Source organism: Geodermatophilus sp. URMC 64, assembly GCF_053502555.1.
In genome coordinates, this window is record NZ_CP199955.1 from 2,981,290 (window position 1) to 3,038,960 (window position 57,671).

The window sequence follows — 57,671 nt, forward strand, 5'->3', positions numbered from 1 at the left end:
GGTGAGGTCGTCGACGCTGACCAGGGTGAGCGGGCACGCGGTCAGCAGCGCGCCGACCGCGGCGGGGTCGGCGGGCAGCTCGTCGGTGCTGGTGAGCCGGACGTCGGGCCGCGCGACGGCCACGGTGGCGGCCCGGCCCACCACCGAGGCGCAGCCGACCTGCTCGCCGAGCACGCCGGGCTCCGCGCCGAAGCGGGCGGTCGCCTCGTCCTCGGCGATCCGCCCCACGGTCGCGACCGGCTCGGCGAGCCCGACGCTGGCGACCTGCTCCTGCAGGCCGCAGTGCGAGAGGGAGGCGTCCACCGGCGGCTCGGGCGACGGCGCACCGGAGGACGGCGGCGCTCCGTTGGGGTCGTCGGGCAGCGGCACCGTCGGCAGCGGCACCGGCGGGATCTGCTCGTCCGCGCCGGGGAACCGGGCCCGGTTGCCGGCGCCGAGGGTGGCCCAGCCGTCGAGCAGGCAGCTGGTGCCGCGCGCGGCCCGCACCGAGAGCGCCCCGATCGAGGACTCGCCGGCCAGGTCCCACAGCTGCGGGGTGGTCTCCGGGCCGACGTCGTCCCACACCAGCCCGGGCACGCCGACGACCAGGACGCGCGACGCCGCGTAGGGCTCGTCGGCACCGTCCGCCGCGCCGGCGGGCGCGACCAGCGCCAGCAGGGTCGCGAGCACGGCGGCCAGGACGGCGGCGCACCGGGCCCTCACGGCGGACCGTCCTCCGGATCGCCCAGCAGCTCCCGGTACACCGCGACCACCTGTCGGGCGGTGGCCGCCTCGTCGGGCCAGGTCGCGGCCTGCCGCGGGCCGGCCGCGGCGAGCTGCTCCGCCCGCGCCGGGTCGGTGAGCACGGTGACGACGGCCTCGGCGAGGGCCGCGGCGTCGCCCACGGGCACGAACTCGGCGGCCGCGCCGAACAGCTCCGGCATGCCGCCGGCCCGGGTCGCGACGAGCGGCGTCCCCGCCCGCAGCGCCTCCTGCCCGGTGAACGGGCTGCCCTCCCAGCGCGACGGCAGCACGCAGAGGTCGGCCGTGGCCAGCAGGTCGGCGACGTCGTCCCGGCGGCCGAGCAGCCGGACCGGCAGGTGCTCGGCGGTGATCCGGGCCGCGAGCTGGTCCTGCAGCGGCCCGTCGCCGGCGATCGCGACCAGCGGGGCCGTGTCCAAGCGGGCGTCGCCGCTCCACCGGGCGACGGCGTCGAGCAGCACGTCGTAGCCCTTCTGCGGGTGCAGCCGGCCGATCGCGACGACCAGCGGCCGGGTGCCGTCGACGCCGAGCTCGGCGCGGACCTCGGCGCGCGGGCGCTGCGCGGGCGGCCGGGGCGGCGCGATCGCCGGGGCGAGGCGGACGTCGCGGGCCCCCAGGCGGCGGGCGTTGGCCGCCAGGTCGGCGGAGACGGCGAGAACCAGGTCGGCCGCGCGGACCGTCACGCCCTCCAGCCGGCGCAGCAGCGCCTGCTTCGGGCCGGCGCCGTCCTGCAGGGCGTTGTGCAGGGTCAGCACGAGCGGGCGCCGCCGCCGGTCGAGCCGACGGGCCATCCGCTCGGCCATGGCCGCCACCAGGCCGGCGCGCAGCCCGTGGGCGTGCACCAGGTCGGCGCCGGCGGTGGCCCGCCGCAGGTCGACGACGGCGCGGGCGTCGGCGACCGGCGCCAGCCCCGCCGAGATGCCGACCGGCCGGAAGTCCGCCCCGGCGGCGGTGAAGCCGAACAGCTCCTCGGTGGCCGGCGCGCCCGAGACGGTGACCTCGGCGCCGGCCGCGGTCAGCGCGGGGACGACGGCACGCACGTGCGAGCCGACGCCGCCGGCGCTGGTGGCCAGGACCTCCGCGATGGCGCGGCCCGAGAGGGCGCGGCCGCCATCCGGAGGCGACAGCTCAGCCACCGTGCACCTCCTGCCGACCCGACGCGCGCAGCCCGCGCACCGCCGCGGTCAGCGGCCTGCGCGCGGTTCCCATGATGACCGCCCCCGCGACGACCGCCACCACCGCGGCGACCACGACGCCGGCGCCCACCGCGGCCGGCGCGCCGCCCGGCGGCACCGGGTCGACCCCGAGCAGCCGCGCCACGAGCAGGCCGGCGGCCGCGCCCAGGGCCGCCGCCAGCAGCGCCGGGACCCCCACCCGCAGCGCGCCGGCCAGCGCCGGCCGCCCGGCGACCCGGGCGACGACGGCCAGGAGGGTGAGGCCGGCCACGGTGACCCCGAGGCTGTGCCCCGCGCCGAGGGCCAGGCCGCGGTCGCGCGCGGGCAGGCTGCCGGCGAGCACCACGTCGGCGACGACGGCGAGCAGCCAGCCGCCCACGACGCACACGGTCGGCGCCTTCCACAGCCCGCGGGCGTAGAGCGCGCGGGTGAGCAGCGCGACCAGCCCGTAGCCGACCAGGCCGGGGGCGAACGCGATGACCGTGTCCCGCAGCGCCGCCACGTCGGCGTCGGAGCCGGTGGCCAGGAACACCCGCGCCATCGGCCCGGCCACCGCGACCAGCACCGCGGCGGCGACCGCGGTGCCCACGAGGACGAGGACGGCGACCGGCGCCAGCGACCGCCGGTAGCCCTCGTCGTCGCCGAGCTCGGCGGACTCGGCCAGCCCCGGGTAGGCCGACGTGGCCAGCGGCACGGCCAGCGCCGCCCACGGGACGAGGAAGACGGTCAGCCCCGCCGCGTAGACGACCTGCGTGCCGTCGGGGGCGCCGTCGTTGGCCAGCCGGATCGCGACCGCGGCGACCAGCTGCTGCCCGGCGAGGGTGAGCACCCCGGCGAGGGCCAGCCGGCGGACCCGCGGCGCCGCCCCGACCGGGAAGCGCAGCGACGGCCGCAGGCCCAGCCGCAGCCGCCGCACCGGCACGAGCAGGCTCAGGCTCAGCGCGGCCACGCCGAGCGTCGTCCCGACGCCGAGCACCAGTTCCGCCGGGGTGGACAGGCCCTCGACGTCGCGGCTGCCGCCCAGGGCGGCGAAGACCAGGTAGGCAGTGGCGACGACGACGCTGGACAGCAGCGGTGCCAGCGCGGGGGCGGCGAAGCGGCGGTGCGCCTGCAGGACGCCGGTGAACACGATGCCGATGCCGTAGAGCACGACCTGGGGGGCGAAGACGAGCAGGAACCGCGCGGCGAGGGCCACCTTCGCGCTGTCGCCGTCCCCGCCGAGCAGCAGCCGGGCGATCGGCTCGGCGAGCACGGCGACGAGCACGGCCAGCGGGGTGAGCACGAGCAGCGCCCAGCCGAGCAGCGCCGACGCCGTCCGCCGGACCTGCTCGGCGTTCCCGGCGGCGATGCCGCCGGCCAGCATGGGGACGACGAGGCCGGCCAGCGCCCCGCCGGCGACGACCTCGAAGACGATGTTCGGGACGGTGTTCGCGGCGGTGTAGGTGTCACCGGTGCTGTCGGCGCCGACCGCGTTGGTGAAGACCAGCGTGCGGCCGAAGCCGGCCAGCCGGGCCAGCACCGTGAGGACGGCGATCAGGGCCGCCGCGCCCGCGACCCCTTGCGCGACCCTCCGGGCGGTCACGGTCTCCGGCCGAGCCGGTCCAGCTCCCGCAGCCCCGGCGTGGCCTCGATGACCTTCGTGAAGCTGACCTTCTCGCTGGCCAGGGTCAGGGCGGTGATCGCGGCGAGCAGGGCCGCGCGCGGCCCGCGGCCGGGGAGCTCCGCCAGGCGCAGACCGACCAGCGCGCCGAGGGCGTTGGCCCCGCAGTCGCCGAGCATGACCCGCTCGCCGAGGTCCTCGGGCAGCACGGCCACGGTCGCGCCCAGCGGCCCAGCGACCAGCCCGCCGGCCGGCCCGCCGAGCGTGGCGGCCGCGGCGATCACCCCGGCCTTGCCGGCGCGGCCGGGCCGCAGGTCGAGCAGGTTGACCAGGTTCGCCGTCCCGGCGACCAGGCCGGTGGTGAGGACGCCGTCGACCAGGGACCCACGCCCCCGCCGGGTCAGCAGCGCGGCGACGGCGGCCGCGGCGCCGATCCCGGCGACCTTGACCGCGCCGGCCGAGACGCGCCCGGCGCGCAGCGCCCGCAGGTGCCCGGAGAACCCCTTGTCGCCGGCCTGCTCGGGGCGCGCGCCGGCCAGGTCGTCGTAGCCGCCGACCAGCCCCGCGACGCCCCCGGCGACCGCGGTGGCCGCCCGGGAACCGACCGGCGCGCCGAGCACCGCGGTGACCGTGGCCGAGGCGGCAAGGGCCGGCCCGCCGAGCAGCGTGACCGGGCGCCCGGCGTAGTTGGTGCGCCGCCACGCGGCGCCGGCCGGGCGGGCGGTGAGGGCGGCCGCGCCGGCCAGGGCCACCCGGGCGGCGACCGCACCGGCCAGGGCGAGCAGCGGGCGGCTGCTCCGGCGGGTCACTGGGTGGCGGCCGGGACCGGCGGCACCGGCTGGGTGTCCTCCCCCGTGCCGTACTTGCCCGAGGTGCCCTCCCCCTCCCGGCCGAGGGCGAGGACGGTGCTGATCTGCCCGGAGATGGTGTCGACGTTGTCGACGGTCGAGATGGCCGCCGACGTGGTCGGGTCGCCGCGCAGCACGCCCACCAGGCCGTTGTCGCCGGCCGCGGCGGTGTCGCCGGAGACGACCGCGCCGGAGCCGGCCGCGTCCAGGGCGGCGGCGAGCTGGACCAGCGTGGTGTTGCGCTGCTCGGCGTCCTCGCCCTGGAACCCGCCCGAGGTGAGCAGCACCGCGTAGTTGGCGGGGGTGACCGACGCGCTGTCCTGGGCGAGGACGTCGAGCGCCGAGAGCCCGGCGAGCACCGAGGAGAGGTCGGCGGTGTTGGGGGCCGGCGCGCCCTTCGGCACCATGAGCACCTGGGCCAGCAGCGCGGCCACGAGCTGCCCGGCGTCCCCGCTCTCCGGCAGCTGCACGCCCGCCGGCAGGCCGGAGCCGGTCACGTAGCTCTCCAGGGCCGACGCACTGGAGGGGTCGCTGAACTCCGGCTGCAGCCGCAGCGTGCCGGTGACCGTGCCGCCGGCCTGGCCGACGAGGGCGGTGACCTCCTCGACGGTGTCGGTGGAGACCTGGTCGTTGGTGACCACCAGGACGACGCTGCTGCCGGTCAGGGCGCCGTCGACCAGGGCCGGGGCGACGGCGGCCTCGAAGGCGTTGCTGGTCTCCTGCTGGGCCTGCACCTGCTGGGTGACGTCCTCGAGGTCGCGCTTGTCCTGCTCGAGGGCGCTGACCTGGCCGCGCAGGTCGTCGAGGATCGGGCCGTTGAGCTGGGTGGTGCCGATGACGATCCCCAGCGCGATCGCGAGGAACACCGCGATCAGCGAGACCAGGTGGTAGCGGAAATCGATCACGAGAAGAGGTTCTCCAGCCAGAACACGAAGCTGTTCCATTGGTCGACCAGCAGGTCGAGGTAGACGCGGCCGGCCGAGGACACCCACAGGGCCGAGCCGATGGCGATGAACGCGGCCAGCACCAGCACGACCAGCGCCGCGGTCGAGATGCGGCTGCGGTACAGGCGGCTCACGCCCTTGGCGTCGACGAGCTTGCCGCCGAGCCGCAGCCGGGTGAGGAAGGTCGAGGCCATGCCGCCGCGGCCCTTGTCGAGGAACTCGACCAGCGTGGCGTGGGTGCCGACGGCGACGATGAGCTTGGCGCCCTTCTCGTCGGCGAGCAGCATCGCGATGTCCTCGCTGGTGGCCGCGGCCGGGAAGGTGATGGCGTCGACCCCGAGGTCCTGCACCCGCGCCAGGCCGGGGGCGCGGCCGTCGGCGTAGGCGTGCACGACGACCTCGGCGCCGCACCGCAGGACGTCGTCGCTCACCGAGTCCATGTCGCCGATGATCATGTCCGGCTGGTAGCCGGCCTCCCGGAGCGCGTCGGCGCCGCCGTCGACGCCGATGAGCACCGGCCGGTAGTCGCGGATGTAGGACCGCAGCGCCGCGAGGTCCTCCTTGTAGTCGTAGCCGCGGACGACGACCAGCACGTGCCGGCCCTCGATCTGCGTCTCGACGTCGGGGACGCCCACGCCGTCGAGCAGGAGCGCGCGCTCCCGCTTCATGTACTCCATCGTGTTGGCCGCGAAGGCCTCCAGCTGGGTGGACAGCCCCGCCTTCGCCTCGGCCATCGCGGCGGCCACCGACTCGGCGTCCTGCACCGCGCCCTCGGCGACGACCTCGCCGTCCTCGGTGTGCAGCTTGCTGCCCTCGAGGCGGACCCGGCCACCCTCCTTGAGCTTGCTGAACACCTCCTTGCCGACGTCGTCGATCAGGGGGATGCCGGCGGAGACGAGGATCTCCGGGCCGAGGTTCGGATAGCGGCCGGAGATGCTGGGCGCGGCGTTGACCACGGCGGCCACCCGGCAGGCCACGAGCGAGTCGGCGCTCACCCGGTCGATGTCCTGGTGGTCGATCACGGCGATGTCACCGGGCCGCAGCCGCTTGGTCAGGTTCTTGGTGCGACGATCCAGGCGGACGGTCCCCGACACGCCAGGCGCCGTGTCCTGGGCCCGGCTGCGTCGCAGGGTGCCGATGCGCATGGCCTTCATGCTCGCACGCGCGCCGCGGGCGCCCGTCGTCCGACGCGCACGCACGGCCGATGCGCCACCGCGATCCACCAGTTACGCACTGTGCGCGACACCACGCGAGCGCGACACGCCGGCCGTCCCGCTTCCGCGGGACCGTTACCGAACTGTGTCTAGCGTGACGCCCGTGATTGGTGGGACGTCGGCCGTGAGCCCAGCAGCGACCGTCCCCGGCCCGAGGGCCGACGGAGCGCCGCCCGGAGGCGAGGCGGGCGTCCGTGCGGTCCCGGACGAGCTCCGGCGCGCCGACCAGGGCGCCGCCGGCGACCTCGCGGAGGCGGCCCCTGACCCGGCCGCCGCGACGGGAGCGCCGGACGGCGCCCTCCCGCTCGACGGTTCGGCGCCCGAGGGCGTGTCCGCCCCCCGCGGCAGGCGGAGACTGCGGGGGGCGGGCATCCGGGAGCGCCGGCGCCAGCAGACGCGGGCGCGGATCGTCGACGCCGCCGCGGAGCTGTTCGCCGAGCGCGGGTTCGACGCGGTCAGCGTGGTGGAGATCGCACAGCGGGCCGGCGTCGTCGAGAAGACGGTGTTCAACCACTTCCCCGTCAAGGAGGGGCTGGTCTTCGAGGCCGACCCGCCGATGCGGGCGGCGCTGCTGGACGCCGTCCGCTCCCGCCCGGCCGGCGAGTCGGTGGCCGCGGCCGCGGGCAGCTTCGTCGTCGCCGCGGTCAGCATGCTCGGCTCGCCGGAGGCGGCCGCCGGTGTGGCCGAGATGGCCGGGATCATCCGCGGCAGCCGCACGCTGCAGGTCCGCGAGCGGGAGATCCTCGACGGCCTGACCACGGCCCTGGCCGGGCTGATCGCCGCGGAGACGCGGGCGGAGCCCGGGGCGCTGGAGCCCTGGCTGACGGCGCACGCCGTCCTGGGCCTGTACGCCGCGCTGCTCGATCTGGCCCGGGACCGCGTACTGGCCGGCGCCGCCGGGCCGGAGCTGTCGGCGGAGCTGCGGGCCCGCGGTGAGCGCGGCCTGGCCCTCCTGCAGTTCGGCCTCGCCGGCTACGCGAAGCGGAGGTAGGGCTACCCGGCGATCTGCAGGGCCCGCAGGAGCTGGGCGGCGCGGTCGCCGGGGATGTCGGGGTCCTGGGTGAAGAGCGCGACGGCGACCATGTACTCGCCCTCGCCGGCCCAGCCGCGGCCGTCGGCGCAGATCCGGCGGATGTGCTCGCGGACCTTCGGCTCGCTGCTGTAGGCCCCGTAGTCCAGGCCCATCGCGAGGAAGTTGGCGACCCGGTAGCCGAGGTCGCCGGCGGTGGTGACGGTGCCGACCGGGTCGGCGTAGCTGGCGACGGCGACGACGACGTTGGGGAAGCCCGCCTTGAGCAGCTGCAGCACCAGGTCGTTGCCGCGCACCCCGCCCCACAGCTCGGGCATGAGGATGTCGCTGTCGGGGGCGGGGATGTAGGGCGGGTTGGCGATCACCGTGGACACCCGCGGGGCACCCGAGGAGTCGGCGGCGTCGAAGAAGTCGCCCAGCTCGACGGTGTACCGGTCGGCGACACCGCGGGCGGCGATGTTGCGCCGCGCCCGCTGCACCGACTCTGCGCTGATGTCGTAGCCGGTGACCCGCAGCTCCGGCAGCGACCGGACGACGTCGGCGACGGCCGAGGCGTCACCGGTGCCGAGCTCGACGACACCCTCCTCCGCCCAGCCCAGCTGGCGCCGGTACTGCTCGAGCAGCATGCAGACGGAGAAGCCGTAGTGGGCCGACTCGTCAGCCGAGGAGAAGCAGCTCACCGCAGCCGCCCCGCCGTCGTTCCGGCGGAGCGGGAGTGGCCGGGAATCGCCTCGTGACAGCTGCCCACGCAGACAGCCCTACCCCCGTCGCCGGAGAAGTACGCGGGACGTCACCCGGTCGTGCGCGGTGTTCCTCCGGGCTTCACCCGCGCGCCTGAGCCGCGACGGCCAGCAGTTCCCGGGCGTGCGCCTGGCCGGTGTCGCTGTCGGCCAGCCCGGACAGCATCCGGGCGAGCTCGCGCACGCGGTCCTCCCCCTCGACGGCCCGGATGTCGGTGGCGGTCACCCCGGCATCGGTGTCGGGTGACTTGTCGACGACGAGGTGCGTGTCGGCGAACGCGGCCACCTGCGCGAGGTGCGTGACGACGACGACCTGGTGGTCGCCGGCCAGCCGGGCCAGTCGCCGGCCGATCTCGCCCGCGGCCTGGCCGCCCACCCCGGCGTCGACCTCGTCGAAGACCATGACCGGCACCGGGTCGGCGCCGGCGAAGACGACCTCGATGGCGAGCATGACCCGGGACAGCTCGCCGCCGGAGGCACCGCGGTGCACCGGCCGCGGCGGGGCGCCGGGGTGCGGGGCCAGCAGCAGGGCGACCTCGTCGAGCCCTTCCGGACCCGGGTCGTCGGGGTCGGTGTCGACGGAGAAGGACACGCGGGCGCTCTTCATCGCCAGCCCGGCCAGCTCCCGGCCGACCTCGGCGGCGAACCCCTCGGCGGCGGCGCGGCGTCCCTCGGACACCTGCCGGCCGAGCTCCGCGACGTCGGCGCGGGCGGCGTCGCGCTCGGCCTCCAGCTTCTCCAGCGCCTCGTCGGAGACGTCGAGCTCGGCGAGCCGGCCGCGGGCGTCCTCCGCCCACGCGAGGACGCCGGCCAGCCCCTGTCCCGGATCTGCGTACTTGCGCACCAGCGCGGTGATCGCCGCCCGGCGGTCCAGGACCTCGGCCAGCCGGGCGGGGTCGGCCTCCAGGTCGGCGACGTAGCCGGCCAGCTGGACCGAGACCTCCGAGACGACGGCGACGGCGTCGGCGAGGTCCTGGGCGAGCATGACCAGGGCCGGGTCGTCGGCTCCGGCGAGGGCGCGCTCGGCGGTGGCCAGCGCGGTCGTGGCGTCCTGGGGGAATTCCCCTCCCCCGCCGAGGTCGCCGGTGACGTCGCCGACCAGGGCCAGCCGCGCCTCGTCGGCGGCGGCCCGCAGCGCGTCGGCGTCGGCCAGCCGCTTGGCCTGCGTGTCGAGGGCCTCGTCCTCGCCCGGCTCGGGAGCGACCTGCTCGATCTCCTCCAGGCCGTGGCGGAGCACGTCGGCGGCCTGCGCCAGCTCGCGCGCCTGCCCGCGGCGCCGGTCGAGGTCGGCGGCCAGCTCGCGCCAGCGGGCGTAGGCCTCGCGGTAGCGGTCCAGCGTCGCCAGGTGCGCGGCGCCGGCGTAGCGGTCGAGCGCGCGCCGCTGCTCCGCCGGGCGGGACAGCCGCAGCTGGTCGGTCTGCCCGTGGACGGCGAGCAGCCCCTCCGACAGCTCCGCGACCAGGCCGACCGGGACGCTGCGCCCGCCGAGGTGCGCGCGCGAGCGGCCCTCGGCGCTCACCGTGCGGGCCAGGATCAGGCTTCCGTCGTCGTCGGGCTCGGCGCCGGCCTCGCTCGCCCGCTCCCACACCGGGGAGTCGGTCGGGAGGACCAGGCGGCCCTCGACGCCGGCCCGGCCACCCGCGCGGACCCGGCCGGGGTCGGCCCGGCCGCCGAAGAGCAGCGTCAGGCCGGTGACCACCATCGTCTTGCCGGCACCGGTCTCGCCGGTGACGACGGTGAGGCCGCGGCCGAGCTCGAGAGTGGCGTCGTCGATGGAGCCCAGCCCGCGGATTCGCAGCTCGGTCAGCGCGCCGAGCCGCCGGTCCGCCCGCGGCGCGGCAGTGGACGTCGTCGGCCTAGGCGTCGTCGTGCGCGACGGCACCGCTCACCTCCCCGGCGCCCGGGGCGCCACCCTCGCCGTCCGGACCGTCCCGGTCGGGGAACGGCCCGCTGACGATGTCGCGGGTCAGCACGTTGCGGGTCGGCGGCAGCTCGTGGCCGGGGCCCTGGTGGTGCTGGCGGGGCCGGGCGTCGCGGAAGCCGCGGACCGGCAGCCCGAACTTGGCCACCAGCCGGTCGCCGAAGCTCGCGGAGTGGACGCGGGCGATGCGCACCGGCCGGTCGGCCCGGCGGACGTCGACCCGCCCGCCGTCGGGGACCTCGATGGCCCGCCGTCCGTCGGCCGAGACGCGCGCCGTGTTGCCGTCGGCCGGGACCGACACGGTGAGCACCGAGTCCGGCGAGGTGACCAGCGGCCGTGCGAACAGCGCGTGCGCGTTGGTGGGCACCAGGAGCAGCGCCTCGACGTCGGGCCACACCACCGGGCCGCCCGCGGAGAACGCGTAGGCGGTGGACCCGGTGGGGGTGGCGCACAGGACGCCGTCACAGCCGAAGCTGGTCAGCGGCCGCCCGTCGATGGAGATGACGACGTCGAGGACCCGCGAGCGCTCGGTCTTCTCGATCGAGGCCTCGTTGAGCGCCCACGTGCCGCCGACGAGGCCGCCGTCGCCGTCGAAGACGTCGGCCTCGATGGCCAGCCGCCGCTCGACGGAGTACTCGCACCGTTCGATGGCGGTCAGGGTCTCCTCGACGGCCTCGGGCTCGGTCTCGGCGAGGAAGCCGACCCTTCCCAGGTTGACGCCCATGAGCGCGGCGTGGGTGTAGCGGGCCAGCTCGGCGGCCCGCAGGAACGTGCCGTCGCCCCCGAACACCATGACGATCTCGGCGCCGCGGGCGGCCTCGGCGTCGGGCGGGACGATCTCGGCTCCCTCGATGTCCAGGGCCGGCGCCTCCTCCTCGAGCACCCGGACGGTGATGCCGGCCCGGGCCAGCCGGGCCGCGGACGTCTGCGCCAGCTCGACGATGTCGCGCCGGCCGGTGTGCACCGTGAGCAGCACGTGCCGCCCGCGGCCGGGGGTCCAGCTCCCTCCGCCGGTCTCAGTCACGAAGCCTCCTCGTCGAGGTTCTTGCCGGAATCACTGCGGGCCCTCCTGCACGGCCCGCCGGATGTCGTCCTCCCGCACCGGCCTCGCATCGCGGCGCAGCCACAGGAAGAACTCCACGTTGCCCGCCGGACCGGGCAGCGGGCTGGCCACGACCCCGGCGGTCCCCCAGCCGAGCGACGCGGCGGCGCTGGCCACCTCGAGCACGGCGGCGGCGCGGTGCTCGGGGTCGCGGACCACACCACCGGCGCCGAGCCGTTCCCGGCCGACCTCGAACTGCGGCTTGACCATGGGCAGCAGGTCGGCGCCCTCGCGGGCGCAGGCGGTCAGCGCCGGCAGCACCAGCCGCAGGGAGATGAACGAGAGGTCGGCGACGACCAGGTCGACCGGGCCGCCGATCGCGTCGGGGGTCAGCGTGCGGACGTTGGTGCGCTCGTGGACGTGCACCCGCTCGTCGGTGCGCAGCGACCAGGCCAGCTCGCCGTAGCCGACGTCGACGGCGACCACCTCGGCCGCGCCGCGGCGCAGCAGGACCTCGGTGAAGCCGCCGGTGGAGGCGCCGGCGTCGAGGGCGCGCCGGCCCTCGACCGGCACCGGGAACGCCTCCAGGGCGCCGAGCAGCTTGTGCGCGCCGCGGGAGACCCACGTGGGCGCGTCGGGATCGGTGCGCACGACGACCGGTGTGCCCGCCTCGACGCCGGTCGCGGGCTTGGTCGCGGCGCGCCCGGAGACGGCGACGCGGCCCTCGGCGATGAGCGCGACGGCGTGCTCACGGGATCGGGCCAGGCCCCGCCGCACGAGCTCCGCGTCGAGTCGGCTGCGGCGAGGCATCAGAGTTCGTCGATCGTGCCGAGTTCGCGCTGCAGCCGGGCGTGCTCGGCCTCGAAGACCTCGACGTGCTCGGCGACCGGCCGCGCCTCGAGGCCGGCGAACCGCGGGTCGGCGGACCGCTGCTGCCCGCCGTCCGGCGTCGGGTCCTCCGCCCGGGCGCCGGGCGGACGGGGCTCGGTCATGGCGCTCGCCCTCTCGCGTGGGAGCCGCCGTCGCGGGCGGCCGGACTGCGGGACCTCCGGTGCGGATGCACCGGGCGTTCCCTGTCTGCGAGGTTACCGGCCGGGGACGACGGGCACGGGGGCACGCGAGGTCGGTGGATAGCGTGCGGGGTGCACGGCACCGACGGGCCGTTCGGCGAGGAGGAGGCGGGCGTGGCCACGATGGACCAGTGCCTGAAGGCGCTCGACGAGATCCTCGGATCGCTGGCGGCCAACCCCGCCGCCGAGGGGCTGGACCGCAGCCTCTCCTGCCGGCTCACCGACCTCGGCCAGACCGTGCGCGGGCAGCTGCGCTCCGGGGCGGTGGCCGACCTGCACGTGCTCCCGGCCGACGAGCCGCAGCCGAAGGCCGACATCCGGTTCACGATGAGCAGCGACGACCTGGTGGCGCTGACCGACGGCCGGTTGTCCTTCGGCCCCGCGTGGGCGTCCGGGCGGGTGAAGCTGGAGGCGGGGTTCCGCGACCTGCTGCGGCTGCGCAAGCTGCTCTGAAGCGTCCGGGGTCAGCCTTCGGCGAGCCCCCAGCCGGCGAGGGCACGGGCGGCCGCGTCGTCGTCCGCCGCCGGCCGCGGGGCGACGCCGTCGTCGGGGTGGGCGTGCCAGTGCGCGACGCACAGCGCCCGCAGTCCGTCGAGCCCGTCGTCGTCCCGCTCACCGGCCGGCGCCGGACCGGCCGCGCGCAACCGGAGGACCCCGTCGGATCCGTGCTCGGCGATCCAGGCGCCGCAGCGCCAGGCCGGGCCGTCGGGGACGACGGCGGGAAGGCCGCCCAGCAGCCCGGAGACGTCCGCGGAGAGCAGGTCGGGCCGGTGGTCGGGCGGGGCGGCGACCAGCGTGGCCGGGTCGGTGACCCCCGTGAACACGAGCAGGCTGGCGGCGCCGGCCCGCCAGGCGCCCTCGATGTCGGTGTCGAGGCGGTCGCCGACGACCAGCGGGCGCTCGGCGGCCGTGCGCCGCACGCACTCGGCGTGCATCGCCGGATCCGGCTTCCCGGCGACCAGCGGCTCCTGGCCGGTGACCCCCCGGACCACGCCCACCATCGCCCCGTTGCCGGGCAGCGGGCCGCGCGGTGACGGGAGGGTCGCGTCGGTGTTGGTCGCCACGTGCCGCGCCCCGTTCCGGATCGCCACCACGGCTTCGGACAGCTGCGCCCAGCCCACCTCGCGGCCGTAGCCCTGCACGACCGCCTGCGGCCGGTCCTCGGCCCGCTCGACGACGGTGAGCCCCGCCGCCCGCAGCGCGGCGGCGACGCCCGGACCGCCGACGGGCAGCACCCGCGCCCCGGCGCCGAACCGCTCGGCGACCACGCTGGCGGCCGCCTGCGAGCTGGTGATGACGTCGGCCGGCTCGGCGGGCACGCCCAGCTCGGCCAGGTGCTGCGCCACCTCCTCGGGCGTGCGGGCGGCGTTGTTGGTGACGAAGCCCAGGCGCATGCCGGCCTTCCGCGCCGCGGCCAGGGCGTCCGGCACGCCCGGTACCGCATCGGGGCCCACGTAGACGACGCCGTCGAGGTCGAGGAGGGCCACGTCGAAGGCCTCGCACGGCGGCTGCCGGCTGCCACCGGCCAGCGACGGCACCGGCCGGCCGCTCACGCCGACTCCGCCGCGCGCCGGGCCCGCACCCCGCGCAGGGCCTGGGCGTAGTGCCGGATGTCGGGGCGCATGGCCACGGCGAGCGCCAGGTGCTCGGCGGCGACCTTCAGCTCGCCCGCGCGGCTGGCCGCGAGCCCGAGACCGAAGTGGGCGTAGTCGTCGGTGGGGTTGTCGGCGATGAGCTCGGTGAACGAGGCGATCGCCTCCTGGTACCGGCCGGCGTCGTACTGGGCGCGCGCCAGCGCCTCACGGACGCTGCGCGATCCGGGCTCCGCCTCCGCCGCGCGGCTGAGCAGCAGCGCCGCGGCCGCGGGATCGCCGTTGCTCAGCAGCTGCAGGCCGCGTTGGTACCACTCGTAGACGCCGCCCCCCGGGGAACCTGCCTCGGACACCGCTGCCCCTTCCGCGTCCGGCGGACCTGGTCCGCGATCCGAGCGCACCGCTGCCGGCACCCCTCCGGGACCGATCGCGGCGGCGAACCGGAGCGGGACGCTCCTACGATCACCGTCGTGCTCTCCTCGTCGGCGGACGCCCAGTCGCCCCAGGCGAGGGGACTGGACTTCCGGCCCTTCCGGGCCCTCACCTACCGCCGGCGAGACCCCGAGCACCTGGCCCGGGTGAGCTCGCCAGCCTACGACCTGGTGACGCCGAGCGGCCGGGAGCGCCTGGCCGACGCCGACCCGCACAACATCGTGCGCCTCATCCTCCCCCGCGTCGAACCCGGCGCGGGGGAGGACGGCGACGTGGCGCGCCGCTCCGCGGAGCTGTCGGCCCGCACGCTGCGACAGTGGCTGGACGACGGGGTGCTGCAGCGCGACGACCGCCGGGCGTTCTGGCTCTACGAGCTGCGCCCGCCGGGCGGCGCCCCGGCCACGATCGGCTGGCTGGGCGCGGTGGCCCTGCCGCCGCCGGGCTCGCGGGCGGTCCTCGCCCACGAGGACACCTTCCCCGCGGCGGTGGAGGGACGGCGCGCGCTGCTGGCCGCCACCGCCACCGACCTGGAGCCGATCATCCTGGCCCACGACCGCGAGCCGATCGTCGCCGCGCTCACCCGGATGGCGCAGCGCGGCGAACCCACCCTGGAGCTCGAGGACGCCGACGCGGTGCTGCACCGGCTCTGGCGCGTGCCGGACGCCGAGGTGATCCACGAGCTGGCCGCCGCCTTCACCGACGCCGGCGCGGTCATCGCCGACGGCCACCACCGCTTCGCCGCCGCGCAGGCGTACTCGCGCAACGAGCCCGGCCGGCCCGGCGCCGACGCGATCCTCGCGCTGCTCACCCCCATGGGCCCGGGCGGACTGCGGGTGGAGCCCATCCACCGCGTCGTGCCGGAGCTGCCGCTGGCCGAGGCCGTTCGCCGCGCCGCGGCCGGCTTCCGGGTCGAGGAGCTCCCGGTCGAGCCGTCGCCCGAGGCGGCCGCCCGGCGCCGGCTGTCCGAGCCCGGCGCCTCCGGCTTCCTGCTCAGCGACGGCCACCGGCTGGTGCGGCTGCGCGACCCGGCCGCCGACGTCGTGGCGACCGTGCCCCGCGAGGCGCCCGACGCCTGGCGGCGCTTGGACGTGGTGCTCGCCCACCACGGCTTGTTCGAGCACCTCTGGGGACGTCGCGACGACCAGGGGGCGGTCCTGGTCGCCCACGACGTCACCGAGGCGCTGCGGTCGGCCCGCGAGCGGGCGGGCACCGCCGTCCTCCTGCTGGCGCCCTCCCCTGCCGACGTCGCGGCGGTGGCGCGGGCGGGGGCGCGGATGCCCCGGAAGTCGACGCTGTTCGTCCCGAAGCCGCGCACGGGTCTGGTGCTGCGCCCGCACGCGGACTGAGCGCCTCACGCCGTCCGGACGTCGGCGGCCGCCGACCGCGGGACCTTGCGCCCCTTGCGGCAGTTGACCTCGCAGACCGACGCGGTGCCGCTGCCCGTACGCCAGAAGCGGCGCTGCAGCGCTCCTTCCACCTCGACGACGTCGCCGGGTTGCCACAGGGCCGCGCGCCGCTGCAGGGCGCGGTCGTAGGTGATGCAGGACAGCACGTCGACCGACTGGCCGCGCGACCGCGGTTCCGGCCGGTGCACCACCAGCCGGAAGGTCAGCAGGACGTCCCCGCTGGGGAGGGTGCGCACCTCAGCCGGTGCGGAGATGCATCCAGAGACAGCACTCCGTGAGCAAGGGCCTGGCTGTTCGCAGAACTAGTTGACACCTAGGCCGCCCACCAGCCTGCAAGGAGTGCCCACGTTGCGCCACAAACCCCTGCCCGCCGCCCCGGCCCGCACGGCCTCTATCTATGTACGTCTCTCTCGCGAGGCCACCGACGAGAACCTGTCCAAGGACGGCATGGTCGAGGACTGTCTCGCTCTCGCTGAGAGGCACGGTCTCTGCGTTGACGGCCGCATCCACGTGGACGACGGGATCTCCGGAGCCGTTCGCAACCGGCCGGAGTTCACGGCCTGGCTGGATGACGCCCGCCAGCTCCGGGCCGACACCCTCATCGCCTGGCACGTCGACCGCATGACCCGAGAGGGCGTCAACGTGACCGCCACGATCTTCGATGCCCTGGAGGGTAAGGACTCCGACACCGGCAAGGTCGTCCGGCCGCCGGTGCGGCTGTTGGACACCAAGGGTCTTGACTCCTCCGGGGACGAGACGGCCTTCCGCTTCCGCTTCGTCATCGCCGCCGAGGTCGCCCGAGCCGAGCGGGAACGGATGCGCGACCGCTCCCGGTCCGCTCGGCGACGCGCCGTGTCGGCGGGACGCTGGCCCGGCGGTCCGGCTCCCTTCGGCTTCCGCATGGTCGACAACCCCAACGGCCCCGGCAAGGTGCTGGAGGCCGTCGAGGAGGAGGCGGACCTCATCCGCGAGGCGACCGCTCGGCTGCTCGCCGGGGCCAGCTTCTCCTCCGTCGTCCGCTTCGCCAACGGGCCGGACGGTCACCCTCCCCGTCGGGCCAAGCACTGGTGGCCGACCACCCTCCGGCAGACGCTCACCGGCTACCCCATCACCGGCCGCGTCGTCCGCTTCCTTGCCGGGGAGGCCGTGCCCATCTTGGACGCGGAGGGCCAGCCGGTCACCATCCCCGCGATCCTCACCCCCGACGAGTCCGCCGCCGTCCGTCGGCTCCTGCTCCCGAAGCCGACGGCACCTACGGGCGGCCGGGCACCGGCTCGGCTGCTCTCCGGCCTTCTGCTCTGCGGGACTTGCGGCCGACGGCTTCGGGTGAGCGGCCGGGGGGACCGTGGCCGCGTCCCGGGCCGCACCGAGGAGAGCCGGGTCTACCGATGCTCGACCGGCAAGGAGACCGGTACCTGCCCGCGTCCCGTGAGCATCTCCGCAGGGACGCTCGACAAGTACGTCTCCGACAAGTTCCTGGCGACGTGGGGGGAGTCTCCGGCGTACACCCGTCGGGCCGAGGTGACCGGAGCCGCCGCCGTCGAGAAGGCCGAGGCCAAGAAGGCCGCCGCCGTGGAAGCCATCGCCGCCGACCCGTCGCCTGAGAACCTGACCCGCCTCCAGGAGGCCAATGTCGACCTGGCGGCCGCCCTCGCCGTCCCGAGCGAGGCCGTCGTCCGGGCCGTCCCGACCGGCCGCACGGTCCGGGAGACCTGGAGCCTCTCCGAACTGCCGGACCAGCGTGTGCTCCTGGCGAGCAACTACGCCGCGATCCGCGTCCGGCGCGGCAAGCGGAGTCGGGCCATCGACCCGGACCGGCTGGTGTTCATCGCTCAGCCGCCGTTCGCGGTGGAGCACCAGGACGCCGCCGACTTCCGGCCGGGGACCGTCGTCGTCTGACGGACCGCCCGCTCGCCCCGAGGCCCCCCTCTCCTCCGGTGGAGGGCGGGGTGCGGCCGAGAGCGGCGGGGAGCGCAACAGCGAGACCGGCTCGCCGTCATCCTTCGGCGCACGCCGTATGCCGTCTGAAAAGATCTTGGAATCTCTCGGCATCTCTCTGAGCAGATCGAGGCCCGCTCGCAGACTTCCCTCACATAAGCAACGAGACGGCTGTCTCGGCCTATCGGATATCGACGCAAGTGAGCCTCCGACCGGTAACGGGCCGACGAGGCTCCGCCGCGAAGGTTCCACTCCCCCGAGGACTACCGGGGCCGCCCGTAGCGGGGCCGCCGCCGGGGCGCTCCTTTGACCACGGATTCGAAAGGAGGCCGCCGGATGATCTCCGACGCCCACTTCCGCACCTGCTCCGAGTGCCGCAAGGAGTTCACCGTCCCGCGAACTCCGGGACGGCCGCCGTCGCGGTGCTCTCACACCTGCCGAGCTGCCGCCGCCAGGCGCCACCGCCGGGACTATGACCGGCGACTCCTGGCCGACGCCAGGCGCCACCGTCAGCTCGCCGCCCTCGACGAGGCAGCCTGACAGCTTCACCAACCTCCGGCCCCTGTCGGCTGCTGGCTTCTCCGTAGACGGGAAGCCAGGGCCAGGGTCGGACCCCCCGGCCGGGGGCGGTAGTGACCTCGGCCGACCAACCAGGACGGCCCCGACGGGCCTGACGCCGACTTGGCTCGGCTCTCCGTCGGGGTCGTCCTGGACCGAAGAACCTCCGGCGTGATGGTCATCGCCAGGCGGCCCTCCTCCTTTCTTGTCGCCATGGGAGAGGGCGGAGGAGCGCTCCCTCCCCGTGGGTCGCTGGACCGGCCCTCCGGCGTCTGGCTCTGCACCGGGGTAGGTCGCTGCACCCGCCCGGGGGGCCTCCGCAGGCGGACGCCGGGGGCTGCCCGAGTCTCGGACTACCTCTCCCCTGAGCGCATCGGCCTCCGGCTCCGGCGTTTACACGGGGCCGTCGCCGCCGACTTGGAGCGAGCCCACGTCGCCCTGCCCCGCCGGACTCGTCATCTGGTCCCGGCCCCGACGGAGGCCTCAGCTTCGGTCGTCTTTCGCCATGGGCGACCGAGGGTCATGGATAGGTCCCAACCCACGGAGGCCCCGGTCCTGGACGTCGTCCGGGGCCGGGGTCGCCGGTGAGGCCGCCGACCCAACTTCTGACCGAGCGCGCCGCGTTTACACGCGGTGTCGAGCCCGGTCCCCCCAGCCCCGTCCTTGGCCGGACGGGGGTGTCCCTTCGGGCAGGTGGTGGCTCCGCTCGGCGGGGCCGCGACATCAACAGGTCTTCGGGAGTGGAATCCCGGACGACTGTCGCGGTCCCGTCGGCGTTGAGCCTGCCACCCGTCCTCCGGACGTCCACGCGCCTATGTGCGCAGGCCACACGGTCCTCCACCCGTGCCTTCTTTCCCCACCCCACGGGCCTCGCCAGCCCATCACCGAAGGAACAGCTATGTCCGCCACCGACTTCTCCGGCCCCGATCTCACGGCGCCTACCGGCTACTTCGAGCATGCGCCGGGATGCCCCGAAGTAGGCAAGCCCCACGAACTGCTTGTCGTCCCGCTGCACTGTGACGACACCAACAGCCACAACTCCGGGGACCCGTGCACCGACTCCCGCACCGGCAGCCACGGCGGCTTTGTCACACACGCTTGCTTCGGGTGCCGCCGCTCCGCCTCCCCGGTAACGGAGGAGGAGTGGGAGGCCGCCGGAGCGCCGACAACTGCCTCCGTTGACTGGCTATCTGCCGATGCGGATACCGACTACTCCCGGGGACTGCTCGTCCTGCAACATCTCCGTGCGTCCGGCCGCGACCTAGCCTTCTCCCACTCAGCGCCCCGTGGCGGTTGGGTCATCTACGCGGACGGAGCATGGACACCGTCCTACGCCGAGCAGGTCGTCCCCTTCGTCCACGCCGCCGGAGACCAGCTCATGGAAGCAGCGGACAACCTCTGGAAGCAGGCACGAGGCGAGGGCGACGGGGAAGCCGCTCGTGTGCTCCAGGCCAGAGCTAACCGCCTCATGACCTCCGCGAGGGCGATGCGGCGAGCCAAGTCCATCGCGGACATCCTCACCACGCTCAAGTCGCTCCCAGGCGTCGCCGTCGAGTGGACTGACTTCGACGCCGACCCCGATCTGCTCCTCGTCGGCAACGGCGTGATCGACCTTCGGACAGGCCGACTCCGGCCTGCCCGGAAGAGCGACCGCCTTACTCGGCGCGTCAACGTCGAGTACCGCCCCGAGGCCACCTGTCCCACCTGGGATCGCTTCCTAGCCGACGCCCTGGTAAACGAGGACGGCGAGACGGACTGGGAGGTCGTTGACTTCATGCGGCGCCTCACCGGCTACGGGATCACCGGGCACACACGGGAGCAGTGCTTCGCCGTCCTCTTCGGCAAGGGCGGCAACGGCAAGGGCGTCTTCACGGAGACGCTCAAGGCCATCTTCTCGGCACACACCACCGCGACGCCGTTCTCCACGTTCGAGCAGCAGCGACCCGGGGCTATCCCAAACGACATCGCCGCCCTCAAGGGGGCACGTCTGGTGCTCGCCTCCGAGGGCGAGATTGGCGCTCCCATGGCCGAGGCCACAATCAAGCGCATCACCGGCCAGGACACCGTCTCGGCGCGATTCATGCGGGCAGAATGGTTTGAGTTCAAGCCGGCGTTCCTGATCATGCTGTCCACGAACTTCAAGCCCAACTTCAAAGGCCAGGACGAGGGGCTCTGGCGCCGGGTCAAGCTCATCCCGTTCCGGCGCTATGTGGAGCCGAACCAGCGCGACGGCCGCCTCGGGGAGAAGCTCCTCGCGGAGGCGGAGGGCATTCTGGCCTGGGCCGTGCGGGGTGCCGTCGAGTGGCACGCCGACGGTCTCCAGGAGCCCGACTCCCTCAAGGCTGCCACCGCCGCCTACCGCGAAGAGTCCGACCGCCTGGGCGAGTTCCTTGCCGACCGAGTCGAGGTAACCGGCGAACGCCTCGACGTCGTCACCCTCACCGACCTCTGGAAGGCATACGAAGACTGGGCGGACGAGGTCGGCGAGGACCGGAAGTTCAACCGGCGACTCTTCACCACCGCCATCGGTGAACGGGCCGGCATTACTCCGGACCGGCGCTCCAACCGGCCGATCTACCGCAACATCCGGCTCCTATCCGACTCCGACCGCCTTCGCCGTGCGCACCAGGAGCGGCGCGAAGAGGCGGCCGAGCGGGGACTGGTGCTCACGAGCTGACGACGCGGGGTGGGGCGGACCCCGGATGGTGCGCTTGGTGTGTTTGGTGTCCTGCTCCTTATTGAGTCCCTAGAAGGCCCTCCTATAGGGCGGAACCGCAGAAGCACACCAAACACACCATCTACACCATCCCGGGACGCCCCGCCTCTCTGACCTGCGCACCTTCCTACTCAGAGAGCCGAGACCATGCCCAGCAACCACACCATCAACGAGGCCAGCCACCCCATCGGCCGGGCCACCATCACCTACCTACGCCCTGCCACCCGCGATCACGCCTTCCTCATCGACGCCCGCTGCGAACGGTGCCTCCGGGACGTACTCCATGGAGCCGGCGACGACCTTGACAACCTTGTCCTCGGCGACCGCCGGACTCACTGCGCCTGTCCAGGCTCCTACGAGCTGGTCGACGCCGACGGGATCTTGCCCGGCCGTATCGCAGCCATCCGCGACGACGAGGACGCCAAGCGCGCCCACCGTGCCGCACGAGCGGCGTCCCGGTGATCGACGTCCGCGCCCGCGTCCGCCGCGATGACCCCGAGTGGCCGCTGGTCCGCTCCGCTGCCTCCGCGACGGCCCGCGAGGCCCTGGCCGCATGTGACGGGACCCCGGACGGACTCCAGCAGGCCGAGCGCGCTTTCCAAGTCCGCTGGAGCGACGCACCCCGCTTCACCGGCATCTTCGCCAACGAGCGGCAGTTCTACCTCCGCCGCGTGGCCGAGCGCGGTGCTCGTCGCAGCTCCGCCGCCCCTACCAGCGACGACTGACCCACCTGCGGAAGCCAGGCTCCGCCGACCAACCACCCCAGGGAGAACTCACACCATGACCCGCCCGCTCCTCAGCCGCCCGCTTATCGGCCCGGTCTTCACCGGTCAGCCCATCCCCCGCGAGCAGGCCAACACCTCCATCGTCTTCGTCCAGCCCCGCCGGTCCGAGGCCGCCGAGACCGTCGACACCGCCGACGAGGCCCCGGCCGCCACGGAGGCCGCTCCGGCGACGACCTGCTCGGCCTGCGAGAACTTCGGCGAGGCCCTGGCTCGGATCGAAGACCTGCTGGGGTCACTGCTGCTCGATGTCGAGAACCTCCGCGTCCGGATGGACACCGCCCTCGGCGTCCTCGGCGACTGACCCCGACTCCCATACGGCCCCTGTCTCCGGGCCGCGTGGTGACGCTCCCGCCGGGCCGTCCTTGTGACGGTCATCCGAGGACGGCCCGGCCGGTTGAGCACCCCGATCCCAGGTGACGTGACCGCGTCGCCTGTCCTGCAACACCCCGCCGCCGACGAGACCGCGTCGGCGACCCCGCACCACCTGCCATCGACGAGCCCGCATCGGTGGCCCCCCGACCCTGGCGACCGCCGGGGCCACATCATTTCGCCCATCAAGGAGAACCCCCGTGCCCCGCCTCCCCCGCTTCAACCCGCACAACGACGGCCGCCTCGCCTACGCCGTGTCCCAATCCCCCCGCTTGACTGCACTCCTGCCCGCCGATGGCCTGGAGCCTCTTCTGGACGTCTACAACCGGGCCGTCGGGATGGCCGCCGATGCGGACAAGGTCACCTTCACCGCCGACGACGCCGCCGCCGAAGTCCGAGAGGCTCTCCGCAGCGGCGAGGACGTGGACATCGCCGCCGTCGTGGAGCGCATGACCCGCGCCCAGGCCAGCCAGGCCGCTCACCGCCAGGCCGTGGCCTTCTTCAAGTCACTCCCCGCCGACGCCCATCGGGGCATCGTCAGCTTCATCAACGCGAGCGAAGACGACCTGTACGAGGGGCTCGCCGCAGAGCTTGCCGACGTCCTGGACCGTGCTGAGTCGGTGGTCGCCGCTCTCAGCGGTGTCCGGGACGCCGAGAGCGCGATTGTGGCCAAGCTGACTGGCCAATGGTCGGCACTGAGGAATCTCTCAGGCGAGTACCACGACATCGCGTCGGCGTTCCGGTCGCTCCTCATGGCCGATGAGACGCAGATGGTTCGTGTGGACTCCACGCGGGTCGCCTTCGCCCTCTTCGGCGGCCTGGCGGATTCGGCTCCCACCTTCGCGGCGGAGGCCCAGAGCAAGCCGACCGACCTCCGGGGTCGCCCGGTCACCGATGTCCCGTTCGACGTGCTGGCCACCGACTCCCTCGACCACTTCCGCTACGTCGTGGAGAACCGCGACCGGCTCCGCCCGCGCATCGTCCGGGCCGACGAGGCACTCAACCCGCCCACGGTCATCCGGGATGACCCCATGGTCGTCGCCGCTCCCCGCGAACACGGCCGACTCGCCCCTGGCACGCCGGAGTTTGAGCGCGCCATGACCCGCGCCCGCCGGGCCGCTGCCAACCGCACCGCCGCCGAGCGCACAGAGCGCGCCGCGTGGGGCGACATGCCCGACCTGAACTAACCCAACCCTGATTGAGGCCCGCTCCGCTACCCACCCCCGGCGGAGCGGGCCTCGGCAAGTACACCCCGCCCCGTTTACACCCCCGGCCTGTTCCACACCCCCCGGCATCCACACCCCGTGGGTCAGCCCCATCCCCCCGAGGCACCCCGGCCCCGGAGCACCGGGGCACCCGGCGGGGCCATGGGCCGTGGCAGACAGTGAGGCCCGAGCCCTCGGCGTGGCCCTCGCCGCTCCAACCTCGGCCGTGCGGTTCCTGCATGTGCCTGCTCGGCGCTGGAGCCTCTGCCTCGCCAGCCCATTTGCTGGGAGCAGGTGGCCGCGACGAGCGGCGAGGACCGACGACGCCGAGGCCGACGCCACCGAGGCCGACGCCACCGAGGCCGCCGGGCGGCCCGATGACCCCAACGATGCCGGGGCCACCGAGGCCGACACCGGCCCGGCCGGGCACGCAGCACGCTCCCGCGATGCGGTCCGCTCGTCCACGCGATGAGGTCGGCTCGCTGCCTTGAACTTGCTCCAGCCCATGTCAGAGCCTCTGAGCCTGCGGCCTGGGGTGAGGAGGCCGGGCGGTTCTCCTCGCCCGCCCACAGTGTCCCCCGGACCCCTGGCGACCCCCTGGACCCCGGGGGAGACCCCCTGCCAACCAAGATCACGACCCCGGCGGTGAGGGCAGCGCACCCCGTGTCACTACCGGGGACTTCAAGATCAGGTGACCCGTCGCCGCAGCCACATCGTTCGCGACCAGTAGCCCGGCACCGAGACCTCGTCCGTGCTGACCAGATGCCAGCCGTCTTGACCGAGTTTGTTCAAGGCAAGGACGGACCTTTTCAGCCCCCCGTTCACGGACTCCGTCACCCCACCGTCGGCGGCCACCTCCGTGAAGGTGCGCTTCCCACCTTCGCTGTCGGTCATCAGTGCCATGTGTTCCCACTTCTCCGGCATGGCGCCCAACCGTAGAGCTGAGCCGCGACCCCAACTCCCAAGGACATCGGCATGCCACGACCACCCGACCCGCACGCCCTCCGACGGGATCGGAAGGACGATCCGGCCTGGACCCGGCTCACGCCGCGTGATCCCGACGCCGTCGTTCCCGACTTCCCCTTGGACTCACCGACCGACCGCGACCTCCACTGGTGGCAGGACGCCTGGAGCCGGCCCCAGGCGAACGAGTGGGAGAGGGGCGAGGAGCACCACGCCGTCGCCCTCTTCGCCCGCCTCATGACGAGAGCCGAGCAGCCCAACGCCCCGGTGACCGTGATGCGCCCGCTCATGCAACTCCGCGAGGAGCTGGGCCTCTCGGTGAGCGGCCTCCGCCGTCGCCGCTGGCTCCTGCCGGGCGACCCCTTGACCACCGCCCCTGGGACCGTCACGCCCCACCGCCGAGGTGCCGCCGCCAGCCGCTCCTCCAGCCGAGACCGCTTCCGGCGGATCCCCATCGATGCCGGTCCAGACAGGACCGCCTCCACCTCCGAGTAGACCTCTTGACCCGCGATGCCCGCATGCTGACCGCCGACACCGAGGCCCAGCCCGAGGCCGCCCAGCCCAGCCCATCGTCTCGTCTGTGCGGCCTGACAAGGCCCCTCTCCAAGACCAACAGTGGCACCATGACCAGCTATCCGAAGCGGTCTTTGGCAGCAGCTAGGCAGGAAGCCCATGGATACTTCAGGCCAAGACGAGCGCGAGTCCGGCGATCAGGAAACTCAAGTTACCAACCGAGCACCATCCGCCGGTTCAGTCATGTGGCGAAGAGCCTTAGACTTGACCAGCCGACTCCCCCAAACATTCGCCTCCCGGCTCTTCCTGACCTCCATGAGGGACTACTGGGAGATACATCAACAGTCACTCAGACATCGACAAGCCCTAGACCTATTCAGGGAAGTCTTCGTGGGGGCACAGTCCTCCGCGACACCTTTCACGCACTCTCCCGGCAGGCCGAAGTTCAAGGACACCCTGCACAATTTCCATCCCGATAACTGGGCAGCCGCATGCGCCCTTGGATCTCCTCTAGGCTATCCCCATTCGGTCGACTATGTCACACGCGAGCATGGCACCGTTTCACTTGAGGGAAACGTCGCACTTTTCGGTGGGTGTACGTCAACAGATGAAACCACGATCGCATTCGAGTTCGAGGGTCCCAATGACCGCACCCTTAGAAGACCAGTCAAGCCTCTCATCCCATTACGCTGGTGCGAACTCGGCGATGTCAATGATCCGGCAGTTGCTGACACGGGTCCCGTCGCATACAACTACGAAGGTGTGGGCCCACGCCGTACGGCCGCATGGCCAGTTGTTGAGCTCGACATGCAAAGCGGCAAAGCCACCCACTACTACATCCCTCGACTTAGCAGAGAGTCGGTGGACGTCCAGGAGCAGTCGCTCCCCTTGCCTAGCGACAACTATCTATACATCACTCGGCTCCCAAACTTCCTCGACGAGAACTTCGACCCGGATCGCCGAGACAACTGGCGACACATGCTGCTGTTTAGCGGCAGCAATGGAATTGGGACTCGTGCCGCAGAATTGCTGATTACATCGGGCGGCCTGGATCAGCTCGAAGAAGCATCGCGCAGCCTCGGAGGTTCCAGGGAGTTTCAGATCCTGCTCAGGGCGCATCAGCCAGTCGAGGAGAATGGCGGCTACCACAGGTTCACAAGGCTCGAATTCATTGGGGCCCAGCCCCTCGATAACCTGGTTTCAATCGAAAACTATCGAAGCGCATACGAGAGAGCCCAGCAGCGTCTAAAGTCGCCGCGGCCCGTCTGGGTAGTTGACCGTTGACTCCGAAGTCCTCACGAGATGAGGACCTCGGCCGTGCAGCAGTCGCAGAATCCTCCGACCACACAACCCGAGACTAGGGTGTGGTAAAGGGCATGCTAGACCCTAAGTTAGGACTACAATTCGCCATCGTAGCCGGCGTAGCCGCGTCAGCTGTGGCATATCTTCTTCTTCTCCTGCGAAAGTCGCAAGGATTGGGTGCAGGGTTCAGCGTCTTCTACCGGCTCGTTCTGGCAACTCTTATCGGGCTTTCAGTGTGCGCCACTCTGCTCCCGATCGTAAACACGGCGCTCCAAGTAGACCAACTCATCCCGGCACTTCAGACAGCACTTGGATCGGGGGACTTGCCCCTCCGCATCTCCTCCCTCCTCTTGGGAGGCAAAACGCTGTGGATAATGCTGCATATCGTGGTGATCGAGGAGCAGGCCATTCCCAAGGTCGCATTCGCGCGTCGCTCCGAAAAGGGCTTGGCCTCGCGCCTTCGCAATTCACTCGACAAGCGGACGCCTGAATTTCCTGAAGTTCAGGATTTACCCCGTCGATTGACTCGCCTAGACGTCAACCTCGCAACATGTGCAGGGTCCGGGTTCTTTCTGCTTACTATAGCCCTTCTTTGGACCTTCAACTCCCTAGAGGTTTCCACAACATTAGGCCTCTATCTTTCCTGGGCGCTCATCTTCTTCGTCGACGACTGGATTATTATTAGTGACTACCTTCGAGCATTCCGGGGGAGGATGCTGAAGACCCACAAGATACGGATAGTTGTGGCAAGCGTCCTACTCGCACCTCCATTGATCATGGCATCCTTCGATTATCTCCACATCGCGGTCGCCATCTCAGTCTCACCCCTGCTCTTACTGTTGCTTTTTTGGCAATGGTTTGCGTTAACGAGTCGCGTGCGCTTTGATTAGGCAACGAGACCAGGCGTCGGGGCGAGGACCCGGGACCACCACTGTCCGCGAGTCCGCCCGTCGAGGCTGTCGAGCTGGCTCCGCTCATGGTGGGGCCTTCGTGCTTGAACGGCCTGTCCCGCGTTCCGCCGGGACTGCCGAAGCCCTGCTCCATCGAGGAGCCGGAGAGGGGCCACCGGGACCCTAGCGACGTGTTTCCCGAGCACAAGACGTGCTGGTGGCTTCAGGTGGCGAGCCACCCTCGACCGTCCTTTCAGGATCGGCTACAGGTCCTGGAGAGACCGGGGAGTGGCCAGGCGACAAACAGCACCGCCCTATCCCAACGAGGAGCGCGCGACGGCGGGACTCTGGGCGGAACTCTGTCACAAGCTCATGGACGCTCATTACGAGACCCTGCTCGAGTGGTCGACGCTCGTCGCCACCGGGCCGATAGAGTCGACGACGGCCGAGGCCGGACATGGTTCAAGTACGTCGCCACGATCAAGGCCAGGCCACGCCATGGGACCCCAGGCGACGACTGGCCATCCGTCTGACGCACTGCTGGACGAGCCACCGTTTACGGTCTCCTCCGTGCCACAACCTGACGCGACCCGCGAGGACGTACTCGCCGCTATCCGAGAGTTCGACGAACTCGGATCCGACGGGTTCCTGGAGAAGTACCGCTCCTACGGCTTCCGTCCCGCCCGCAGCTACTTCGTGAGCCACGCTGGCCGCTTCTACGACTCGAAGGTTCTGCTAGCGGTCGCTCACGGTCATCGCCACGGCGAGCCCTTGCGGTCGAGCGACTTCTCCGGCGGAGATGCCCATGCGGCCGCCATCCTGCGCCGCCTTGGGTTTGTCGTCACGGAGCCCAACCCAGACTGGACCGAGGACGAGATCATCCTCGCCTGCGACCTCGTGGCGCGGTACGGCTGGCGCTGGCTCCCGTCGACTCATCCGGAAGTCATCGAGCTGTCCGAGCTACTTCAGCGGTACTCCCGCCACCCTGTCGAGCTGCGCGGTCCTACGTTCCGCAACCCGAACGGCGTCGCCCGCAAGACGGCCGACATCGCCACGCAGCACCCAGAGAACCCTGGGGCACCGACGAGGGGCAACCGGCTCGACCGGGAAGTCCTCCAGGAGTTTCTCGCTGACCCCGACGGGATGTCCGCCCGAGCCCGTGAGATCCGGGCCGCCATCGACATGCCCGAGGCGAGCACGTCCGTCCCCGACATCGACCTGGACGCCAGCGCCGACGAGGGCGGCATCCTCGAACGTGTCCAGCTCGTGCGCGAGCGGAACCCGAAGCTCCGGCGAGACAAGATCGCCGCCGTCCTCGCCTCCGGAGGCACGGTGGAGTGCGAGGTCTGCGCGTTTGACTTCGAGCGCATCTACGGCGAACGAGGCCGCCACTACATCGAGGTGCATCACCGCACACCGCTACACGTCAGCGGTAGCACGCGGACCAAGCTGACGGACCTTGCGCTTCTCTGCTCCAACTGCCACCGGATGATCCACCGAGGACGCCCCTGGCTCACCGTTGAGGAGCTGCGGTCCCGGCTCGTCGCACGCCCTCAGGTCTGATCCGCGATGCACGATCAAGGCATGCCCGAGGTTGAAGAGGCGATCCAAGCCCTCGCCGAGCGAGACCAGTGGGTCGGCCGCACCGACGGGAACGCGGAGGCCGTCCGAGCCGAGGAGATCCGTCGAGCCGCCCGACGACGTGGTTGGCCCATCCGGACCATCACCGATGCCATCGGCCGCCCACACGCCGCCACCCGCGATGGACTACCGGCGGAGGAGCCCTGGCGGGGAGCGGCTGAACACCTGGACGAAGGCAACGAGCTGCAAGGTGGCGACCACCGTCAGCACCGAGCCCTAATGTTGGGTCGTGGACCTGGCGCGTGGCTACAACCTGTCACCTTCGGTGCAGTCGAAGCTCCGGCTACTCGACTGGATCGCCGAGCAGGGCGGAACAATACCCGGCACCATCGTGCCCTTGGGTCCCCTTCTCGAAGAAGACCCGGAAGCCACGAGGTCCATCGCCGGGAACCTTGAGGCCCTGGAACAAGACGGCCTCCTGCGTCTCCAGAAGACGCTCGGTTGGGGTGGGTGGTCCTGCAATGTCTTGCCAGCGGGGATCGATCTCATCGAGACCATCGCGGCTGCCCGAGGAGACCTACGTAGTCGACGGATGGCCGCCCGCGATGCTCTTCTGACCTGGCTCCACGATTGTGCTTTGCACGGGAACCCGCATCCCATCATCAGTGACTTCGCGCGCAGCAAGTACGGCACCTACTACGGCCAGGAGTTCACCGAGGAAGAGATCAAGGCGGCGAGCAACTGGCTCCGCGATGAGGGCTTGCTCGCGGGGACGGCCGTCATGGGCGGCGGCGTTCCTCGTCCCAGCATTACAACGAAGGGGGAGCGAGTGGTCGAGTCCGGCCGGACCGTTAACGACTTCTCTTCAACTGGCGAGAAGACCCCGGACCAACAGAACTTCACATCGGGCGGCCGCACCAGCTCCTCGGCAGTTGGGAGGTCTGTGGCCGGGCCGATCTTCGTCGTCCATGGACGGGACCATGCCGTCCTTCACTACGCCGTCCGCGTCTTGCAGCAGACGACGGGCCGCGAGGTGATCGTCCTTCATGAGCAGGCCAACCAAGGAAGAACGATCCTTGAGAAGTTCGAAGATCACGCCGTGACCGCTTCGTACGCCGTCGTATTGCTGACCGGCGATGACGAGGGAGGTCTCGCTGGAAGTCCGACACGTAGTCGAGGACGCCAGAACGTCGTCTTCGAGCTGGGTTTCTTCTTCGGGAAACTGGGGAGGCAGCGGGTCTCCGTCTTGATCGCTGAGGACGTGGAGCAGCCGTCGGACATCAACGGCCTTGTCTACATCGGCCTCGATGCCGCTGGCGGCTGGAAGCACACCCTCTGCCGGGAACTGCAGGCGGCGGGCATCGAAGTGGACTACTCCAAGATCCCGTAGCGACTCATGCTGGAGTGATCGACGAAGGGGAGGCCCCCACCGTCGCAGCGGGGCCTCCGGTGGGCACAGGCGGTCCCCTACTGCCGCACACCTCAGCCACCGTCACGCCGATCCCGGCGACGTGGTCGCCGTAGTGGCCTGGCTGCATCGTGCAGATGTTGGCGTCGTCCCTTGCACGCGAAGGGACCGCCATCCCGTGTGCTTGCGGCCCCTATCTCCCCTAGTCGGTCAGGACGTTAACCAGTACTCCGACTGGGACACTCACCAGCAGCAAGGCGAGCGCAGTTATGCGCCGCCCACCGGTGGATGTCCCCTGTGATCTCACTTCGAAGGGCGGAAGGAGCCAATCCAGCGACCTGGACGATGCTGCAGCGAATGCCACCACGATTCCTGCTCCAATAGCAATGATCTGCCGGGGAAGCGGAGCGAGGGCCGTAGGCAGAATCAGGAGCAGCAGAACGTAGACTGCTACGTACGTCGCCCAGCTGATCGCTGCCCTTCCGGCAATCGATCTCCACCGAGCCCATCTTGGTACGCCCTTCTCCACTTCCTCCGAGAGTGAACTCAGGACCTGCCTCGCCCAACCGTGGTCACTCGACCTCACGACGAGGCTTATAGGGCTGTACGAGTTTCCTCGGTTGAACACAAGCGCGATGGCATCGCCCGGAATGACGGTGTGGTCGCTCGTTGCGCTGAATTCGAGCCTATCGATGGTTCTCGGGTCTAGTTCCGCGAGCACCTCATCGATAGGGCCCTCAATCTCATCGTCGCCGTCTTGAAGCTTGGCAGATGCGCGCCACCGCTTGTCGAAGTCCTCTTTCCGCCACCCGCCGTCGATCGAGGAAGACGCGACATCCAGATTCTCGGCTTCGTAGCTCGCCCAGAGAGCGGGCCCGCGATCCTCCACAACAGACGTGAACAACCTCCCGATACGTCGTAGATCGTTGAGTTCTCCGCTCCACGCGAGCCAGGTGTTCGTCTTAGTCGTCTTATGGCGCACCGACATGGCTCGACTCTCCCAGATACAACCGACAAGAGTCTGGGCCCACCTTCTACCTGGGCCTGGCCGGGCCGGGCCGGAGGGCGGTGTCTCTGGTGACATACTCGCGGGCGCGGACAACCGTCCCCGCAGCAGCACGTCGTTCCGGTCGATGACAGCCACGCTCATGGCACGAGCCTGTCGGCCGGTTGGTGAGGGACCCAGCGCACCGGACCTTCTGTGGACGTGACCGTCCCATGTGGACGGTCACGTCCGGTTCTGTCAGTGGTCAGTGCGTGGCGTCGTCCGGCGGCCGCGCGAGAGGGTGGTCCTCGCCGAGCAGCTCGGCGACCTCGGCCTCGACGTCGTCGCTGAGGTCGAGCTCGTCGTCGTCCTCACCGACGTCCTCCGCGGCGTCCGGCGCGTGTTCCAGCGCGTCGGCAGGCGGGACCTCGACCGGTTCCTCGGAGAAGACCACGTCGGGGCCCGCGCCCGTGCCGGTGACGTCGGCGGCCGCGACGGCCTCGGACCAGGCCGCGGCCCGGTCCGCGTCGCCCTCCGCCCGCAGCAGGTCCGCGTAGGCCGAGGCCAGCCGCAGCCGATCCGGGTCCTCCGCCCTCAGGCCTTCCGGTTCCCGCCGGCCGCCGAGCGCGTCCTCGAGGACCAGCCGGGCGGCGGCCGGCTCGCCGAGGTCGCGCCGCGCACCGGCCTCGACCAGCCGCAGCTCCACGAGCTCGCCGGGGTCGGATGCCGCGAGCGCCTCCGCCACCAGCCGCAGGGCCACCTCCGGACGCCCGAGCGCCCGCTCGCAGTCGGCGAGCACGGCCCGGTACCCGGGGTCGCCGCTCATGCGGCGGTAGGCCCGCAACTCCCGCGCGGCCTCCGCGTAGTCACCGGCGTGGTAGGCGGCCACGCCCACCGCCTCCCGCACGGCGGCCACCCGTGAGGCGCGGTCCCGCGCCGCACGGGCGTGGGACAGGGCCGCCTCGGGGTCCTCGTCGACCAGCGTGCCGGCGGCGACGAGGTGCCGCGCCACCTTGTCGGCGTTGCGGGGGTCGAGCCCCCGCAGCGCCGCCCGCACCGACGAGTCCAGTTCACGGGGGTCGGCCCAGTCGGGCAGCTCCGGCCCGGTCGGCCGCGGGGGCCGCTCGTCCCGGGCCCGCGCCGGCCGTGCGTAGCGCTGGTCGTCGGACGGACGTCGATCGCGCCAGTCCCTGCGCTCGGCGCCGGCGCTGCCTCGATCGGCCCCCGTACCCGAGGGGCGTCGTCCCTCCCGGTGGGGGCGCTCCTCTCCCGGGCGGCGGTCCCGCCAGTTCGGCCGGTCACCGGAGCCGGCCCGCTCGCCGCGGGCGCCGCCGTCCCGGCGGTCCCGCCATTGCGGCCGGTCGCCGCGGGGGGCGCCGTCCCGTCGGGGACGGTCCTCGCCGGAGCGGCGGTCCTGCCACTGCGGCCGGTCCCCGGGACGCCGGTCCCCTTCGCGCGCCGGCCGGTCGGCGCGGTACCCACCGCGCTGCGGACGCTCGTCGCGAGCACGCCGGCCGCGGCTCTGTCCATGTTCGTCGTCCGGACGGCGGTCCTGCCAGGCCGGCCGGTCAGTGGCGGCGCGGCGGTCCTGCCACTGGCTGCGCCGCGGACGCTCGCCGCCGCGGGCCGCGCCGCCCGCCGGACCCCGCCGCTCACCCGGCGCACCGAGGCGGCGACGGTCCTCGCCGACGTCCCCGTCAGGGCGACCGCGATAACCACCGGTGGGCCGCTGCGGCCTGTCGTCGCCGGAGCGCGGCCGCCCGGAGCGACCGCCCTGGTTGCCCGACGTCCCCGCGCCACGCGACGAGCCGAACGGCGGGCGTCCGGAGCCGCCTTGGGACGAACTGCCGCCCCGAGGGCCACCTCTCCTGCCCGGCGACCCGCCGGTTCCGCCTCGCGGACCTGTCATGACGTCTGGGTACCTCATCGCTGTCAGGCGTACTCGGAGAGCCGCGCTCGTTGCTGGCCGGACAAACGAGAACGGGGGCCAGAGCACCTGGCTCTGACCCCCGTTCTTCGAATGGTTGTCCGGCGGCGTCCTACTCTCCCACCCCGTCCCCGGGGCAGTACCATCGGCGCTGAGAGGCTTAGCTTCCGGGTTCGGAATGGGTCCGGGCGTTTCCCTCTCGCCATGGCCGCCGTAACGCTGTGAACATGTCAAACCGGGCACCCCGGGTGGGGGTGGGCTGGTTTGTGCGTTCAGAACCGCACAGTGGACGCGAGATCTCCCTGCCGCTGCCGGCAGGAGAACAAGTAGATGAGTGTGTCAAGTCCTCGGCCTGTTAGTACCGGTCAGCTGCACACCTTGCGGTGCTTCCACTTCCGGCCTATCAACCCGCTGGTCTGGGCGGGGGCCTTACCCTCTCGTGGAGGTGAGAGACCTCATCTTGAAGCGAGCTTCCCGCTTAGATGCTTTCAGCGGTTATCCCTGCCGAACGTAGCCAACCAGCAGTGCACCTGGCGGTACAACTGGCACACCAGAGGTTCGTCCGTCCCGGTCCTCTCGTACTAGGGACAGCTCTTCGCAAGTCTCTTACGCGCACGGCGGATAGGGACCGAACTGTCTCACGACGTTCTAAACCCAGCTCGCGTACCGCTTTAATGGGCGAACAGCCCAACCCTTGGGACCTACTCCAGCCCCAGGATGCGACGAGCCGACATCGAGGTGCCAAACCATCCCGTCGATATGGACTCTTGGGGAAGATCAGCCTGTTATCCCCGGGGTACCTTTTATCCGTTGAGCGACACCGCTTCCACCTGCCGGTGCCGGGTCACTAGTCCCAGCTTTCGCTCCTGCTCGACCCGTCGGTCTCGCAGTCAAGCTCCCTTGTGCACTTGCACTCGACACCTGATTGCCAACCAGGCTGAGGGAACCTTTGGGCGCCTCCGTTACATTTTGGGAGGCAACCGCCCCAGTTAAACTACCCACCTGACACTGTTCCTGATCCGGATCACGGACCGAGGTTAGACATCCAATTCGACCAGAGTGGTATTTCAACGGCGACTCCACGAACACTGGCGTGCCCGCTTCCCAGTCTCCCACCTATCCTACACAAGCCGAACCGAACACCAATATCAAGCTGTAGTGAAGGTCCCGGGGTCTTTCCGTCCTGCCGCGCGTAACGAGCATCTTTACTCGTAGTGCAATTTCGCCGAGCCTGTGGTTGAGACAGCTGAGAAGTCGTTACGCCATTCGTGCAGGTCGGAACTTACCCGACAAGGAATTTCGCTACCTTAGGATGGTTATAGTTACCACCGCCGTTTACTGGCGCTTGAGTTCTGAGCTTCGCCCCGAAGAGCTAACCCGTCCCCTTAACGTTCCAGCACCGGGCAGGCGTCAGTCCGTATACCTCGTCTTACGACTTCGCACGGACCTGTGTTTTTAGTAAACAGTCGCTTCTCACTGGTCTCTGCGACCCCCTCCCGCCGCCCACCGCGAGGGTGTTGACGGGCTGGGGTCCCCCTTCTCCCGAAGTTACGGGGGCATTTTGCCGAGTTCCTTAACCACAGTTCGCTCGATCGCCTCGGTATTCTCTACCTGACCACCTGAGTTGGTTTGGGGTACGGGCCGCTCGGAACTCGCTAGAGGCTTTTCTCGGCAGCATAGGATCATCGAATTCGCCTCATTCGGCTATGCGTCAGGCCTCACCCTGATGTGGAGCGGATTTGCCTACCCCACGGGCCACACCCTTGCACCGGTCCTACCACTCACCGGCCCGACTACCTTCCTGCGTCACCCCATCGCTTGCCTACTACCAGTCCGGGTCCCACGCTCCGCCGCGCCTCGCTCGAAAGCTCGGCGCGGTTTCGGGTGGTTAGCATCGCCGGGTTCGGCATGGGCGCTCCTTCGCGGGTACGGGAATATCAACCCGTTGTCCATCGACTACGCCTGTCGGCCTCGCCTTAGGTCCCGACTCACCCTGGGCGGATTAGCCTGGCCCAGGAACCCTTGGTCTTCCGGCGGGGGAGTTTCTCACTCCCCTCTCGCTACTCATGCCTGCATTCTCACTCGCGTGGCGTCCACGGCTGGATCCCTCCGCCGCTTCACCCACCACGCGACGCTCCCCTACCCACCCCAGCCCCTGGCCGCCGACTCGAGGCCGGCGGCGGGGACGTGCTGAAGTGTCACGGCTTCGGCGGTGTGCTTGAGCCCCGCTACATTGTCGGCGCGGAACCACTTGACCAGTGAGCTATTACGCACTCTTTCAAGGATGGCTGCTTCTAAGCCAACCTCCTGGTTGTCTCTGCGATCCCACATCCTTTTCCACTTAGCACACGCTTCGGGGCCTTAGCCGATGATCTGGGCTGTTTCCCTCTCGACTACGAACCTTATCGCCCGCAGTCTCACTGCCGCGCTCTCACTTACCGGCATTCGGAGTTTGGTTGACTTCAGTAAGCTTGTGGGCCCCCTAGGCCGTCCAGTGCTCTACCTCCGGCAAGAAACACGCGACGCTGCACCTAAATGCATTTCGGGGAGAACCAGCTATCACCGAGTTTGATTGGCCTTTCACCCCTACCCACAGCTCATCCCCCAGGTTTTCAACCCTGGTGGGTTCGGTCCTCCACGCGGTCTTACCCGCGCTTCAACCTGGCCATGGGTAGATCACTCGGCTTCGGGTCTAGAGCACGCGACTCAAAGGCGCCCTGTTCGGACTCGCTTTCGCTACGGCTACCCCCCACGGGTTAACCTCGCCACGTACCACTAACTCGCAGGCTCATTCTTCAAAAGGCACGCAATCACCCCGCCACACGGATGCGGCTAAGGCTCTCACGGCTTGTAGGCACACGGTTTCAGGTACTATTTCACTCCCCTCCCGGGGTACTTTTCACCTTTCCCTCACGGTACTTGTCCGCTATCGGTCACCAGGGAGTATTCAGGCTTAGCGGGTGGTCCCGCCGGATTCACACCGAATTCCACGGGCTCGGTGCTACTTGGGAAACAGATCCGGGAGGCGACACGCTTTCGTGTACGGGGCTCTCACCCTCTACGGCGACCCCTTCCAGAGGCCTTCCACTAACGACGCCGCTTTCTCACTCCCCGCCACTCCGGCAGAAATGGCTGGATCGTCCCACAACCCCGACCGCACAACCCCTGCCGGGTCTCACATGCGACCGGTTTAGCCTCCTCCGCTTTCGCTCGCCACTACTCACGGAATCACGGTTGTTTTCTCTTCCTGTGGGTACTGAGATGTTTCACTTCCCCACGTTCCCTCCACACGCCCTATGTGTTCAGGCGCGGGTCACACCACATGACTGGTGCGGGGTTCCCCCATTCGGACACCCTCGGATCAACGCTCGGTTGGCAGCTCCCCGAGGCTTATCGCAGCCTCCCACGTCCTTCATCGGCTCCTGGTGCCCAGGCATCCACCGTGTGCCCTTACCAACTTGACACAACAAAACCCCACCCACACCACCACACCCCCGAAGAGGGTCCGGCGATCCGGGCGGGCCTACACACCCTGCAAAACAGAGTCAGAAGATGCTCGCGTCCACTGTGCAGTTCTCAACGAACAAACAGCCACCGGTTGAGCCTCCGCCGCCGGCCCCGGGAACCCACGGCCCCGGGCGGTACGACAGACAACCGGCCCTGTCGGCAAGGAAGCATGCCCGCTCCCTCAGGACCCAACAGCGTGCCTACGACCGACCCCCCCGAGCACACCGCGCTCCACGCACCCCGCGGACGGGAGTGCAGTACTAGCGGCGCCCACCGGACGCACCGGCCGAACTGGTCAGCGTTCCACCCTCGAGCACCACCCAGACGACCCGGCAGCACCCACCACGGGCGCCGCTCCTGTTCTGGCGTGGCCCTGCACCACCCGGGGCTCCCGGGCGGTGAGTGCTCCTTAGAAAGGAGGTGATCCAGCCGCACCTTCCGGTACGGCTACCTTGTTACGACTTCGTCCCAATCGCCGATCCCGCCTTCGACGGCTCCCTCCCAGGGGGTTGGGCCACCGGCTTCGGGCGTTACCGACTTTCGTGACGTGACGGGCGGTGTGTACAAGGCCCGGGAACGTATTCACCGCAGCGTTGCTGATCTGCGATTACTAGCGACTCCAACTTCATGGGGTCGAGTTGCAGACCCCAATCCGAACTGAGACCGGCTTTTTGGGATTCGCTCCACCTCACGGTATCGCAGCCCTTTGTACCGGCCATTGTAGCATGTTTGCAGCCCTAGACATAAGGGGCATGATGATTTGACGTCATCCCCACCTTCCTCCGAGTTGACCCCGGCAGTCTCCCATGAGTCCCCACCATTACGTGCTGGCAACATGGAACGAGGGTTGCGCTCGTTGCGGGACTTAACCCAACATCTCACGACACGAGCTGACGACAACCATGCACCACCTGTGCACGGCCCTTACGGACCCCCCATCTCTGGGAGATTTCCGTGCATGTCAAGCCTAGGTAAGGTTCTTCGCGTTGCATCGAATTAAGCAACATGCTCCGCCGCTTGTGCGGGCCCCCGTCAATTCCTTTGAGTTTTAGCCTTGCGGCCGTACTCCCCAGGCGGGGCGCTTAATGCGTTAGCTGCGGCACGGAGACCGTGGAATGGCCCCCACACCTAGCGCCCAACGTTTACGGCGTGGACTACCAGGGTATCTAATCCTGTTCGCTCCCCACGCTTTCGCTCCTCAGCGTCAGTATCGGCCCAGAGACCCGCCTTCGCCACCGGTGTTCCTCCTGATATCTGCGCATTTCACCGCTACACCAGGAATTCCAGTCTCCCCTGCCGAACTCCAGTCCGCCCGTATCGACTGCAGACCCGGAGTTGAGCTCCGGGATTTCACAGCCGACGCGACGAACCGCCTACGAGCTCTTTACGCCCAATAATTCCGGACAACGCTTGCACCCTACGTATTACCGCGGCTGCTGGCACGTAGTTGGCCGGTGCTTCTTCTGCAGGTACCGTCACCTCACGGCTTCGTCCCTGCTGAAAGAGGTTTACAACCCGAAGGCCGTCATCCCCCACGCGGCGTCGCTGCGTCAGGCTTTCGCCCATTGCGCAATATTCCCCACTGCTGCCTCCCGTAGGAGTCTGGGCCGTGTCTCAGTCCCAGTGTGGCCGGTCACCCTCTCAGGCCGGCTACCCGTCGTCGCCTTGGTAGGCCACTACCCCACCAACAAGCTGATAGGCCGCGGGCCCATCCCCAGCCGGAAACCCTTTCCACCACCCGACCATGCGGTCAGCGGACATATCCGGTATTAGCCCCAATTTCTTGGAGTTATCCCAGAGCTGAGGGCAGGTTGCCCACGTGTTACTCACCCGTTCGCCACTGATCCCCCACCGAAGCGGGTTCACCGTTCGACTTGCATGTGTTAAGCACGCCGCCAGCGTTCGTCCTGAGCCAGGATCAAACTCTCCGTAGATGAATTCGAAACCAGGCCGAGAACCAAGAGCTAGCACTCTTGATGTCAATCAACCCAAAGAAACCCACAAAGGGGTTGTTACTTGGCACTGACTTTCGGCACGCTGTTGAGTTCTCAAGGAGCGGACGCGCTGAAACCCCAGCCTCGCGGCCTTCGTCTCAGGCGACTCTCGATGGTGCCCCGCGCGGCGGGCTGGCCCGCAGGCCCTCCCGGCGGCCACCCTCAGGCGGTCACGCGCGGCGCAGAGAGAAAGTTACGTGCGCCCGGAGGCCGTGTCAAACCGATTGGCCGGTGACGCCCGACACCCTCCCGGAACAGCGCGTTCACCGGCCCGTTACACGGCCCGTCAGGCGGTCGAGGCCGGTCCGCGGTGCACGCCGGCGACGGTGCGCCGGCCCCGCCTGAGCACCAGCCAGCCCCCCGGCAGCCAGTCGGACTCGGCCGGGACGGCGTCGGCGTCGGTCACCCGCTCGTTGTTCAGGTACGCCCCGCCCTCCTTCACCGTGCGCCGCGCCTCGGAGAGGCTGCCGACCAGCCCGGCCTGCTGCAACAGCTGCGCGATGGTCGGCGTCGGCCCGTCGACGGCGGCGAAGCCGGCCTCGCGCAGGGCGGCGCCGAGGGTCTCCTCCCCCAGCGTGCGCAGGTCCTCCCGGCCGAAGAGCGCCCGGCCCGCCGCCTCGGCCTCGCGCAGCTCCTCGGGCCCGTGGACCAGCAGGGTGAGCTCCTCGGCCAGCGCGCGCTGCGCGGCCCGGGCGGCGGGGCGCTCCAGCGACTCGGCGACCAGCGCGTCGAGCTCCTCCGCCGGCCGCTCGGAGAACAGCGGCAGCCAGGCGCGGGCGTCGGCGTCGTCGGCGTTGAGCCAGAACTGGAAGAAGGCGTAGGGACTGGTGAGCACCGGGTCGAGCCAGATGCTGCCGCCCTCGCTCTTGCCGAACTTGGTGCCGTCGGACTTGGTCACCAGCGGGGTGGCCAGCGCGTGCACGCCGACGCCCTGCGTGCGGCGCACCAGGTCGATGCCGGCGGTGAGGTTGCCCCACTGGTCGGAGCCGCCGCTCTGCAGCGTGCAGCCGTACCGCAGGAAGAGCTCCCGGAAGTCGTTGGCCTGCAGGATCTGGTAGCTGAACTCGGTGTAGCTGATGCCGGCCTCCGAGTTCAGCCGGGCCGACACCGCCTCCTTGGCCAGCATCCGGCTGACCCGGAAGTGCTTGCCCAGCTCGCGCAGGAAGTCGATCGCCGACAACGGCTGGGTCCAGTCCAGGTTGTCGACGTAGATCGGCGGCTTGAGCCCCTCGCGCTCGGCCGGCAGCTCGAGGAACGGCGCGACCTGCGCGCGGATGCGGTCCACCCACCCCGCGACGGTGTCGCGGTCGTTGAGCTGGCGCTCGGCCGAGGGCCGCGGGTCGCCGATCAGCCCGGTCGCCCCGCCGACCAGCACGATCGGCTGGTGCCCGGCGCGCTGCAGCGCCCGCAGCACCATGAACTGCAGCAGGTGTCCCACGTGCAGGCTCGGCGCTGTGGGGTCGAAGCCGCAGTAGTAGGTGATCGGTCCCTCGGCGAGGTGCGCCCGCAGGGCCTCCTCGTCGGTGCTCTGGGCGATCAGCCCGCGGCGGTGCAGCTCGTCGATCACGTCCCTCACGGGGCACCATCCTGCCCGGCGCGCCGGCGGCGAGGCTTCCCACCCGCCCGGAACACGCTCACCGAGGGGGCATCGGTCACCCAGAAGCGCCACATCAGGTCGGTCGCCTGGGTGATCCCCACGCGGGGTCCGACGGACACCGACGACGGCGCCTCCCCGTGGTGCAGCCGCACCGACGACGACGGCGAGAGCAGGTCGGCGCCCTTGTCCTCCGGGCCGATGGCCAGCGCCTGCGTGAGCCGGGCCGGGCCACGAGCGAGGTCGCGGGCCGCCTTGGCCGCCGGCCGCCGGACGCGGGCGAGGGACTCCCCCACGACCACCTCCCCGGCACGCAGCAGCACCGCCGAGCCGACGTCGGGCGGACCGACTACCACGTTGGCGCACCAGTGCACGCCGTAGCTGAAGTACACGTACAGCCGCCCGGGCGGACCGAACATGATCTCCGCGCGCGGAGTCGGTCCGCGGTGCGAGTGCGCGGCGGGGTCCATGCCCTCCCCGGAGTAGGCCTCGACCTCGGTGAGCCGGACCGCGACCGTCCCCTCCGGACGGTCGGTCACCAGCCAGCAGCCGAGCAGCGCCGGGGCGACCTCGTCGGGCTTCCCCAGCAGCTCGTCGCAGGTGAGGAGGGGGCCGGGCGCGTTCAGAGCACCGCCGCCACGGGTGAGGACACCGACCAGTCGGCGTGCTCGGTGGCCAGCGCCTTCAGCGCCGTGAACTGCTCGGCCACCCGCGCGGGCGCCGTCCCCCCGCGGGTCGACCGGGCCGCCAGCGCCCCCGGCACCGAGAGCACCGTGCGGACCTCGGGGGTGAGCCGCTCGTCGATCCCGGCGAGCTGGTCGTCGTCCAGCTGGTCGAGCTCGAGGCCGGACTGCTCGCAGAACGCGACCATCTCGCCGCTGATCTCGTGCGCCGAGCGGAACGGGACCCCCTGCCGGACCAGCCACTCGGCGACGTCGGTCGCGAGGGCGAAGCCCTGCGGCGCGGCCGCCTCGAGCACCTCCGGCCGCAGAGTGAGCGTGGCGATCATGCCGGTGACCGCGGGTAGCAGGAGCAGCAGCTGCTCCATGGAGTCGAAGACCGGCTCCTTGTCCTCCTGCAGGTCGCGGTCGTAGGCCAGCGGCAGGCCCTTGAGCATGGTCAGCAGGCCGGTGAGGTTGCCCACGAAGCGGCCGGACTTGCCGCGCGCGAGCTCGGCGATGTCCGGGTTCTTCTTCTGCGGCATGATCGACGACCCGGTCGCCCAGGCGTCGTCGAGGCGGGCCCAGCCGAACTCGGTCGACGTCCAGAGGACGACCTCCTCCCCCAGCCGGGACAGGTGCACGCCGATCAGCGCCGCGGCGAAGCAGAACTCCGCGGCGAAGTCCCGGTCGCTGACCCCGTCGACGGAGTTGTCCGAGGCCCGGTCGAAGCCCAGCTCGGCGGCGACGGCGTCGGGGTCCAGGGGCAGCGACGAGCCGGCCAGCGCGCCGGAGCCGTAGGGGCTGACCGCGGTCCGCCGGTCCCAGTCGCGCAGCCGGTCGACGTCGCGGGCGAAGGCGTGCGCGTGGGCCAGCAGCTGGTGGGCGATGAGCACCGGCTGGGCGTGCTGCAGGTGGGTCATGCCGGGCGCGGGGACGTCGGCGTAGCGCTCGGCGAGCCCCAGCAGCGCGAACTCCAGCGAGCTGAGCTCCCGGACCAGCTCGCGGACCCAGTGCCGCAGGTAGAGCCGCAGGTCGGTGGCGATCTGGTCGTTGCGGCTGCGCCCGGCGCGCAGCTTGCCGCCGAGCGTGCCGAGCTTCTCGGTGAGGCCGCGCTCAAGGGCCTCGTGGACGTCCTCGTCGGACTCGGCGGCGACGAACGTCCCGGCGGCGACCTCGTCGGACAGCGCGCGCAGCGCGCCGAGCATCCGCTCGAGCTCGTCGTCGGTGAGCAGGCCGGCCCGGTGCAGCACGCGGGCGTGCGCGCGGGAGCCGGCCAGGTCGAACGGGGCGAGCTTCCAGTCGAAGTGGGTGGACCTGGAGAGCTTGGTGAGGGCCTCGGACGGCCCGCCGCCGAAGCGGCCGCCCCACAGCCGGGTGTCGCTCGCGGCGGGCGGGTTCTGGTGCGGTCCGGCGGTCACGAACTCTCTTCCAGGTCGGTCTTCAGCTCGGGGTACACGGCAGGGGTGCGCTCGGCGAGCCCGCGCAGCCGGTCGGCGACGGCGGGGCCGCCGTCCGGCTCGCGGGAGATGACGAGCACGGTGTCGTCACCGGCGATGGTGCCCAGGATGTCGGGCAGTCCCACCTTGTCGAGCGCGGAGGCGAGGAACTGCGCGGCCCCCGGCGGCGTGCGCAGGACGGCGAGGTTGGCGCTGCCTTCGGCGCTGGTGAGCAGGTCGGCCAGCAGCCGGGTCAGCCGGGCCGGGGCGGTCTGCGCCGGCCGCAGCGGGGCGTTCTCCGGTGGCAGCACGTAGGACGCCGGGGCGCCGTCGGACCCGCGCAGCTTGACCGCGCCGAGCTCCTCCAGGTCGCGGGAGAGCGTGGCCTGGGTGACCTCGATGCCCGACTCGGCCAGCAGCGCGGCCAGGTGCGTCTGCGAGGTGACCGGCTGGGCCTCGATCAGCTCGCGGATCCGGGCCTGGCGCGCCGAGCGGGTGACGGCGGTCGTCATCGTTGCAGAAGCCAGATGAGCACAGCCTTCTGCGCGTGCAGCCGGTTCTCCGCCTCGTCCCACACCGCGCTCTGCGGCCCGTCGATCACCTCGGCGGCGATCTCCTTGCCGCGGTAGGCCGGCAGGCAGTGCAGCACGACCGCGTCGTCGGCAGCCCGGGTGAGCGCCGCCTCGTCCAGCGCGTACGGCAGGAACGGCGCGATGCGGGCGTCGTACTCGTCCTCCTGCCCCATCGACACCCAGGTGTCGGTGGCCAGGACGTCGGCGCCGTCGGCGGCGGCGGCCGCGTCGACGGTCCACTGCACCGAGCCGCCGGTCTCGGCCGCGATCTCCGCGGCGCGCTTGAGGACGGCGGGATCCGGCTGGTACTCCTCCGGCGAGCCGATCCGCACGTGCATGCCGGCCGTGGCACCGCCGAGCAGGTAAGAGTGCGCCATGTTGTTGGCGCCGTCGCCGAGGTAGGTCAGCGACCGGCCGGCCAGGGACCCGAGCCGCTCGCTCACCGTCTGCAGGTCGGCCAGGATCTGGCACGGGTGGTAGAGGTCGGTCAGCGCGTTGACCACCGGCACCCGGCTGACCGACGCCATGGTCTCCAGCCGGTCCTGCCCGAAGGTGCGCCACACGATCGCGGCCACCTGCCGGTCGAGCACGCGCGTGGTGTCCTCCACCGGCTCGCCGCGGCCCAGCTGGCTGGAGCCGGCGTCGATGACCAGCGGGTAGCCGCCGAGCTCGGCCACGCCGACCGAGAACGACACCCGGGTGCGCGTGGAGGGCTTGTCGAACAGGACCGCCACCGCGCGGGGCACGCCGTTCGGGGCGGCCAGCGGCGTGGGCGCCTCGGCGGTGTGCCGTGTGCGCTTGAGCTCGGCGGCCAGCGCCAGGACCTCGGCCTGCTCGGCAGGGGTCAGATCGTCGTCCTTGGTGAAGTGGCGGGTCACGGCGCGGACTCCAGAGCGGCGTCGAGGGCGGCGGGCAGGGCGGCGACGAAGGCGTCGACCTGCGCGTCGGAGAGGACCAGCGGCGGGGCCAGCCGCAGCACGCCGGGCGCGACGGCGTTGGTGAGGAACCCGGCCGCGCGCAGCTGCGCCTCCAGCGAGCCGGCGACGTCCGCGGTGAGGACGACGCCGAGCAGCGCCCCGCGACCGCGGACAGCGGAGACGCCGGCGTGGCCGAGCCCCTCGATGCCCGCGGTGAACCGCTGCTCGAGCTCCTTGGCGCGCTCCAGCAGCCCCTCGTCGCGGATGGTGTCCAGCACCGCCAGCGCGGCCGCGGCCGCGATCGGGTTGCCGCCGAACGTGGAGCCGTGCGAGCCGGCCTGCAGCAGCTCGGCGGCCTCGCCGAAGGCCAGCGTGGCGCCGATCGGCAGCCCGCCGCCGAGCGCCTTGGCCAGGGTGATCAGGTCCGGCTGCAGCCCGTCGGCCTGGTGCGCGAACCAGTGGCCGGTGCGGCCGGTGCCGGTCTGCACCTCGTCGACGGCGAACAGCGCCCCCGACGCCGTCGCCGCGGACGCCGCCGCGGCCAGGTAGCCGGCCGGGGCCGGGAGCACGCCGCCCTCGCCGAGCATCGGCTCGAGCAGCACCATCGCCGTCCGCTCGGAGACCGCCGCGACCAGGGCGTCGGCGTCGCCGTAGGGCACGTACGTCACCCCGCCGGGCAGCGGGGCGAACGCGGCGGCCTTCGACGGCTGCCCGGTCAGCGCCAGCGCGCCCATCGTGCGGCCGTGGAAGGCGCCCTCGGCGGTGATCACCTGGGTCTTGCCGGTGAGCCGGCTGATCTTGAACGCGGCCTCGTTGGCCTCGGCGCCGGAGTTGCAGAAGAAGACCCGGCCGGGGCGGCCGGCGAGGTCGAGCAAGCGCTCGGCGAGCAGCACGCCGGGCTCGTGCATCGCCAGGTTGGAGACGTGCCCGAGGGTGGCGGCCTGCTTCGTGATCGCATCGACCACCTTGGGGTGGGCGTGGCCGAGGATCGTCGTCGCGATGCCGCCGAGCAGGTCGGTGTACTCGCGGCCGTCGACGTCCCACACCGTGGCGCCGGCGCCGCGGGCGAGCGCGACCGGCGGGGTCCTGTAGTTGCTCATCATCACGGAGGACCAGCGGGTGGCCAGCTCCTGTGTCGTCGTCACCGTGCTGGCCCCTTCCCGGCCGGGACCACCATGGTTCCCGTGCCCTCGGTCGTGAACATCTCGAGCAGGAGGGCGTGCGGCATCCGGCCGTCGACGACGGTCGCGCGGCGCACACCGCCCTCCACCGCCCGCAGGCAGGCGGCCATCTTGGGGATCATCCCGGCGTCCAGGGTCGGCAGGATCTCGGCCAGCTCCGCCGAGTCGACCTGCTGGACCAGCGAGTCGCGGTCGGGCCAGTCCGCGTAGAGGCCCTCGACGTCGGTGAGGACGACGAGCTTCACCGCCCCCAGCGCGACGGCGACCGCGGCCGCGGCGGTGTCGGCGTTGACGTTGTGCACGACGCCGTCCTTGTCGGGCGCGACGCTGGCCACGACCGGGATGTGCCCGGCCTCCAGCAGCGCGGTGATCGGCGTGGGGTCGACGGCGACGACGTCCCCGACCAGGCCGACGTCGACCGGCTTCCCGTCGACGATGGCCGCGGTCCGCTGGGCGGTGAACAGCCCGCCGTCCTCGCCGGACAGGTGCACGGCCAGCGAGCCGTGCTGGTTGATCAGCCCGACGATGTCGGGGCCGACCTGGCCGGTGAGCACCATCCGGACGACGTCGATCGTCTCCGGCGTGGTGACCCGCAGCCCGCCGCGGAACTCGCTGGGAATGCCGAGCCGGGTGAGCATCTCGGTGATCTGCGGGCCGCCGCCGTGGACGACGACCGGGTGGATGCCGCAGGTGCGCAGGAAGACCATGTCCTCGGCGAAGGCGCGACGGCACTCCTCGTCGACCATGGCGTGCCCGCCGTACTTCACGACGACCACGTTGCCGTGGAACTCCTTGAGCCACGGCAGCGCGCCGGTGAGGACGGCGACCTTGCGCGCGTCGCCCTCGGGGTCGTGCTTGCGCATGACCCGGGTGGTGCCGATGCGCTTCCTGGTCGACGGGGGCACCTCGTCGACGGCGACGTCGGGGGGCGTGGGGTCCTGGTTCATGTGGAGTAGGCCGAGTTCTCGTGGACGTAGGCGATCGACAGGTCGTTGGTCCAGATGGTCGCCGACTCCGTACCCGCCTTCAGGTCGATGTCGATGTCGATCGCCCGGCCGGTGAGGTCGACGCCCTCGCGCGGGTCCCCGATGGAGCCGCCGCGGCAGACCGTCACGCCGTTGATCGTGACGTCGACCCGGTCGGCCTCGAACGCGGCGTCGGTGGTGCCGATCGCGGCCAGCACCCGGCCCCAGTTGGGGTCGTTGCCGAACAGCGCCGTCTTGAGCAGGTTGTTGCGCGCGCAGGCCCGGCCGGCGGTGAGCGCGTCGTCCTCGGTCGCCGCGTTCCGGACGGTGATCGCGATGTCCTTGGTCGACCCCTCCGCGTCGGCGAGCAGCTGCATGGCCAGGTCGGTACAGGCGGCGACCAGGGCGTCGCTGAGCTCCTCGGCGGTCGGCTCGACCCCGCTGGCACCGTTGGCCAGCGCGATCACCGTGTCGTTGGTCGACAGGCAGCCGTCGGAGTCGACCCGCTCGACGCTCAGGCTCGTGGCGCCCTTCAGCGCCCGCTGCAGGACGTCGGCCGGCACCACGGCGTCGGTGGTGAGGACGACGAGCATCGTGGCCAGGCTCGGCGCCAGCATGCCGGCGCCCTTGGCCATCCCGCCGACGGTCCAGCCGTCGCGGCGCTGCACCGTCGTCTTCGGCACCGTGTCGGTGGTCATGATCGCCCGAGCGGCGTCGGGACCGCCCTCGGCGGACAGCGCCTTAGCCGCGTCGGTGACGCCGGCGAGCAGCTTGTCCATCGGCAGCCGGACGCCGATCAGGCCGGTGCTCGCCACCGCGACGTCGATCGCGCCCATGCCCAGCTCGGCGGCGACGTGCTCGGCGGTGGCGTGGGCGTCCTGGAAGCCCTCGGGGCCGGTGCACGCGTTGGCGCCGCCGGAGTTGAGGACGACCGCCTTCAGCCGGCCCGACTGCAGCACCTGCCGGCTCCACTGCACCGGGGCGGCCGGGAACCGGTTGGTGGTGAAGAATCCCGCCGCGGCGTCGTCCGGGCCGTCGTTGACGACCAGGGCGACGTCCCTGTCGCCGGAGGACTTCAGCCCCGCGGCGACGCCGGCCGCCCGGAATCCGGCCGGTGCGGTGACGCTCACCATGTCCTCCGTTCGGTCCCGCGGGGCGCTCCGCTCCTCGCTCGTTCCTCGCTGCGATGCTCACGCCCCTGTCCGCTCACGGCGCGACCCCCACCAGGGGCAGGCCGGTCGTCTCCGGCAGGCCCAGGGCGAGGTTGGCGCACTGCAGCGCCGCTCCCCCGGTGCCCTTGGTCAGGTTGTCGACCGCGGCGACGACGACCAGCCGGCCGGCGTCCGGGTCGACGGCGACCTGCAGCGCGACGGTGTTGGCGCCGAGCACCTGCGCCGTCGTCGGCCACTGGCCCTCGGGGAGCAGGTGCACGAAGGGCTCGTCGGCGTAGGCCTTGGCGTAGGCGGCCCGGGCGGCGTCGGCGTCCGTGCCCGGCGCGAGCGGCGCGGAGCAGGTGGCGAGGATGCCCCGGCTCATCGGCACCAGCGTCGGGGTGAAGCTGACGCTGACGGGCGCGCCCGCCGCCTGGGACAGGTTCTGGATCATCTCCGGCGTGTGCCGGTGCACCCCGCCGACGCCGTAGGCGCTGACCGAGCCCATGACCTCGCTGCCGAGCAGGTGCGGCTTGGCCGACTTGCCCGCGCCGCTGGTGCCGCTCGCGGCGACCACGACGACGTCCGGCTCGACCAGTCCGGCGGCCAGGGCGGGGGCCAGCGCGAGGGTCACCGACGTCGGGTAGCAGCCGGGGACGGCGATCCGCCGCGCGCCGGCGAGCTGCGCCCGCTGGCCGGGGAGCTCGGGCAGTCCGTACGGCCAGGTGCCGGCGTGCTCGCCGCCGTACCAGCGCGCCCACGCCGCGGGGTCGTTCAGCCGGTGGTCGGCGCCGCAGTCGATGACCAGCACGTCGTCGGGCAGCTGCGCGGCGATCGCGGCGGACTCCCCGTGCGGCAGGGCCAGGACGACGACGTCGTAGCCGGCCAGGTCCTCGGCGGTGCTGGGCCGCACCTCCAGGTCGGCGAAGGGCAGCAGGTGCGGCTGCAGCTCGCCGAGGCGTCGGCCGGCGCTCGAGTTGGCGTGCACCCCGGCCAGGCGCAGGTTCGGGTGCCCGGCCAGCAGCCGGCACACCTCTCCCCCCGCGTACCCGGTGGCGCCGGTGACTCCGACCGTCCACGTCTGCTGGATCACAATGCATGACCATACACAGCCATGCATGACCGTGCACCGTTGGGGCCGAAGTGGCCACAGTGGCCCTGGTGGCCACTTCGGCCGAGGACCCGACCGGCGGCAGCACCCTTCGGGTGATCTGTGTTCGGGATAACGGTCGCGATCAGGACGGGACGCGGTCGAGGAAGCCGAGGACGGTGCGCAGCCGGACGTTCCCGTCGGTCACCGCGACGTCGGAGCCCGCGATCGGCGCCGGCTCGCCGGCCGGGCCGAGCTCCCAGGAGAAGCGGAGCTGGTCGTGGTGGCCGTCGACCGGGCCGGTCAGCCGGAACACGAAGCCCGGGAACTGCCCCTGGACGGCGCCGATGGTCGCGGCGATCTGGTCCCGGCCCGAGGCTTCGACCAGCGGGTCGACGTAGCGGGCGTCGTCGGTCCAGAGCTCGGCGACGGCGCGGCGGCGGGCCTCGGGGTCGGTCTCGTTCCAGGCGGCGATGTAGCGCTCGGCCAGGGCGGGGTAGTCGCTCATGACGGTGTCCTCTCGGTCGGTGCCCCTCCGGTGGGGCGGTGCACCGACCGTGCCGCGCGCAGGGAAGCGGGTCGATTACCTGCGAGGTAAGCGACGTCCGCCCGGCCGGGCCCTACGTTCGGCGGCATGACGGCACCGCCGGTCGGCTCGCTGCTGCGCACCTGGCGGCAGCGGCGCCGCCTCTCCCAGCTCGACCTCTCCAACGAGGCCGGCGTCTCGGCCCGGCACCTGAGCTTCCTCGAGACCGGCCGGGTGCGGCCGAGCCGCGAGATGGTGCTGCACCTCGCCGACTCGCTGGAGGTGCCCCTGCGGGCGCGCAACGAGCTGCTGGTCGCGGCCGGGTTCGCGCCGGTCTACGCCCGCCGCGGGCTGGATGCGCCGGACATGGCCGCCGTCCGGTCGGCGCTGGATCTCGTGCTGGCCGCCTACGAGCCGTTCCCGGCGGTCGTGATCGACCGGGCCTGGCACCTGGTCGCCGCCAACCGCGGCATCGCCCTGCTCACCGACGGCGTGGACCCGCGGCTGCTGGAGCCGCCGGTGAACGTGCTCCGCCTGTCGCTGCACCCGGACGGAATGGCGCCCCGGATCCGCAACCTCGCCCAGTGGCGGGCGCACGTGCTGCACCGGCTGGCCCGGGAGGCGCGGCTCTCCGGCGACCCGGGCCTCGCCGCCCTGCACCGCGAGCTGTCGCTGCTGCCCGGCGGCACCGACCCGCGCCCGCCCGACGGGATCGCGGTGCCGCTGCGGGTCCGCGCCGGGGACGACGACCTGGCGTTCCTCAGCACCGTCACGACGTTCGGGACGGCGGTGGACCTCACCGCCGCCGAGGTGAGCATCGAGGCGTTCCTGCCCGCGGACGAGCGCACCGCCGAGGCCGTGCGCGCGGCCGCCGCTCAGCCCGCGGCGGGGTCGCCCTCGGCGTAGGGCCGCAGCCGCAGCTGCCGCTGGGCGCCCTCGGGCGTCGTCCGCCGCAGCGCGTCCAGGTCGTCGAACCCGGCGTGCACGAACCGGCCGGACCACGCGTCGAGCTCACCGGCGGCGATCGCGGCCACGAAGGCGACGACCCGCTCGGGGTCGGTCCAGTCGGTCCGGCCCTCGTGCATGGACATGGACGTCGACATCGCCGTCCGGACGACGCCCGGCGCGAGGTCGAAGACGCGCACCCCGGTGCCCTCGAGCCCGGCGGCGAGGACCTCGGTCAGCCGCATGAGGCCGGTCTTGCCGACCGAGTACGCCGAGTACAGCCGCCCGCCGCGGGTGGACAGGCCGCTGGCCAGGTCGACCACCCGGCCAGAGCCGCGCTCCACCATCCCGGGGACGACGGCCCGCGCCGGCAGCAGCCCGCCGCGGACGTGGCTCTCGACCACCGCCCACCACTCGTTGGGGTCGGCCTGCCAGACCGGCACCTCCGCGGCGTCCATCAGGCCGGCGTTGTTGACCAGCAGGTCGACCCGGCCGAGCTCGGCGTGCACCCGCGCGACCGCGGCCTCGACCGACGCCCGGTCGGTGACGTCGGCGGCGACGGCGAGTGTGCGCGCCCCGGTGGCCGCGGCGACCTCGTCCATCGCCGCGGTCAGCCGGCCGGCGCCGCGGGCCAGCCCGGCGACGGCCATCCCGCGCGCGGCCAGCCCCTCCGCGAGGTGCCGCCCGATCCCGGTCGACGCGCCGGTGATCAGGGCGACCTGGCCGGCCAGTTCAGGCACGGAGCTCGGCGCCCATTCGCTCGGCGGCCGCCGCCACCGCGGCGTCGCGGACCGCGGTCGCCTCCTCGCTGGTCAGCGTCCGGTCCGGGGCGCGCAGGGTGAGCGCGTAGGCCAGCGACCGCCTGCCGGCCGGCACCGGCGCGCCGGTGTAGACGTCGAAGAGCCGCAGCCCCTCCAGCAGCTCGCCGGCGCCGTCCCGCAGGGCGGCCTCGACCTCGGCGGCCGGCACGTCGTCCCCGACGACCAGCGCCAGGTCGAGCAGCACCGGCGGGAACGCCGAGACCCGCGGGCCGACCGGCACGCGTGTGGGCGGCAGCGCGTCGACGTCGAGCTCCATGACCGACGTGCGCGGCGGCAGCTCGAGCGCGGCGCACACCCGCGGATGCAGCTCCCCGGCGTGCCCGACCACGCGGTCGCCGACGAGCAGCTCGGCGCACCGGCCCGGGTGCCAGGGCGCCCACTCCCCCGCGCGGACGGTGAGCTCCACCCCCGCGGTGGCGGCGACCGTGCGCGCGGCCTCGACCGCGTCCGCCCAGCTCTCCGGGCGGCCCGGACCCCACCAGCCGCGCGGCTCGCGGTTGCCGGTCAGCGCCACGGCCACGTGCCAGGGCTGCGGCGGCACCGCGGCGAGCAGCGCGGCCAGCGTCGCGTCGTCCGGACGGCGGTCGACGCCGGGCACCGGCGCCGGCATGCGCACCCCGCCCAGGAACACCCGGCCGTGCTCGAACAGCGCGATGTCGCGCTGGCCGCGGGCGAGGTTGCGGGCCAGCGTGGCCAGCAGGCCGGGCAGCAGCGTGGTGCGCAGCGCCGGCTCCTCCTCCGACAGCGGGTTGCGGACGAGCACGAGCTCGCGGCGCGGGTCGTCGTCGGGCAGGCCGAGGGCGTCGAGCACCCCCGGGGCGATGAACGGGTAGGCCGGCGCCTCGACGTAGCCGGCCTCGGCGAGGGCGCGGCCGAGGCTGCGCCGGCGGCGCTGGACGTCGGTCAGCCCGCGGCCGGGCGGCGCGGTCGGCAGCACCGACGGCACCTCGTCGTAGCCGGCCAGCCGGACGACCTCCTCCACGAGGTCGGCCGGGTCGGTGAGGTCGGGCCGCCACGACGGCGGGACGACGTCGAGCAGCTCGCCGTCGGCGGTGATCGCGCAGCCCACGGCGTCCAGCAGCTCGACGACCTGGCGGGCGTCGTAGGGCACGCCGGCGATCCGGGCCGGGCGCAGCGGGTCCAGCCGGATGGGCCGCCGCGGCGCGCGGGTGTCGACGTCGACCGGCGCTCCCACCACGCGGGCGCCGCCGTACTCGGCGAGCAGCGCCGCGGCGCGGGCGAGCGCCGCCGTCGTCATCTCGGGGTCGACGCCGCGCTCGAAGCGCTTGGCCGCCTCGCTGGGCAGCCGGTGCCGGCGGGCGGTGCGCGCGACCCCGGTGGGCTCCCAGTGCGCGGCCTCGAGCAGCACGCTGGTCGTCCCGTCACCGATCTCGGTGGAGGCGCCGCCCATGACCGCGGCCAGGCCGATCGGCCCGCTGTCGTCGGTGATCAGCAGGTCGTCGGCGGAGAGCACCCGCGCGACGCCGTCCAGGGTGGTCAGCTTCTCGCCCTCGCGGGCCAGCCGGACGGTGATCGGCCCGCGGACGGCGTCCCGGTCGAAGGCGTGCATCGGCTGGCCGAGCTCGAGCATCACGTAGTTGGTGACGTCGACGGCCAGCGAGATGCTGCGGACGCCGGACTGCGCCAGCCGCCGGCGCATCCACCACGGGCTCGGCGCGGTGGGGTCGAGGCCCTCCAGCGCGATCATCGAGAACCGGTCGCAGCGGTCGGGGTCGGCGACGGAGACCTGCCAGGCGGGCTCCCCCGACCAGTCCGGCGGCGTCACGGCCCCCGGGTCGCGCCAGCCGACCGCCAGGCCGGTGCCCATCTCGCGGGCCAGGCCGCGCATCGCCAGGCAGTAGCCGCGGTCGGGCGTGATCGCCAGCTCGATGACGACGTCGTCCAGGCCGACCAGCGGCGCCGCCGGGGTGCCCGGGGCGGGCGCGTCGTCCCCGAGCACGAGGATCCCGGTGTGGTCCTCGCCGATGCCCAGCTCGCGGACCGAGCAGATCATCCCATCGGAGATCCGGTCGTAGGTCCTCCGCGAGGCGATCTCGAACCCGCCGGGCAGCACCGCGCCGGGCAGCGCGACCACCACGGCGTCGTCCACGGCGAAGTTGCGGGCGCCGCAGACGATGCCCCGGGGCTCGGCCTCGCCGACGTCCACCCGGCAGAACCGGATCGGCTTCTTGAACTCGGTGAGCTCCTCGATCTCCAGCACCCGGCCGACGACGAGCGGGCCGGTGACCGGCTCGGCGCGGTGGATCGCCTCGACCTCGAGGCCGAGCCGGACGAAGGCGGCGTCGAGCTCCTCGACCGTCGTCCCGGCGGGGACGTCGACGTACTCGGCCAGCCAGCCGATCGGGACCCTCACTACTGCTCCACTCCGAATGCCCTCGTGAACCGGATGTCGCCCTCGACGATGTCGCGCATGTCGCCCACGCCCGAGCGGAACTGCAGGGCCCGCTCGATGCCCATGCCGAAGGCGAAGCCGGTGTACTCCTCCGGGTCGATGCCACAGGCGACGAGCACCCGCGGGTTGACCATCCCGCAGCCACCCCACTCGACCCAGCGCGGGCCGTCGCGGTGCTCGGGGAACCACACGTCGAACTCCGCCGACGGCTCGGTGAACGGGAAGTACGACGGCCGCCAGCGGGTGACCGCGTCCGCGCCGAACAGCGCCCGGGCCAGGTGGTCGAGCGTCCCGCGCAGGTGCGCCATGGTCAGCCCGCGGTCCACCGCCAGGCCCTCCACCTGGTGGAACACCGGGGTGTGCGTCGCGTCGAGCTCGTCGGTGCGATAGGTGCGTCCCGGCGCGACGACGTAGATCGGCGGCTGCCGCTCGAGCATCGTGCGCGCCTGCACCGGGCTGGTGTGGGTGCGCAGCACCAGGCCCGAGTCCTCTGGCGCGATGAAGAACGTGTCCATCATCGTGCGGGCCGGGTGGTCGGGCTTCATGTTCAGGGCGTCGAAGTTCAGCCACTCGGCCTCGAGCTCGGGCCCCTCGGCCACCTCGTAGCCCATGCCGACGAAGATGTCGGAGATCCGCTCCATGAGCGTGGTCAGCGGGTGCCGGGCACCGCGCGGGGCGCGGTTCCAGGGCAGCGTGACGTCGACCCGCTCCTCGGCCAGCACCCGCTCGTCGCGCTCGGCCTCCAGCTCGGCCCGCCGCTGCTCGTACGCCTCGGTGACCGCGGTGCGCGCGGCGTTGACCCGCTTCCCCGCGTCGGCGCGGGCGGCCGGCGGCAGCGCGCCGAGCTCGCGGCGGGCCAGCAGCACCGGCGCGCGGTCGCCGAGGTGCGCGGGGCGGACGGCGGCGAGCTGCTCGAGGCCGTCCGCCTCCTTGAACGCCTCGAGGGCCGCCTGCACCGCGGCGTCGAGGGCCTCGGGTGAGAGGGCCGCGACCTGCTTGGGGTCGTAGGGATCGTTGGCGCCGGACACGGGAGGCCATTCTGCCCGTCGGCCTCCCGCGGCCGCCGCCGGGTTTCCGGCCGCATCGGCGCCCGGTGCTAGAACGGGGGCAGGGCGGCCGTGGGTGCGCCGGACGAGGAGGACGGCGTGGCGGTGCTGCTCGCGCTGCTCTCGGCGCTCGTCTACGGCACCGCCGACTTCTGCGGCGGCCTGGCCACCCGGCGCGCCCCCGCGCAGGTCGTCGTCCTCGTGTCGCAGGCCGCCGGCCTGGTCCTGCTCCTCCTGCTGCTCCCCTGGCTCGGCGGCGCGGCGCGGCCGGCCGACTTCGCCTGGGCCGCGGCCGCCGGCGTGGCCGGCATGGTCGGCCTCCTGCTCTTCTACCGCGCCCTGGCGGGCGGCGTGATGAGCGTCGTGGCACCGGTGACGGCGCTGTGCGCGGCGGCGGTGCCGGTGCTGGTCGGCGTCGTCCTCGGCGAGCGGGTCGGCGTCCTCGCCGCGATCGGCATCGCGCTGGCGCTGGTCGCGGTGGTGCTGGTGTCGGCCGAGGAGGGGCTGTCCTCGCTGCGGCGGCTGCGCCTCGCCGGGCTGGGCACGCCGCTCGCGGCGGGTGTGGGCTTCGGCCTGTTCTTCGCGCTGCTCGACCAGACGCGGCCGGAGTCCGGGCTCACCCCGCTGCTGGCCACCCGCGGCATCGCCGTCGTCCTGCTGGCCGCCGCCGCGCTCGCCGGCCGCCGCTCGCTGCGCGTCCCGCGGCCGGTGCTGCTGCCCACGTTGCTCGGCGGGGCGCTGGACGTCACCGCGAACGCGCTGTTCCTCCTGGCCAGCCAGCAGCCGGGCCAGCTCGCCGTCGTGGGCGTGCTCGCCTCGCTGTACCCGGTGAGCACCGTCGTCCTCGCCCAGGTGGTGCTGCGCGAGCGGCTGGTCCCGGCGCAGGCGGCGGGGCTCGGCGCCGCCGCGCTCGCGGTCGCCCTCATCACGCTCTAGGACCGGCGCGGGCCGATCCCGCCGCTCCCCGAAGCAACGCCCGGCGACGTGCTCTTGCGGTGTTGTGCACGCTCTGGCGCCACTGCATGACCGCAGGCGTGCGCACAACGCCGCACGAACTGATCCGTCGGAGCCGGGCCGTGGCCCTCATCACCCTGTGAGGCCCCTCGTTCGGGTCAGCCTCGCGGGGCTCGGCTGGCGGACCGCGCGGGCGGCGACGATGTCCCCCGGGTGGAGCGGCACAGCACGGAGAGCACCCTGGACGACGCCCTGGCCCCGGGCGGGGTGCGCAGCGTCTTCCAGCCCATCGTCGAGCTCGACACCGGCCGGGTGGTGGCCTACGAGGCCCTGGCCCGCGGGCCGGTCGGGCCGCTCGAGCGGCCGGACGCCCTGTTCGCCGCCGCCCGCGCCGCGGACCGCCTCGCGGAGACCGACGCCGCCTGCCGGGCCGCCGCGTTCCGCGGCGCCGTCGAGGCCGGGCTGCTCGCGCCGCTGACGGTCTTCGTCAACGTCGAGCCGGAGGTCCTCGACAGCGCGCCGCTGGGCGAGCTGCTGGCGATCGCCGAGGCCGCCCCGGGCGAACTGCGGGTGGTCCTCGAGATCACCGAGCGGGCGCTGGCCGCGCGGCCGGCCGAGCTGCTGCGGACGGTGGAGCGGGTGCGCGGCGCCGGCTGGCGCGTGGCGGTGGACGACGTCGGCGCCGAGGCGATGTCCCTGGCGTTCCTCCCCCTGCTGCGGCCTGACGTCGTCAAGCTCGACCTGCGCCTGGTCCAGGAGCGGCCCGGCCCGGCGATCGCCGGGATCATGAACGCGGTCAACGCCCACGCCGAGCGCACCGGCGCCGCGGTGCTGGCCGAGGGCATCGAGACCGAGGAGCACCTCGCGATGGCCCGCGCGCTCGGCGCGACCCTCGGCCAGGGCTGGCTGTTCGGCCGCCCCGGCCCCGGCGCGGTGCCCGGCCGCCCGACGGGCACGCTGGCCCTGCCCGGGGCGTCGGCCGCGCCCGAGGACGTCGACCGCTCGCCGTTCGCCTGCCTGCCCGGCACCGTCGCGCTGCGGCGGGCGCCGAAGGCCCTGCTGATCGAGCTGTCCAAGCAGCTGGAGCGCGAGGCGCTGCGGCTCGGCGACACCTGCGTCGTCGCGGCCGCCTTCCAGGAGGCCCGGCACGTCACGCCCGCGACCGCGCGGCGCTACCGCGACCTGGTCGAGCGCACGGCGTTCGTCTGCGCGCTCGGCGAGGACCTGCCGGTCGAGCCGCTGCCCGGCGTCCGCGGCGCCGCCCTGCGGGCCGACGACCCGGTGCGCGGCGAGTGGGACGTCGTCGTCCTCGCCCCGCACTTCTCGGCGGCGCTGCTGGCCCGCGACCTGGGCGACGACGGCCCGGACCTGCAGCGGACCTTCGAGTACGCCGTCACCTACGAGCGCGACACCGTCGTCCGGGCGGCGACGGCGCTGCTGTCGCGGGTCGCCCCCGCCGCGGCAGGAACACTGCCGGCCCGCGCGCCCTCCGCGAGCTCCCGGCGCGACCCGCTGCTGGAGCGTGCCCTCACCGCCGAGCGGGAGCTGCGGGCCGAGCGCGACCGCAGCCGGGGCTACCTCGCCCGGATCGAGGAGCTGGCGGGCAGCGACCCGGTGACCGGGCTGCCGGGCCGCGAGCAGCTGGCCGAGCAGGTGGAGACGGCGCTGTGGTCGGCCCGCGCGGGCGACGACGGGCTGGCGCTGCTGCTGATCGATGTGGACGGCGTGCTGTCGGCCACGGGCATGTGGGGCCACGACGCCGGCGAGGAGCTGCTGAGCACGGTCGCCGAGCGGCTGCGCGGCGCGCTGCGCCGGGGGGATCTGCTGGGCCGGCTCGGCGGCCACGAGTTCCTCGTCGCGCTGCGCGACCTGGATCCGGGGACCGCCGCGGTGCAGGCGCGGCGCATCGCCGGCGAGCTGCTCGACCTCGTGCGTCGGCCGGTGAGGCTGCGCTCTGCGGAGATCCCCGTCGGAGCGCGGGTCGGGGTCGGGGTGTTCCCCGCCGACGGCCCGGACTTCGCCGACCTGCTGCGGGCCGCGTCGCTCAACCGGCACGAGCGCACGCCGGCCTGAGACCGTCCCGCGGCGCGGGTGGAGCCGGAGCTCGGTCGGATCGCTCAGGCGGTCCGCCGCGGGGGCAGCAGCGCACCGAGGCCGCCGTGGGCGAGGTCGGTGAGCTGGTCGACCAGGTCCGTCGCCGGCACCGGGCGCGTGCCCGACCACCAGTGCGCGGTCAGCTGCACCATGCCGACCACCCCGTAGGCCCAGGTCATCGCGGGGGCCGGGGCGCGGCCCGCCTCGGTCAGCCGCTGGCTCATGAGCACCCCGAGCGCCTCGGCGATCTCCCGCTCGGTGGCCGCGACGAGGTCCCGCCGCCCGGTGCGCCCCGCGTGGGCGTAGGCGAAGCGGTAGAGCGCCGGCTCGTCCTCGATCAGGGCGACGAACGCGGCGATGACCGCGCGCAGCCGGTCACGGTCGTCGGACCGGTCGACGCCCAGCTCCCCGAGCAGCCGCGGGAGCAGCACCGCGGTGGAGATGCGCTCCAGGACGGCGTCGATGAGCTCGTCCTTGTCGCTGAAGTACCGGTAGATGACCGTCTTGGACACCCGCGCCTCGCGGGCGACGTCGTCGACGGCGAAGTCGGGACCGGCCCGGCGCACCGCCTCGACGGCCGCGCCGACCAGCTCCTCCCGGCGGGCCCGCCGGTGCTCGGTCCACCGTGCACGGCGCCCGTCCGGCGCGGCGGCCTCCCGGCGGACCGGGACGCCTCGGTCAGCGACGGTTTGCATGTGTTCCACGGTAACAGCTACCTTTCGTTACAGGTTCTGCCGTCGTCCCCCCGAGGAGTGCTGCCGATGACCTCCACCCTGTCGCAGCCCGGTACCCATCCGACGGCGAAACGCCCCGTCGACCGGCAGGAGATCTCCGCCCGCCTGCTCGGCTCGGCGGCGAAGAAGTCGTACGACCCGGCCGTCGACATCGACTGGAGCGCACCGATCCCG

General features: G+C 72.4%; 48 protein-coding genes and 3 rRNA genes (2 of these 51 only partly in view). 17 read left to right on the top strand and 34 right to left on the bottom strand.

What is annotated here, in order from left to right; all coding sequences use genetic code 11:
* The 6 genes in view from ACWIYF_RS14550 to steA are tightly spaced (each overlapping or abutting the next) and all read right to left on the bottom strand, a layout consistent with a single transcriptional unit that may run on beyond the window.
* A protein-coding gene (locus ACWIYF_RS14550) for a hypothetical protein (protein WP_448623541.1) crosses the window boundary here: on the bottom strand, positions 1-702 show its beginning. Its footprint begins 1,641 nt before the window's first position; 702 of the gene's 2,343 nt are visible here — the first part of the coding sequence; it begins with the start codon at positions 700-702; its stop codon lies off the left edge, out of view.
* Positions 699-1,877 carry a glycosyltransferase family 4 protein gene (locus ACWIYF_RS14555; RefSeq protein WP_448623542.1) on the bottom strand — a complete coding sequence of 393 codons (1,179 nt, stop codon included), beginning with the start codon at positions 1,875-1,877 and terminating at the stop codon, positions 699-701. The genes ACWIYF_RS14550 and ACWIYF_RS14555 overlap by 4 nt, the downstream gene beginning before the upstream one ends.
* On the bottom strand, positions 1,870-3,498 hold the full coding sequence (gene murJ / locus ACWIYF_RS14560; protein ID WP_448623543.1) for a murein biosynthesis integral membrane protein MurJ: 1,629 nt from the start codon (positions 3,496-3,498) through the stop codon (positions 1,870-1,872). Before murJ ends, ACWIYF_RS14555 begins: the two co-directional genes overlap by 8 nt.
* Positions 3,495-4,325 carry a hypothetical protein gene (locus ACWIYF_RS14565; protein ID WP_448623544.1) on the bottom strand — a complete coding sequence of 277 codons (831 nt, stop codon included), beginning with the start codon at positions 4,323-4,325 and terminating at the stop codon, positions 3,495-3,497. The genes murJ and ACWIYF_RS14565 overlap by 4 nt, the downstream gene beginning before the upstream one ends.
* A complete protein-coding gene (locus tag ACWIYF_RS14570; RefSeq protein ID WP_448623545.1) occupies positions 4,322-5,269 on the bottom strand; it encodes a copper transporter in 948 nt (315 codons plus the stop codon). The genes ACWIYF_RS14565 and ACWIYF_RS14570 overlap by 4 nt, the downstream gene beginning before the upstream one ends.
* Positions 5,266-6,453: a putative cytokinetic ring protein SteA gene (steA, locus tag ACWIYF_RS14575; RefSeq protein WP_448623546.1), complete on the bottom strand. Its 1,188-nt coding sequence runs from the start codon at positions 6,451-6,453 to the stop codon at positions 5,266-5,268. The genes ACWIYF_RS14570 and steA overlap by 4 nt, the downstream gene beginning before the upstream one ends.
* A 193-nt stretch (positions 6,454-6,646) precedes the next feature.
* Between steA and ACWIYF_RS14580 the strand changes: the two genes are divergently transcribed.
* Positions 6,647-7,513 (top strand): TetR/AcrR family transcriptional regulator, encoded by an 867-nt coding sequence (locus ACWIYF_RS14580; RefSeq protein ID WP_448623547.1) that lies wholly within the window; start codon positions 6,647-6,649, stop codon positions 7,511-7,513.
* Between the two features lie 2 nt (positions 7,514-7,515).
* Here the strand turns inward: ACWIYF_RS14580 and ACWIYF_RS14585 are convergent, their stop codons facing one another.
* The 5 genes from ACWIYF_RS14585 to ACWIYF_RS14605 form a co-directional block, all read right to left on the bottom strand.
* Positions 7,516-8,232 carry a methyltransferase domain-containing protein gene (locus ACWIYF_RS14585; protein WP_448623548.1) on the bottom strand — a complete coding sequence of 239 codons (717 nt, stop codon included), beginning with the start codon at positions 8,230-8,232 and terminating at the stop codon, positions 7,516-7,518.
* A gap of 142 nt (positions 8,233-8,374) precedes the next feature.
* On the bottom strand, positions 8,375-10,174 hold the full coding sequence (gene recN, locus ACWIYF_RS14590; protein ID WP_448623549.1) for a DNA repair protein RecN: 1,800 nt from the start codon (positions 10,172-10,174) through the stop codon (positions 8,375-8,377).
* The gene (locus tag ACWIYF_RS14595) at positions 10,149-11,237 is read right to left on the bottom strand and encodes an NAD kinase (RefSeq protein WP_448623550.1); all 1,089 of its coding nucleotides are present in this window, start codon (positions 11,235-11,237) and stop codon (positions 10,149-10,151) included. The genes recN and ACWIYF_RS14595 overlap by 26 nt, the downstream gene beginning before the upstream one ends.
* A 30-nt stretch (positions 11,238-11,267) precedes the next feature.
* Positions 11,268-12,065: a TlyA family RNA methyltransferase gene (locus ACWIYF_RS14600; protein WP_448623551.1), complete on the bottom strand. Its 798-nt coding sequence runs from the start codon at positions 12,063-12,065 to the stop codon at positions 11,268-11,270.
* Positions 12,065-12,247: a hypothetical protein gene (locus tag ACWIYF_RS14605; RefSeq protein ID WP_448623552.1), complete on the bottom strand. Its 183-nt coding sequence runs from the start codon at positions 12,245-12,247 to the stop codon at positions 12,065-12,067. Before ACWIYF_RS14605 ends, ACWIYF_RS14600 begins: the two co-directional genes overlap by 1 nt.
* A gap of 150 nt (positions 12,248-12,397) precedes the next feature.
* On the opposite strand from ACWIYF_RS14605, the gene ACWIYF_RS14610 reads away from it, so the two are divergent.
* Positions 12,398-12,778, top strand: a complete 381-nt coding sequence (locus ACWIYF_RS14610; protein ID WP_448623553.1) for an alkyl sulfatase C-terminal domain-containing protein — start codon at positions 12,398-12,400, stop codon at positions 12,776-12,778.
* Positions 12,779-12,789: 11 nt separating this feature from the next.
* On the opposite strand, the gene ACWIYF_RS14615 is transcribed toward ACWIYF_RS14610, so the two are convergent.
* Together ACWIYF_RS14615 and ACWIYF_RS14620 are read right to left on the bottom strand one after the other, a co-directional pair.
* The gene (locus ACWIYF_RS14615; RefSeq protein ID WP_448623554.1) at positions 12,790-13,878 is read right to left on the bottom strand and encodes an HAD-IIA family hydrolase; all 1,089 of its coding nucleotides are present in this window, start codon (positions 13,876-13,878) and stop codon (positions 12,790-12,792) included.
* Positions 13,875-14,270: a tetratricopeptide repeat protein gene (locus ACWIYF_RS14620; protein WP_448623555.1), complete on the bottom strand. Its 396-nt coding sequence runs from the start codon at positions 14,268-14,270 to the stop codon at positions 13,875-13,877. The genes ACWIYF_RS14615 and ACWIYF_RS14620 overlap by 4 nt, the downstream gene beginning before the upstream one ends.
* A 117-nt stretch (positions 14,271-14,387) precedes the next feature.
* On the opposite strand from ACWIYF_RS14620, the gene ACWIYF_RS14625 reads away from it, so the two are divergent.
* Entirely contained in the window at positions 14,388-15,695 is a 1,308-nt protein-coding gene (locus ACWIYF_RS14625; RefSeq protein WP_448623556.1) for a DUF1015 domain-containing protein, read from the top strand.
* 5 nt (positions 15,696-15,700) lie between these two features.
* On the opposite strand, the gene ACWIYF_RS14630 is transcribed toward ACWIYF_RS14625, so the two are convergent.
* Positions 15,701-16,009 (bottom strand): single-stranded DNA-binding protein, encoded by a 309-nt coding sequence (locus ACWIYF_RS14630; protein WP_448628756.1) that lies wholly within the window; start codon positions 16,007-16,009, stop codon positions 15,701-15,703.
* 85 nt (positions 16,010-16,094) lie between these two features.
* Between ACWIYF_RS14630 and ACWIYF_RS14635 the strand changes: the two genes are divergently transcribed.
* From ACWIYF_RS14635 to ACWIYF_RS14660, 6 genes are all read left to right on the top strand, one after another.
* Complete coding sequence (locus tag ACWIYF_RS14635; protein ID WP_448623557.1) at positions 16,095-17,654, top strand: recombinase family protein; 1,560 nt, start codon at positions 16,095-16,097, stop codon at positions 17,652-17,654.
* A gap of 1,495 nt (positions 17,655-19,149) precedes the next feature.
* Complete coding sequence (locus ACWIYF_RS14640) at positions 19,150-20,928, top strand: DNA primase family protein (RefSeq protein ID WP_448623558.1); 1,779 nt, start codon at positions 19,150-19,152, stop codon at positions 20,926-20,928.
* Between the two features lie 186 nt (positions 20,929-21,114).
* Positions 21,115-21,429: a hypothetical protein gene (locus tag ACWIYF_RS14645; protein ID WP_448623559.1), complete on the top strand. Its 315-nt coding sequence runs from the start codon at positions 21,115-21,117 to the stop codon at positions 21,427-21,429.
* Complete coding sequence (locus ACWIYF_RS14650; RefSeq protein WP_448623560.1) at positions 21,426-21,692, top strand: hypothetical protein; 267 nt, start codon at positions 21,426-21,428, stop codon at positions 21,690-21,692. Before ACWIYF_RS14645 ends, ACWIYF_RS14650 begins: the two co-directional genes overlap by 4 nt.
* Positions 21,693-21,747: 55 nt before the next feature.
* Positions 21,748-22,053: a hypothetical protein gene (locus tag ACWIYF_RS14655; protein ID WP_448623561.1), complete on the top strand. Its 306-nt coding sequence runs from the start codon at positions 21,748-21,750 to the stop codon at positions 22,051-22,053.
* A 268-nt stretch (positions 22,054-22,321) separates the two neighbouring features.
* Positions 22,322-23,308 (top strand): hypothetical protein, encoded by a 987-nt coding sequence (locus ACWIYF_RS14660; RefSeq protein ID WP_448623562.1) that lies wholly within the window; start codon positions 22,322-22,324, stop codon positions 23,306-23,308.
* Between the two features lie 705 nt (positions 23,309-24,013).
* On the opposite strand, the gene ACWIYF_RS14665 is transcribed toward ACWIYF_RS14660, so the two are convergent.
* Positions 24,014-24,250 (bottom strand): hypothetical protein, encoded by a 237-nt coding sequence (locus tag ACWIYF_RS14665; RefSeq protein WP_448623563.1) that lies wholly within the window; start codon positions 24,248-24,250, stop codon positions 24,014-24,016.
* An 867-nt stretch (positions 24,251-25,117) separates the two neighbouring features.
* Between ACWIYF_RS14665 and ACWIYF_RS14670 the strand changes: the two genes are divergently transcribed.
* The 4 genes from ACWIYF_RS14670 (at position 25,118) to ACWIYF_RS14685 (ending at position 29,965) form a co-directional block, all read left to right on the top strand.
* Positions 25,118-26,086 carry a hypothetical protein gene (locus ACWIYF_RS14670; RefSeq protein WP_448623564.1) on the top strand — a complete coding sequence of 323 codons (969 nt, stop codon included), beginning with the start codon at positions 25,118-25,120 and terminating at the stop codon, positions 26,084-26,086.
* Positions 26,087-26,478: 392 nt separating this feature from the next.
* Positions 26,479-26,994, top strand: a complete 516-nt coding sequence (locus ACWIYF_RS14675; RefSeq protein WP_448623565.1) for a hypothetical protein — start codon at positions 26,479-26,481, stop codon at positions 26,992-26,994.
* 570 nt (positions 26,995-27,564) lie between these two features.
* Positions 27,565-28,557 (top strand): HNH endonuclease, encoded by a 993-nt coding sequence (locus ACWIYF_RS14680; RefSeq protein ID WP_448623566.1) that lies wholly within the window; start codon positions 27,565-27,567, stop codon positions 28,555-28,557.
* Positions 28,558-28,864: 307 nt separating this feature from the next.
* Positions 28,865-29,965 carry a TIR domain-containing protein gene (locus ACWIYF_RS14685; RefSeq protein ID WP_448623567.1) on the top strand — a complete coding sequence of 367 codons (1,101 nt, stop codon included), beginning with the start codon at positions 28,865-28,867 and terminating at the stop codon, positions 29,963-29,965.
* 220 nt (positions 29,966-30,185) lie between these two features.
* Here the strand turns inward: ACWIYF_RS14685 and ACWIYF_RS14690 are convergent, their stop codons facing one another.
* The 15 genes from ACWIYF_RS14690 to ACWIYF_RS14760 all read right to left on the bottom strand — a co-directional run bounded on the left by ACWIYF_RS14690 (position 30,186) and on the right by ACWIYF_RS14760 (position 48,472).
* On the bottom strand, positions 30,186-30,971 hold the full coding sequence (locus ACWIYF_RS14690; RefSeq protein WP_448623568.1) for a hypothetical protein: 786 nt from the start codon (positions 30,969-30,971) through the stop codon (positions 30,186-30,188).
* A 262-nt stretch (positions 30,972-31,233) separates the two neighbouring features.
* Positions 31,234-32,025, bottom strand: coding sequence for a hypothetical protein (locus ACWIYF_RS14695; protein ID WP_448623569.1), 792 nt, complete (start codon positions 32,023-32,025; stop codon positions 31,234-31,236).
* A gap of 969 nt (positions 32,026-32,994) precedes the next feature.
* Positions 32,995-33,111 (bottom strand): 5S ribosomal RNA (gene rrf / locus ACWIYF_RS14700).
* 119 nt (positions 33,112-33,230) lie between these two features.
* A 23S ribosomal RNA gene (locus tag ACWIYF_RS14705) occupies positions 33,231-36,359 on the bottom strand.
* 456 nt (positions 36,360-36,815) lie between these two features.
* Positions 36,816-38,336, bottom strand: a 16S ribosomal RNA gene (locus tag ACWIYF_RS14710).
* Together the 16S, 23S and 5S rRNA genes form the textbook arrangement of a ribosomal RNA operon.
* A gap of 346 nt (positions 38,337-38,682) precedes the next feature.
* Complete coding sequence (gene tyrS / locus ACWIYF_RS14715; RefSeq protein ID WP_448623570.1) at positions 38,683-39,972, bottom strand: tyrosine--tRNA ligase; 1,290 nt, start codon at positions 39,970-39,972, stop codon at positions 38,683-38,685.
* Positions 39,969-40,649, bottom strand: a complete 681-nt coding sequence (locus ACWIYF_RS14720) for a DNA-3-methyladenine glycosylase (protein WP_448628757.1) — start codon at positions 40,647-40,649, stop codon at positions 39,969-39,971. Before ACWIYF_RS14720 ends, tyrS begins: the two co-directional genes overlap by 4 nt.
* Positions 40,613-42,070, bottom strand: a complete 1,458-nt coding sequence (argH, locus tag ACWIYF_RS14725) for an argininosuccinate lyase (protein ID WP_448623571.1) — start codon at positions 42,068-42,070, stop codon at positions 40,613-40,615. The genes ACWIYF_RS14720 and argH overlap by 37 nt, the downstream gene beginning before the upstream one ends.
* A complete protein-coding gene (locus tag ACWIYF_RS14730; protein WP_448623572.1) occupies positions 42,067-42,600 on the bottom strand; it encodes an arginine repressor in 534 nt (177 codons plus the stop codon). Before ACWIYF_RS14730 ends, argH begins: the two co-directional genes overlap by 4 nt.
* A complete protein-coding gene (argF, locus tag ACWIYF_RS14735; RefSeq protein ID WP_448623573.1) occupies positions 42,597-43,538 on the bottom strand; it encodes an ornithine carbamoyltransferase in 942 nt (313 codons plus the stop codon). Before argF ends, ACWIYF_RS14730 begins: the two co-directional genes overlap by 4 nt.
* On the bottom strand, positions 43,535-44,722 hold the full coding sequence (locus ACWIYF_RS14740; protein WP_448623574.1) for an acetylornithine transaminase: 1,188 nt from the start codon (positions 44,720-44,722) through the stop codon (positions 43,535-43,537). Before ACWIYF_RS14740 ends, argF begins: the two co-directional genes overlap by 4 nt.
* The gene (gene argB, locus ACWIYF_RS14745; RefSeq protein WP_448623575.1) at positions 44,719-45,705 is read right to left on the bottom strand and encodes an acetylglutamate kinase; all 987 of its coding nucleotides are present in this window, start codon (positions 45,703-45,705) and stop codon (positions 44,719-44,721) included. The genes ACWIYF_RS14740 and argB overlap by 4 nt, the downstream gene beginning before the upstream one ends.
* Complete coding sequence (gene argJ, locus ACWIYF_RS14750) at positions 45,702-46,853, bottom strand: bifunctional glutamate N-acetyltransferase/amino-acid acetyltransferase ArgJ (protein WP_448623576.1); 1,152 nt, start codon at positions 46,851-46,853, stop codon at positions 45,702-45,704. Before argJ ends, argB begins: the two co-directional genes overlap by 4 nt.
* Before the next feature lie 76 nt (positions 46,854-46,929).
* Positions 46,930-47,967 carry an N-acetyl-gamma-glutamyl-phosphate reductase gene (gene argC / locus ACWIYF_RS14755; RefSeq protein WP_448623577.1) on the bottom strand — a complete coding sequence of 346 codons (1,038 nt, stop codon included), beginning with the start codon at positions 47,965-47,967 and terminating at the stop codon, positions 46,930-46,932.
* Between the two features lie 142 nt (positions 47,968-48,109).
* Positions 48,110-48,472: a nuclear transport factor 2 family protein gene (locus ACWIYF_RS14760; RefSeq protein WP_448623578.1), complete on the bottom strand. Its 363-nt coding sequence runs from the start codon at positions 48,470-48,472 to the stop codon at positions 48,110-48,112.
* A gap of 126 nt (positions 48,473-48,598) precedes the next feature.
* On the opposite strand from ACWIYF_RS14760, the gene ACWIYF_RS14765 reads away from it, so the two are divergent.
* Entirely contained in the window at positions 48,599-49,396 is a 798-nt protein-coding gene (locus ACWIYF_RS14765; RefSeq protein WP_448623579.1) for a helix-turn-helix domain-containing protein, read from the top strand.
* Here ACWIYF_RS14765 and ACWIYF_RS14770 read toward each other — a convergent pair.
* The 3 genes from ACWIYF_RS14770 to pheS are packed head-to-tail and all read right to left on the bottom strand — an operon-like array spanning position 49,366 to position 53,697.
* Positions 49,366-50,175: an SDR family oxidoreductase gene (locus ACWIYF_RS14770; protein WP_448623580.1), complete on the bottom strand. Its 810-nt coding sequence runs from the start codon at positions 50,173-50,175 to the stop codon at positions 49,366-49,368. The two genes, ACWIYF_RS14765 and ACWIYF_RS14770, sit on opposite strands and share 31 nt — an antisense overlap.
* On the bottom strand, positions 50,168-52,630 hold the full coding sequence (pheT, locus tag ACWIYF_RS14775; RefSeq protein ID WP_448623581.1) for a phenylalanine--tRNA ligase subunit beta: 2,463 nt from the start codon (positions 52,628-52,630) through the stop codon (positions 50,168-50,170). Before pheT ends, ACWIYF_RS14770 begins: the two co-directional genes overlap by 8 nt.
* Positions 52,630-53,697: a phenylalanine--tRNA ligase subunit alpha gene (gene pheS, locus ACWIYF_RS14780; protein WP_448623582.1), complete on the bottom strand. Its 1,068-nt coding sequence runs from the start codon at positions 53,695-53,697 to the stop codon at positions 52,630-52,632. The genes pheT and pheS overlap by 1 nt, the downstream gene beginning before the upstream one ends.
* Before the next feature lie 90 nt (positions 53,698-53,787).
* Between pheS and ACWIYF_RS14785 the strand changes: the two genes are divergently transcribed.
* Both ACWIYF_RS14785 and ACWIYF_RS14790 read left to right on the top strand, forming a co-directional pair.
* Positions 53,788-54,651, top strand: coding sequence for an EamA family transporter (locus ACWIYF_RS14785; protein ID WP_448623583.1), 864 nt, complete (start codon positions 53,788-53,790; stop codon positions 54,649-54,651).
* Positions 54,652-54,882: 231 nt separating this feature from the next.
* Positions 54,883-56,742, top strand: a complete 1,860-nt coding sequence (locus ACWIYF_RS14790; RefSeq protein ID WP_448623584.1) for an EAL domain-containing protein — start codon at positions 54,883-54,885, stop codon at positions 56,740-56,742.
* 44 nt (positions 56,743-56,786) lie between these two features.
* Here ACWIYF_RS14790 and ACWIYF_RS14795 read toward each other — a convergent pair whose 3' ends face one another.
* Complete coding sequence (locus tag ACWIYF_RS14795; RefSeq protein ID WP_448623585.1) at positions 56,787-57,458, bottom strand: TetR/AcrR family transcriptional regulator; 672 nt, start codon at positions 57,456-57,458, stop codon at positions 56,787-56,789.
* A 66-nt stretch (positions 57,459-57,524) separates the two neighbouring features.
* Here ACWIYF_RS14795 and ACWIYF_RS14800 point away from each other — a divergent pair, with 66 nt between their 5' ends.
* Positions 57,525-57,671, top strand: the 5' portion of a protein-coding gene (locus ACWIYF_RS14800) for an AurF N-oxygenase family protein (RefSeq protein WP_448623586.1). The gene runs 780 nt beyond the window's last position; only the first 147 of its 927 coding nucleotides appear in the window; the start codon lies at positions 57,525-57,527; its stop codon lies off the right edge, out of view.

Bases quoted from the DNA above. Each gene is read 5' to 3' on its own strand.
- ACWIYF_RS14795 (WP_448623585.1), bottom strand. From the start codon at position 57,458: ATGCAAACCGTCGCTGACCGAGGCGTCCCGGTCCGCCGGGAGGCCGCC.
- argB (WP_448623575.1), bottom strand. From the start codon at position 45,705: ATGAACCAGGACCCCACGCCCCCCGACGTCGCCGTCGACGAGGTGCCC.
- ACWIYF_RS14675 (WP_448623565.1), top strand. From the start codon at position 26,479: ATGCTGCATATCGTGGTGATCGAGGAGCAGGCCATTCCCAAGGTCGCA.
- ACWIYF_RS14665 (WP_448623563.1), bottom strand. From the start codon at position 24,250: ATGCCGGAGAAGTGGGAACACATGGCACTGATGACCGACAGCGAAGGT.
- ACWIYF_RS14765 (WP_448623579.1), top strand. From the start codon at position 48,599: ATGACGGCACCGCCGGTCGGCTCGCTGCTGCGCACCTGGCGGCAGCGG.
- ACWIYF_RS14600 (WP_448623551.1), bottom strand. From the start codon at position 12,065: ATGCCTCGCCGCAGCCGACTCGACGCGGAGCTCGTGCGGCGGGGCCTG.
- ACWIYF_RS14640 (WP_448623558.1), top strand. From the start codon at position 19,150: ATGTCCGCCACCGACTTCTCCGGCCCCGATCTCACGGCGCCTACCGGC.
- ACWIYF_RS14760 (WP_448623578.1), bottom strand. From the start codon at position 48,472: ATGAGCGACTACCCCGCCCTGGCCGAGCGCTACATCGCCGCCTGGAAC.
- ACWIYF_RS14605 (WP_448623552.1), bottom strand. From the start codon at position 12,247: ATGACCGAGCCCCGTCCGCCCGGCGCCCGGGCGGAGGACCCGACGCCG.
- ACWIYF_RS14690 (WP_448623568.1), bottom strand. From the start codon at position 30,971: ATGTCGGTGCGCCATAAGACGACTAAGACGAACACCTGGCTCGCGTGG.
- ACWIYF_RS14645 (WP_448623559.1), top strand. From the start codon at position 21,115: ATGCCCAGCAACCACACCATCAACGAGGCCAGCCACCCCATCGGCCGG.
- ACWIYF_RS14655 (WP_448623561.1), top strand. From the start codon at position 21,748: ATGACCCGCCCGCTCCTCAGCCGCCCGCTTATCGGCCCGGTCTTCACC.
- ACWIYF_RS14730 (WP_448623572.1), bottom strand. From the start codon at position 42,600: ATGACGACCGCCGTCACCCGCTCGGCGCGCCAGGCCCGGATCCGCGAG.
- steA (WP_448623546.1), bottom strand. From the start codon at position 6,453: ATGCGCATCGGCACCCTGCGACGCAGCCGGGCCCAGGACACGGCGCCT.
- ACWIYF_RS14670 (WP_448623564.1), top strand. From the start codon at position 25,118: ATGAGGGACTACTGGGAGATACATCAACAGTCACTCAGACATCGACAA.